Genomic DNA, 57,388 nt, shown 5'->3' with positions numbered 1-57,388 from the left:
AGCCCTTCCGTATGGCCCGCGGAGTCCAGTACCTGGCGGGCCGCGCGGTCCACATCCCGGTAGGCGGCACCGGGTGCCAGCGCCTCCCGTCCGGCGCGCTGGGCGGCGAAGACGAGGTCGTACAGCTCGATCTGCCAGTCCGCCGGCGACGTTCCGATCACGAACGTACGGCCGATCTCACAGCGGTAGCCGCGATAGGTCGCGCCGAGACAGACGGAAAGGAAATCGCCCTCCTCCACGCGCCGGTCGGTGGGCCGGTGGCCGCACCGCCCCGAGTTCGGGCCGGTGCCGACCGAGGTGGCGAAGGCCGGGCCGTCGGCGCCGTGGTCGACGAGACGGCGCTCCAGCTCCAGGGCGAGATGCCGTTCCGTACGGCCGACCAGGATCGATTCCAGGAGCTCCCCCAGTGCCTGGTCGGCGATCTCGGCGCCGATCCGCAGACAGGAGATCTCCTCCTCGTCCTTGATCACCCGCAGCTGTTCCACCGCGCCGCCCAGGTCGGCGAGGCGCAGCCGCGGCGCCACCGAGCGGATGGCCCGGTGCCGGGTCACGGTGAGGTGGTGTTCCTCGACCGCGAGCGACTCGGCGCCCTGTCCGGCGGCGACATCGGCGGCGGCGACGGCGGCGTCGCCCCCGGCACGCGGCAGCACCTGCACGCGCAGCGCCTCGTCGGGGCGCCCCTCGTCCGACTCGCCGCTCGGCGGGCCGCCGCACAGCAGCAGATCCTCGCCCCTGCCCAGCAGGAGCACAGCGCCGCGCGGTGCCGCGCCGGCGAGATACCTCACGTTGGCCGGGCGGGTGACGAGCGCCGCCGCGCTGCCGCCCGCGGTACAGCGCTCCCGGAGCCGGTCTCTACGGGCCGCGTACACCTCTGACATGAACCGAGCGTACGAGCGGTGGCCGGATGTCGCCGGTTCAGCGGGGCCGGACGTGTGGAGGGGGAGGCCCCGGACGTGCGGACGGAGGGTCCTGCGGGACGTTCACCACTGTGGCGGGCTGGCGATCGAGCGGGCGAGTACGTCGTCCAGGACGCGGGCCGTCGCCGGTACGTCGAGCTGGGAGTTGTCGATGATGGGCAGCCCGGAGCCGTACCAGCCGGCCATCCGGCCGTGGATGCGGGCGACCTCCTCATCGGTGAGGCGGCGGTTCCCGGAGCGCTCGGCGTTGCGCTCCAGGACTATCTCCAGACCGGGGAGCAGGACGACGGGCAGCAGGCCGGGACCGACGTGCCGCTTCCAGCCACCGAGGCCGACGACGGGGCGGTCCGGGAAGACAGCGTCGTCGAGGATGCACGAGATGCCGTTGGCCAGGAAGTTCCGCGCGGCGAAGCCGCAGGTGCGGCGGGCCAGGCGGTACTGCGCCTCAGAATGATCGTTCCACCCCGACTGGGGGTCCGCGAAGCCCGAGCGCACCCATTCGCGTACGTCGTCGAGGCTGATGTGGGCGGTGGGGACCCGGCGGTGGTCCGCCCAGTACTTGGCGACGCTGGTCTTTCCGGCGCCCGCGGGGCCGATGAGCAGCACGGCGAGCGTGCTGGCCGTGGGGTCGGGCGTGCCTGCGGCGGGCGTCGGCGCCGGCATGGCCACCGGGCCACCCGGGGGCAGCTGCACATGCCCGGTGGTGTCCGGGGTGGGCGGGACGGGAGCGTGGTGCGCGGGCTGCGCGGGGGCGGGGTGCGCAGGCTGCTGCGGAGCGTGAGGCTGGGGCGCGTGATGCGGGACCTGGGTGGGAGGGGCTCCCGGAGGCACGGGCGCTCCGGTGAAACCGGGAACGGGTGCGGGACCCGGGTGTCCCGGAAGTCCCTGGTGCTGTCCGGCAGGCGACCAGCCGGCGGCCGGTCCGTGCCCCGGCTGGTGGGGCGGCGGCAGCGGAGCCCCCACTGCGTGCTGCATCCGGTGCCACTCCGTCTCGTACAGGCAATTGGCGCTGGCGAGCGGGCCTTCGGTCCTCAGTCCTCAGTCCTTGAGTCCCGCTCGCTACCGAACGGTACCTTCCCCGGCCGCCGTTGTGTGAACGGCCGGGGAAGGCGCGAAGTGCCCGTGGGCGCAGGCACATCGGGCCAAGTACGCCCGAGTGGAACTACTCGCCCACTTCGCCGTACGCGGCGAGGAGCACGGCCGGGTCCGGACCTTCGAGGACCGTCGGCTTGGCGAGCCCGTCGAGGACGATGAAGCGCAACAGGTCGCCGCGGGACTTCTTGTCGACCTTCATGTTCTCCAGGAGCTTGGGCCACTGGTCGTAGCGGTAGCTCAGCGGGAGGCCGACGGACTCCAGGATGGTGCGGTGACGGTCGGCGGTCGCGTCGTCCAGCCGGCCCGCCAGGCGGCCGAGTTCGGCCGCGAAGTGCATGCCCACCGAGACGGCCGCGCCGTGCCGCCACTTGTAGCGCTCGTTCTTCTCGATGGCGTGCGCGAGGGTGTGCCCGTAGTTGAGGATCTCGCGCAGCCCCGACTCCTTCAGGTCGCCGGAGACGACCTCGGCCTTGACCTTGATGGAGCGCTCGATCAGCTCGGCGGTGTGCGGGCCGGCGGGCGTGCGGGCCGCCTCCGGGTCGGACTCGATGAGCTCCAGGATCACCGGGTCGGCGATGAAACCGGCCTTGATGACCTCGGCGAGCCCGGACACGAAGTCGTTGACCGGCAGCGAGTCGAGGGCGGCCAGGTCGCAGAGCACGCCCGCGGGCGGGTGGAAGGAACCCACGAGGTTCTTCCCCTCGGCCGTGTTGATGCCCGTCTTGCCGCCGACCGCCGCGTCCACCATGGCCAGCACGGTGGTCGGGATGGCGATCCAGCGCACCCCGCGCAGCCAGGTCGCCGCGACGAAACCGGCCAGGTCGGTCGTGGCGCCGCCGCCGACACCGACGATGACATCGGTACGGGTGAACCCGGACTGGCCCAGCGCCTTCCAGCAGTAGGCCGCGACCTCCGCGGTCTTGGCCTCCTCCGCGTTCGGTACCTGGATGGCCACGGCCTCGAAGCCCTGCCCGGCCAGGTCGGCACGGAGCGCCTCGCCGGTCTCCGCGAGCGCCTCGGGGTGGACGACCGCGACGCGCTTGGCCCTGTCACCGATCAACCCGGCCAGCTCGCTGAGGAGTTGACGGCCGACCAGCACCTCGTAGGGGTCGGTCCCCGCGGTGCCGCCGACCTGGATACGGGTCACTGCCTCGCTCATGCTTCCTTCAACTCCAGTGCGTCCAGGACCGCCTGGGCGACCTCTTCGGGGGTACGGCCGTCGGTGGGCACCACCGCGCGGGCGACCTCGGTGTACAGGTGGCGGCGCGCCTCCATCAGCTCGCGCCACTGCCGGCGCGGGTTGACGGCGAGCAGCGGACGGGCCGCGTTCAGGCCGGTGCGCTGGACCGCCTCCTCGACGTCCATCGACAGGTAGACGACACGGTGCCCGGCCAGCAGTGCGCGGGTGTCGGCGTCGAGGATCGCGCCGCCGCCGAGCGCCAGCACGCCGTCGTGCTCGGCGAGCGCGGTGTGCACGGCCTGCTTCTCGATGGCGCGGAAGACCGGTTCGCCCTCGTCGACGAAGATGTCGGCGATGGTGCGGCCCTGCGCGGCCACGATGTCGTCGTCCGTGTCCCGGTAGGCGCAGCCGAGCCGCTCGGCGACCAGCGCGCCCACCGTGGACTTGCCGACCCCCATCGGGCCGACGAGGACGACGCTCGGAGCGGTCACCGCACGACCAGGTTGTCGAGGTAGGACCGCACGTTGCGACGGGTCTCCTGGACGCTGTCGCCGCCGAACTTCTCCGCCACGGCGTCCGCCAGGACGAGGGCGACCATGGCCTCGGCGACGATGCCGGCGGCCGGGACCGCGCAGACGTCGGAGCGCTGGTGGTGGGCCTTGGCGGCCTCGCCGGTGGCGACGTCGATGGTGGCGAGCGCGCGCGGCACGGTCGCGATCGGCTTCATCGCGGCGCGCACCCGCAGCAGCTCACCGGTGGTCAGCCCGCCCTCGGTGCCACCGGAGCGGCCGGTGGACCGCTTGATGCCCTCGGGGGTCTGCACGATCTCGTCGTGCGCCTTGGAGCCCGGCACCCGGGCGAGCTCGAAGCCGTCGCCGACCTCGACACCCTTGATGGCCTGGATGCCCATGAGCGCGGCCGCGAGCCGGGCGTCGAGCCGCCGGTCCCAGTGCACATGCGAGCCGAGACCCACCGGCACGCCGTACGCCAGCACCTCGACCACACCGCCCAGCGTGTCACCGTCCTTGTGGGCCTGGTCGATCTCCGCGACCATCGCCTTCGACGCGTCGGCGTCCAGGCAGCGCACCGGGTCGGCGTCGAGCTTCTCGACGTCGGAGGGCTTGGGGTAGACGCCGTACGGGGCCTTCGCCGCGGCGAGCTCGACGACGTGCGAGACGATCTCGATCCCGGCCGTCTCCTTCAGGTACGAACGGGCCACCGCGCCCAGCGCGACGCGGGCGGCGGTCTCGCGGGCGGAGGCGCGCTCCAGGATCGGACGGGCCTCCTCGAAGCCGTACTTCTGCATGCCCGCGAGGTCGGCGTGACCGGGCCGGGGCCGGGTCAGCGGGGCGCTACGGGCCAGGTCGGCGAGGATCTCCGGGGCGACCGGGTCGGCCGCCATGACCTGCTCCCACTTGGGCCACTCGGTGTTGCCGACCATGACGGCCACCGGCGAGCCGAGGGTGAGACCGTGGCGTACGCCGCCGAGGAAGGTGACCTCGTCGCGCTCGAACTTCATGCGCGCACCGCGCCCATAGCCGAGGCGCCGCCGGGCCAGGTGGTCCGCCACCATCTCCGTGGTGATCGGCACGCCGGCGGGAAGGCCCTCCAGCGTCGCGACAAGTGCGGGACCGTGGGACTCCCCCGCGGTCAGCCAGCGCAACCTGCTCAACGGTGCTCCTCATGCTCGCGCCCTGGTACTGCTGCTGCGTACGCGCGTCCTCGCGTACGGCGACGGCGCGACCGGGTGCGCGGCCCTGGCCCGCCACCTCCGATCCTCCCACGTCTCGGCCCGGTATCCGGCCGCAGGTCCATCAGGCGGACGGACGTCGCCGGGCGACGGGCGCCCGTGCAGGCCCCCGGCTGGTCACGCCATCCGCGCCGCCGCGCTCTTGATCGCCTCGCGGATGCGGAAGTACGTGCCGCAGCGGCAGACGTTCGCGATCTCGTCGATGTCGGCGTCCGTGGGGTTCTTCGTACGCTTCAGCAGCGCGACGGCGGCCATGATCTGGCCGGGCTGGCAGTAGCCGCACTGGGCCACGTCCTGTTCCAGCCAGGCCTCCTGGACCGGGTGCAGCCGGTCCCCGTCCGCGAGCCCCTCGATGGTGGTGACCTCACGCCCCGCGGCCTCGGCGACCGGGACCACGCAGGGGCGCACGGCCTCGCCGTCGAGGTGACTGGTGCAGGCCTTGCAGACGTCGATGCCACAGCCGTACTTGGGGCCGCGGACGCCGAGCAGATCGCGTAGCGCCCAGAGCAGGGGCAGGTCGTCGGGGGCGTCGACGGTGACGGTCTTCCCGTTGACGGTGAAGGTGTGGGAGGGCATGGCAGCTGGTGCTCCTGAGGCGAAGGGGCGGCGCGAAGCCGGCGCGGAAACGAGGGGTCAGCGCGGGAAGGGCGTGAAGTCGACGTCGAAGTTCACCGGGAAACTGCGCGGCTTGGTGCCGGTGGCCCGCGCGTAGGCGTTGGCGATGGCGCCCACGGCGGCCGGAACTCCCAGCTCCCCCGCGCCGCCGGGCTCGTGCTCGGTCGGCAGCACGAAGATCCGTACGTCCTTCGGGGAGTCCTTCTGGCGGGCGTAGTGGAACTGCGAGTAGCTGCCTTCCAGCGGGAGGCCCTTGTCGATGTGGAGCCCGGCCCGCAGCGTGGTGGAGATCGCGTCCGTGAGTCCGCCCAGCAGCTGTGCCTCCAGCCCGCGCGGATTGACCGGCCGCCCCACGTCCGCCGCGACGACCGCCTTCGTCACCCGCGGCTGCTTCGGGTCGGTGGCGTCGATCTCGACGAGACAGGCCGTGCACGACTTGTACTCCTCGTGGAAGCCGACGCCCTGGGCCCAGCCGGCGGGCAGCGTCCGTCCCCAGTCGCCTTCCGCGGCGACCTTGTCGAGCACGGCGCGCTGCCGGTCGGTCTTGAGGAAGGAGCGCCGGAAGGCGACCGGATCCTGGCCGAGCCTCGCCGCCAGCTCGTCGACGACGATCTCCTCGGCGCCCCGTGTGTTGGCCGAGTACACCGAGCGCCACGACCCGGTGTGCATCTTCAACGGCACTTCGGTGAGCGCCTGGGTGGTGACGCCGAAGTTGTAGGGGGACTTCACCGTGGTCAGGAAGAGGGTCTGCGCGAAGGTCGCGTTGCCGAGGCCGGAGGGCAGACCGGCCGCAGCGGCGGTGATCGCGTCCCCCAGGCCGTGCCGGAAGTCGGTCTCCACGGCCGCGACCTGGTGGACGAAGGTGAGCACCTGGCCCAGCGCGTAGGTGGCACGGATCCGGTGATGCGTCGCGGGCCGCATCCGGCCGTGCCGCATGTCGTCGATCCGCGACCACATCAGCCGCACCGGGCGTCCGCTCTTCTGGGACACGACGGCCGCCTCCAGGGCGGCGTCGTAGAACAGCCGGCGCCCGAAGGAGCCTCCCGACTGCACCACATGGACCTTGACCTTGCTCACCGGCAGTCCGACGGCTCGTGCGATGGCCGCCTGGGCGACGACCGGCGACTTCATGCCCGACCAGATCTCGGCCCCATCGGCTCGTACGTCGGCCACGGCGGAGTTGGTCTCCATCGGCGCGTGACTGACGAACGCGAAGTCGAACTCGGCGTCCACCTTCTTGACCAGCAGCCCGAGCACGTCGAGAGACGGCGTCGCCGCCTTCAGCCGGGCCCGGATGTCGTCGTCCGAGAGCGTGTCGACCGTGCCGCCGCCCCAGGAGACGTCCAGGGCGTTCTTGCCGTCGAGGGCCTGGCCGAAGGTCTCGGCGACCACGGCGACGCCGGTGTCGAGCGTGACGACGTCGAGGACGCCGGGCAGGGCGCGTACGACGGCCTCGTTGTTGACCGCTTTCACGGTGCCGTTGACGGTCGGCGGGCGGCGCACCATGCAGGGCTTGGCGCCGGGGACGTCGAGGTCGAGCGTGTAGACCTGCCGGCCGGTGACGAGAGCCCGGGCGTCGATACGGGAGGTGGGGGTGCCGACGAGGGTGTGCTCGGACTCCTTCTTGGGCGTGACGGTCAGCGACGCCGGATCGAAGGAGGCGGCGGCCGCCGACAGGGTGCCGTAGGAGGCGGTACGCCCGTCCGGCGCGGTCACCACACCCTGACGGACCGTCAAGTCGCCTGCGCTCAGTCCCCATTGCCGCGCCGCCACGCCGACCATGCGCGCACGGGCGGCCGCCGCGGTGTGCCGTACGGGGTCGTACAGCGACCGTATCGAGTTGGAGCTTCCGGTCAGCTGGTTGAACAGCAGCTCGGGCCGGGCGTCGTCGAGTTGGATGCGCACCCGGTCGAGCGGGGTGTCCAACTCCTCGGCCACCAGCATGGCCACCGCCGTGGTCAGGCCCTGCCCGACCTCCTCCCGCGGCAGCCGGAAGTGGACCGTCCCGTCCGCGTCGACGCTCAGGACGAGCATGCCCGCGGTGGGCTTGCCCGCCAGGATCAGCAGATCACCGAGGTCGACCAGATCGGCCGGCGCCGGTGGCGTGGGAACCGCCGCCCGAGCGGTGCCGGGGTCGAGGGCGTCCAGTCCGATCCTGGTCGCAACGGCCAGGGTGGGCGCGGCCACCAGGTAGGTGAGAAACCTGCGCCTGGCGTGTCCAGTCATGGGGGCTCCGTTCACGCGCCCGCCGCCGTCGCCGGGCCGTCCGGAGATCATTACCGGAGGTAAGTCCCGGATTCAAGGGCACGCACATGATCGGACCATCGGCGGCCGGACTCTCACCCGGAGCCGCCCCGGCGGCCTTACCGTGACGCGAGCGCGTGCTCGCCCGCCCTTCGCATGGCGTCGAGCGGCGCGGGCGAGTGCCCCGTCATCTGCTCCACCTGGAGCACCGCCTGGTGCACGAGCAGGTCGAGTCCGCTGACCACAGCACCGCCGTACGCGGACCAGCGCGCCGCGAGATCCGTCGGCCAGGGCTCGTAGAGGACGTCGAAGAGGGTCGCGGGCCGCTCCGGTACGGCGGCCGCCAGCGCGTCCGTCGTACCGGCCGGAGTCGTGGCGATCACCAGCGGTGCGCGCAGCGCCTGCCCGGCGTCCGCCCAGTCCTCCGTCCGGACCTCGACGTCGAGCCGCTCGCCCCACTGCCGCATCTCGGCGGCGCGCTCCTTGCTGCGGACATAGGCAACGACCTCGCCGGTGCAGATCCGCGCGAGCGCGGCCAGCGCTGAGGAGGCGGTGGCGCCCGCGCCCAGGATCGCGGCGGACTCCACCTCCTCGATCCCCCGCTCGCGCAGGGCGGCGACCATCCCGGGAATGTCCGTGTTGTCGCCGACGCCCCGGCCGTCGTCCGTGAACACCACCGTGTTGACCGCCTCGACGGAGGCCGCCGTGTCGGTGATCTCGTCGAGCAGCGGAATCACGGCCCGCTTGAGCGGCATGGTCAAGGACAACCCCGCCCACTCCGGCCCGAGTTCCCCGAAGAACCCGGGCAGCGCCGCCTCGTCGACGTCGAAACGGTCGTACGACCGGTCGGCGAGCCCCAGTTCCGTGTACGCCGCCCGGTGCAGCACCGGGGAGAGCGAATGGGCGATGGGAGAACCGAGGACGGCGGCTCGACGGGCGTCAGTTCTTGCCCGAGCTTTCATTGAATTTTTCCTTGAGCGTCTGGAATTCGGCGTACGTCTTGGCGAATTCGGTGTTTTCCTGACCGTCAGTCGCCACGAAGTAGATCCAGCCGTCGTCCGTCGGGTTGAGCGCGGCACGCAACGCTTCTTCACCCGGGTTTCCGATCGGACCGGGCGGCAGACCCTTGCGCGTGTACGTGTTGTACGGGTCCTTGTTGCTGTTGATCTCCGACTCGCTGATGTTGATATTGCTGCGCTTCTTCAGGTAGTTGAAGGTCGAGTCGAATTGCAGCAGCTGGTTGGTCTCGGTGTTCGTCGGCTTCAGCCGGTTGTAGACGACCTCGGCCATCTTGCGGAAGTCATCGTGCGTCTTGCCCTCGGCCTGGACCAGGCTCGCGACCGTGACCAGCTGGAACGGGCTGTCCAGGTTGAGCGCCTTGGCCTTCGCCTTGAGGTTCAGCTCCGTGTACTTCTGGTTGGCCTGGGCCACCATCTTCTTCAGGATGTCCTCGGGCTTCATGCCCTTGGCCGCCGGATACGTGGCCGGGTAGAGGAACCCTTCCAGCGGATCCTTGACGTACTTGTTGGCGCTCGCCCAGTCCGGCAGCCCGAGGTTCTTGTATTCCTTCTGGGCCACCTTGCTGGTGGTGCCGCCGGGGAGTTCGAGTTTCTTGTCGATGTCCACGTAGACCGCGGAGTTGCGCTCTCCCTCCCTGATGGTCAGGTTGTTCTGACTCTTGGGATCGAGCATCCACTTCACGGCGCTCGCGCCGGACATCTCCTTCTTCATGGTGTACGCGCCGGCCTGAATGGAACCCGAATTGGAATTCTGGGTGAAGGCCGACACGAACGCGTCGACGCTCTTGACGACACCGGCGTCCCTCATGAGGCGCCCGATCGCAGCGCCGCCCGCGCCCTTGGGCACCTGGACGTTCACGCTCTCGCTGGTGCCGTCGCCCGCGAAGTCCGGAGCCGGGCCGAAACGATTCTGGTAGAACTGGTACCCGAAATATCCGACTCCGCCGAGTCCTCCTCCGAAGACCAGCACGACCACCAGGCAGGCGCAGCCGCTGCGGCGCTTCTTGCCCTTGCCGCCGCCCTTGCCGCGTCGGTCACCGCGGCCGCGGCGACCCTTCGGATCGTCGTCGTCGGAATCGTCGTCATCGTCGCCACCGGCGAAGAAGGCGTGCTCGCCCTGGTCGGGGCCGGGGTCCCAATCGGTCCGCGGCTCGGGTTCGGCGCGTCGGCGGGCCGGCGGCTCCGGCGGCGGGTAGGCGTCGGGAGTGTTGTAGAAGTCGGGCTGCTCACCGGCGTACTGGCCCGCGTACGGGTCGGCCGGATCGGCGGCGTACGGGACGTGCGTCTGCGTCCCGTTGCTCCAGCTGCCGTCGTGGTACTGCTGCTGCCCCTGGCCGGCGTACTGCTGCTGGGGCTGACCGGTGTACTGCTGCCGGCCCGGGTCGACGTACTGCTGCCCGGTCTGGTCGGCGTACTGCTGCTGCCCCTGACCGTTGTACTGGTGCTGCGCCTGGTCCACGTACTGCTGGTGCGGGTGCCCCTGAGCGGGGAACTGCTGCTGTCCTTGGTCGTACGCGCCCTGCTGGTCCGCGGACCAGTCCCCGTACTGCGGCTGCTGCTGGTGCGGCTGCTGCGGATAGTGCTGCGGCTGGCCGCCGTCGTAGGAGGACTGGCCGTCGGCGGCCTGTCCTCCCCATCCGCCGTCCCCGTACAACGGGTCCTCCGGATGCCACGGTTCGGAGCCTGGGCCCCGGCCATACTCAGTCATCGATCCCCTACGAGCCGCGAGGCGGCGGCTGCTGGCGCTTGTGGCACGGCTCCCGTCCGCCTCTTTGCTGTGCGGTAGCTGTTCGAACACCACCGCATCGCGCGGAACGTTACCGTATCGCGATCAGATGACCACTTCGACGCCCTCGCCGGGAGATTTACCTGACACCCGTTCGGATTCCAGAGCCTGCTGCAGAATGATGACGGCGGCCGCCTGATCGATGACGGACCTGCCCTTTTTGGACTTCACACCCGAGGCGCGCAGCCCCTGACTGGCCGTCACCGTGGTCATCCTCTCGTCCACGAGCCTCACCGGAATGGGCGCGATCCCCCGGGCGAGTTCCTGGGCGAAGACACGGACCTTGGCCGCGGCCGGGCCCTCGCCCCCCTTGAGGGAGCGAGGGAGTCCGACGACGACCTCGATCGGCTCGTACTCCTCGACGAGTTGCTTCAACCGGCGGTGGGCGGCCGGGATGTCACGTCCCGGAACCGTCTCCACCGGTGTCGCGAGGATCCCGTCGGGATCGCACGAGGCGACCCCGATGCGGGCGTCCCCGACGTCGATGGCGAGCCGACGGCCTCTGCGCATCTTCTTGGCCGTTTCTTACTTGGCGGTCTCGGCGACGAGGCGCTCGACCGCGTCGACGGCCTCGCCGATGGCGGCCGGGTTCTGGCCGCCGCCCTGGGCGACGTCCGGCTTGCCGCCACCACCGCCGCCGAGGGTCTTGGCGGCCGTACGGACCAGCTCACCGGCCTTGAGGCCGCGCTCGCGGGCGGCCTCGTTGGTGGCGATGACCGTCAGCGGCTTGCCGTTGGCGGTCGTGAACAGCGCGACGACGGCGGCCCGGCCGCCCTGGATCCGGCCGCGCACGTCGAGGACCAGCTTGCGCAGGTCGTCGGCGGACGTGCCGTCCGGGACCTGGCCGGTGACCAGGGCGACGCCGTGCACGTCCTTGGCGGACTCGACGAGACCGGCGGCGGCCTGCAGGACCTTCTCCGCGCGGAACTTCTCGATCTCCTTCTCGGCGTCCTTCAGCTTGCCGAGCATGGCGGAGATCTTCTCGGGAAGCTCCTCGGGACGGCCCTTGACCAGCTCCTGGAGCTGGGCGACGACCGTGTGCTCGCGGGCCAGGAAGTTGTACGCGTCGACGCCGACCAGGGCCTCGATGCGCCGTACGCCGGAGCCGATCGACGATTCGCCGAGCAGCTTGACCAGGCCGAGCTGGGCGGTGTTGTGCACATGCGTGCCGCCGCACAGCTCCTTGGAGAAGTCGCCGATGGTCACCACGCGGACCCGCTCGCCGTACTTCTCGCCGAACTCGGCGATGGCGCCCTGCTTCTTGGCCTCGTCGATGCTCATGACCTCGGCCTGGACGTCCAGGTCGCGGCCGAGGACCTCGTTGATCTGCTGCTCGACGTCGGTCATCACGGCCGTCGGCACGGCGGACGGGGAACCGAAGTCGAAGCGGAAGCGGCCGGGCTGGTTCTCGGAACCGGCCTGGGCGGCCGTCGGGCCGAGGGCGTCACGCAGGGCCTGGTGGGTGAGGTGCGTGGCCGAGTGGGCGCGGGCGATGGCCTTGCGGCGGCGGACGTCGATGGTGGCCTGGGCCTTGGCGCCGACGGTGACTTCGCCGACCTGGACGACGCCCTTGTGGACGTACACGCCCGGGACCGGCTTCTGGCAGTCGCGGATCTCGACGATGGCGCCGGTGTCGACCTTGATGCGGCCGGTGTCGCCGATCTGGCCGCCGCCCTCGGCGTAGAACGGGGTGCGGTCGAGGACGATCTCGACCTCGTCGCCCTCGGTGGCGGCGGGCGACGAGGCGCCGTCGACCAGGATGCCGACGATCGTCGACTCGCCCTCGGTGCGGTCGTAGCCGATGAAGTCGGTCTCACCGGCGGCGTCGGCGATCTGGCGGTAGGCGCCGAGGTCGGCGTGGCCGGTCTTCTTGGCTCGGGCGTCGGCCTTGGCCTGGTCCCGCTGCTGCTTCATCAGACGGCGGAAACCGTCCTCGTCCACCGAAAGGCCCTGCTCGGCGGCCATTTCGAGGGTGAGGTCGATCGGGAAGCCCCAGGTGTCGTGGAGCAGGAAGGCCTTGTCGCCGGCCAGCACCTTGCCGCCGGACTCCTTGGTCTCGGTGATGGCCGTGTCGAGGATGTTCGTGCCGGCCTTCAGCGTCTTGAGGAAGGCGGCCTCCTCGGCGAGGGCGACGGTCTCGATGCGCCGCCGGTCGGTGACGAGCTCCGGGTACTGCCGGCCCATCATCTCGATCACGACGTCGATCAGGTCCTTGACGACCGGACCGGTGGCGCCGAGCAGCCGCATGTTGCGGATGGCGCGGCGCATGATCCGGCGCAGCACATAGCCGCGGCCCTCGTTGCCCGGCGTGACACCGTCGCCGATGAGCATCACGGAGGTGCGCATGTGGTCGGTGACCACGCGCAGCGAGACGTCGGAGTCGTGGGCGGCGCCGTACTCGACGCCCGTCAGCTCGGTGGCCTTCTTGATGACGGCCATGGAGGTGTCGATCTCGTACATGTTCTGCACGCCCTGCAGAATCATGGCGAGGCGCTCGAGGCCGAGACCGGTGTCGATGTTCTTGCTGGGCAGCTCGCCGAGGATCTCGAAGTCCTCCTTCGAGGTGCCCTCGCCGCGCTCGTACTGCATGAAGACCAGGTTCCAGATCTCCACGTACCGCTCGTCGTTGACGGCCGGGCCGCCCTCGACACCGAACTCGGGACCGCGGTCGTAGTTGATCTCGGAACACGGGCCACAGGGGCCCGGGACGCCCATGGACCAGTAGTTGTCCTTCTTGCCGAGGCGCTGGATGCGCTCGGCCGGGACGCCGATCTTGTCGCGCCAGATGGCCTCGGCCTCGTCGTCCTCCAGGTAGACCGTGATCCACAGGCGCTCCGGGTCGAGCCCGTAACCACCCTTGTCCTGGGGCAGGGTGAGCAGCTCCCAGGCGTAGGTGATGGCGCCTTCCTTGAAGTAGTCGCCGAAGGAGAAGTTGCCGCACATCTGGAAGAACGTGCCGTGCCGGGTGGTCTTGCCGACCTCTTCGATGTCGGGCGTGCGCACGCACTTCTGCACGCTGGTGGCGCGCGGCCACGGCGGCTTGACCTCGCCGAGGAAGTACGGCTTGAACGGGACCATGCCCGCGGGGACCAGGAGCAGAGTCGGGTCGTCCGCGATGAGCGACGCCGAAGGGACGACGGTGTGACCGCGCTCCTCGTAGAAGCTCAACCAGCGGCGGCGGATCTCAGCCGACTCCATCAGTGGTCCTCATTCCGGTTGTACGTGTACGTCGTGTTCTCGATGTACTTGATCTGCTTGTTGTTGCCGAAGCCCTGCTTGTCGGTGCCGAGCGCGACGGTGCGCCGCTGGGCGGGGAGTTCGGGATCGGGGCGGTCGTTCAGACCGAGCACCTCGCCGAGTTCGGCCTCCCGCTGTGCCATGCCGTCACGGACGTCGAGCGCGAAGTCCTTGAGCCGGTGGCCCGCGTCGATCGCCTTGTTCGCGGCCTGGGCCGCGAGGCTCTCGGGGGTGAGCTGCTTGAGCTTGCGGTTGACCTTGGTGGTGGCCCACACACCCGCGGCTGCGCCGGCGGTGAACCAGAACGTACGGCGGAACATCGCTGCGTCAGTCCTTCTTCCGCTTTCCCCGTCGCGCGGACGGGACGGTGCGGCCCACGATCACGGTACGCCGGGGCGCTTTGTCGGGCACATTCTCTCGGCGGCCTCCGATGGCCCGGCGCACGCCGTAGCCGAACGCCGCGACCTTGACCAGGGGGCCGCCGAAGGTGGAGGCGACGGTGGTCGACAGCGCCGACGCGTTCGACGTGACCTCCTGGACGTCAGACGCGATGGCGTCGACCCGGTCGATCTGCGTCTGTGCGGAGCGCACCGCGGCGGAGGCGTCTGCCAGGAGCGGGACGGCCTGGTCGGTCACGTCCGCGACGAGCTTGGTGGTCGCCCTGAGCGTCTGGGCCAGCCTCGCCAGCGCGACGGCGAGGAAGGAGACCAGGATCGCCCAGAAGACGGCCACCAGGATCCCGGCCACCTCTCCACCGGACACTGTGCACCCGCTCCCTTACTGCATGCCTGAACATCGAAAACCGAAAGAATCAGTCCCCCGAGCCTATCGCGCCGGGGCCGAGGCTCCGTACCGCATTACCGCGGCCCGGCACCGGAGTTGCGCGAAGCGATTGTACGGACCGCTTACGGGTCAGTACGCTCCGTGTCCCATGCGAGATTTTCAGCGCTCAGACCCTTCGCCGCTCGGCGATCCGTCCCTGGAACTCACCGCGTTCGTGGGGCGCTCGGCCGAACTCAGGGGGCTGGCCGAGGCGCTGGAGACCGCCCGTCTGGTGACGCTGACGGGCATGGGCGGGGTCGGCAAGTCGCGGCTCGCGGCACACGCGGCGGCGCGCACGGATCCGCGCGAGGGCGCGTGGCGGGTGGAACTGTCCGCGGTGCGTGATCCGGACCTCGTCGAGTACGCGGTCGTCGAAGCCCTCGGACTGACCGATCACACGTCACGCCCGCCGCGTCGGGTCCTGCTCGACCATTTCGCCGAGCGTCAACTCCTGCTCGTCCTCGACGGGTTCGAGCATCTGGTGGACGCGTGCGCCTCGCTGGTGGGCGAGCTGCTGCGGCACGCGCCCGGGCTGCGTGTGCTCGCCGTGGGGCGCAGACCGCTGGATGTCGCGGGCGAGCGGCTCTTCCCGCTGGCGCCGCTGACCGAGCCGGAGGCGGCGGAGCTGTTCGCCGACCGGGCCGCGGCCCGGGTACCCGGGTTCGCGCTGGACGACGGGAACCGGTCGGACGTACGGGAGCTGTGCCGGCGGCTGGAAGGGATCCCGCTCGCGATCGAGCTGGCGGCGGGGCGCCTCAGCGCCCTCTCCCCCGCCCAGCTGCTGGCCCGCCTGGAGGACCGCTTCCGGCTGCTGACCGGCGGCGCGCGTGACGCGCTGCCCCGGCACCACACGCTGCGGACCGCGATCGGCTGGAGCCATGAGCTGTGCACGCCCGAGGAGCGGCTGCTGTGGTCGCGGCTCTCGGTGTTCGCCGGGCAGTTCGACCTGGAGGCCGCCGAGTACGTGTGCAGCGGTGACGGGCTGCACGCCGACGACGTCCTCGACGTGCTGGGCGAGCTGCTCGCGCAGTCCGTGCTGTCCCGTACGGAGACGGCGGCGGGCGTGCGCTACCGGATGCTGGACACGGTCCGGGCGTACGGCGCGGACTGGCTGGAGGCGATCGGTGACGCGGGCCGGCTGCGCCGCCGTCACCGCGACTGGTACATGGGTCTGGCGACCTGGTGCGAGCTGGACTGGTTCTCGCCGCGGCAGGGCGAGGTCGCCGCGCGCGTCGACGCGGAGCTGCCGAACTTGCGCTGCGCCCTGGAGCACTGTCTGACCGAGCCGGGCGACGCGCATCTGGGCCAGTACCTGGCAGGCTCCCTGTGGTTCTACTGGGTCGGCTGCGGCCGGCTGTCGGAGGGCCGGCACTGGCTGGAGCGCAGCGTCGAGCTCGACGGTGACCGTGACCAGTCGCGGCTGAAGGCACTGTGGGTGCTCGGTTATGTCGCGGTTCTGCAGGGCGACACGGTGGCCGCGTTGTCCGCGCTCCACGAGTGCCGCGAGGAGGCGGAACGTACCGGCAACGCCACCGCGGCCGCTTACGCCGAGCACCGCACCGGCTGTCTGGCGCTGGTCACCGACGACATGGTGCGTGCGGAAACCTTGCTGCGCTCGGCGCTGGACCGCTATCACGAGATCGGTGAGCTCAACAGCAATGTGCTGATGGGCCAGGTCGAGCTGGCGATGACGCTGGCGTTCCAGGGGGATCTGCCGGGCGCGGTGATGCTGTGCGAGGACGTCCGCCGGGTCTGCGAGGACCACGGGGAGCGCTGGGCGCTGGCGTACGCGCTGTACGTCCTGGCGTACGAGGCCCTGGCCGGGCGGGATTCCACGCGCGCCCGAGACCTGCTGCAGGAGTGCCTCGGTATCGCGCACACCTTCCACGATCTGCTCGGCACGGTCCTCTCGGTCGAGCTGCTCGCGCTGGTCACGGCGGAGGAGGGCGACCCGGCCGAGGCCGCGCTGCTGCAAGGGGCGGCGTCCCGGATGTGGCCGTCGGTCGGTCTGCCGCTGTTCGGCTCGGCGCACTACAACGGGCCGCACGAGCGGTGCGCGTCGCTCGCCCGGCGGCGGCTGGGCGACGAGCGCTACGAGGAGTGCGTACGGGCGGGGGCACGGCTCGGGCAGGAGGCGGCGGTGGCGCGGGCGCTGGGGCCGGCCGACGGCGCCCGGCCGCTCGGCGTGCTGCCGTCGCCGCGCCGTCGGCCCCCTGACATGCGAGAACCCGCCGTCTCGCCCACCTCGAAGGGCGGGGAGACGACGGGCTGACACGCAGGTGGTGCTAGGTCCGCCGGAAGATCAGCGGGCGTAGTACTCGACGACGAGCTGCTCGTCGCAGATCACCGGGATCTCCTTGCGGTTCGGCTCACGGTCCAGGCGGAAGGCCAGGGCGCGGAGGTTCACCTGGAGGTAGCGCGGGGTCTCGCCGTCGGGGGCGAAGCCACCTTCGCGGGAGACCTGGAACAGCGTCTTCTCGCGGCTGCGCTCGCGGACCATCACGACGTCGTCGGGACGGACGCGGAACGAGGGCTTGTCGACCTTCTGGCCGTTGACCTCGATGTGGCCGTGCACGACCATCTGACGGGCCTGGTAGATCGTGCGGGCGATGCCCGAACGCAGGACCAGGGCGTCGAGACGGCGCTCGAGCTCGATGATCAGGGCCTCACCGGTCTTGCCCTGAACCTTGGAGGCACGCTCGTAGGCGCGGACGAGCTGACGCTCGGACACGTCGTACTGCGCGCGCAGACGCTGCTTCTCGAGCAGACGGACCTTGTAGTCCGAGTTCTGCTTGCGGCCGCGGCCGTGCTCACCCGGCGGGTAGGGGCGGGCCTCGAAGTACTTGACGGCCTTCGGGGTCAGCGCGATGCCGAGGGCACGCGACTTCTTGACCTTGGGGCGGGACTGATTCGCCACTTTTTCTCTTTCCGTGATTTCGGCTCACCAGAGTTAAGGGAGGTCGCAATCCGCAGCCCGGGAGACCCGCGGGCCCTTGATGGGCCTGCTGGGCAGCCGCTCCTGGGTCTGGGCACATACGTGCAGCACGCGAGTGGCCCACCGACCGTTCCCGGAACCCGGGTGGTGGTGGGCTGCCCGCGACACCTTCGACGGTGCGCGACGCTCCTGGAATCCCCCATACAGGCGGGGCTCCGGCTGGATGTCCCGTTCTGGTGGTGCCGACCGGAGCCGGACACGGGACGCAGCGCTTCGCGCCATCCTACAGGGCGCTCAGGACCGCTTTCGACCGCAGGCCCCGCCGCTGACCGTCAGCCTTTTCCCCGGCCGAGGTGCTTCCTGGTCCACTCGACCGCGTCCGCGTACCGCGCCTCGGCGCCGTGCCGGGTCGGCGTGTAGTACTCGCGGTCCTTGAGCTCCTCGGGCGCGTACTGCTGGGCGGCGATGCCCTCGGGCAGGTCGTGTGGATACACATACCCCTGCGCGTGCCCCAGCTTGGCCGCGCCCTTGTAGTGCCCGTCGCGCAGGTGCGGCGGCACGGGGCCCGCGTGTCCCTTGCGTACGTCCTCCATGGCGGCGCCGATCGCCGTGGTCGCGGAGTTGGACTTGGGGGCCAGGGCGAGGGCGATGGTGGCGTGGCTGAGGGTGAGCGCGGCCTCGGGGAAGCCGATCATGGCGACGGCCTGGGCGGCGGCCACGGCTATGGGCAGCGCGTTCGGATCGGCCAGGCCGATGTCCTCGCTCGCGGAGATCATCAGGCGGCGGGCGATGAAGCGGGGGTCCTCGCCGGCCTCGATCATCCGGGCCAGGTAGTGCAGTGCGGCGTCCACGTCCGAGCCGCGGATGGACTTGATGAGCGCGCTCGCCACGTCGTAGTGCTGGTCGCCGTCGCGGTCGTACTTCACGGCCGCGCGGTCGACCGTCTCCTCCAGGGTCTGGAGGCTGATCTCCGCCTCGCCCTTGTCGAGCGCGGCGCCGGCCGCGGCCTCCAGGGCGGTCAGGGCGCGACGGGCGTCCCCGCCGGCGATCCGCAGCAGGTGCTCCTCGGTGTCCGCGGGGAGGGTGACGGCCTCCTTGAGTCCGCGCTCGTCGGTGAGCGCGCGCTTGATGAGGCCGCGCAGGTCGTCGTCCGTGAGCGGTTCGAGGGTGAGAAGGAGGGAGCGGGAGAGCAGGGGCGAGATCACCGAGAAGTACGGGTTCTCGGTGGTCGCCGCGATCAGGGTCACCCAGCGGTTCTCGACGGCCGGGAGCAGGGAGTCCTGCTGGGCCTTGCTGAAGCGGTGGATCTCGTCCAGGAAGAGGACGGTCTCCTTGCCGAAGCCGCCGGTGGCGCGGCGTGCTCCGTCGATGACCGCGCGTACTTCCTTGACGCCGGCGGTGATCGCGGAGAGTTCGACGAAGCGCTTGTTGGTGGCCTTGGACACCACGTACGCGAGGGTCGTCTTACCGGTGCCGGGCGGGCCCCAGAGGATCACCGAGGACGGGCCGGCCGGGCCGCCGCTCCCCTCGCCGACGAGTCTGCGCAGGGGCGAGCCCGGCTTCAGCAGATGCTGCTGGCCCACGACTTCGTCGAGGGTGCGCGGGCGCATCCGTACCGCCAGGGGACTGCCGGTCGGGTCCTTCTCCTGGCGCTCTTCCGCCGCGGCGGTGAATAGGTCGGGCTCCACGCACAAAACCCTATGTCACACCACTGACAATGCCGTCCGGCCCGGGAAATGCCGGGGACCGGGGGAGGTCAGCTGGTCCAGAAGTCCCACCAGCGGGTCAGGATCAGCATGCCGATGATGCCGATGTGCAGCACCGGAAGGACCCAGGTGAACTCGCCGAAGAAGCTCTTCAGCCAGCGCGGGGCGGGCAGGAAGTCGTTGCGGATGTTGGACGAGGTCACGTACCAGAACATCGTGATCGTGGCGACCCAGGCGAGGCTGCACCACAGGCACAGCGAGTTGATGCGGTACAGCGACTGGAACTGCAGCCAGGTGCAGAACGCGACGCCGAAGAGCGTGCCGAAGTTGAAGGTCAGCCAGTACCAGCGCGGGAAGGTGGCCCGGGCGAGCAGGCTCATGCCGACGCAGACGACGATGCCGTAGGCGACGAGACCCAGCATGGGGTTGGGGAACCCGAAGGCGGAGGCCTGGTCGCTCTTCATGATGTTGCCGCAGGACACGACCGGGTTCAGGCTGCACCCGGGCACGAAGTTCGGGTTCTCCAGCAGCTTGAACTTGTCGATCGTGATGACCCACGCGGCAAGGAGACCGGCCGCACCGGTGATCACCAGCAACAGAGCGAGGGCACGGCTGCCGCCGACCGTCCGGGGAGCGGTGACGCGTTCCTGGTCGGCCGAGACGTCCTTGACTGTCGTCTTGCTCATCACGCCGTTTCCGTAGCTTCGAAGGGGCCTGCGGGCACCGACATTGTGCCGCACGCGCGCGCGTGTCCACCGTTCGATGGACATAAGGAGGTACGCACGGTCGTCCCGGAACGTTCGGTTCGGCGGGAGGCTCCTCGGCATGACAGCACACGCGGACCAACTCGCGGTGGACGTACGAGGACTGCGCAAGCGGTACGGGGACGTCCCCGCCGTCGACGACATCGATCTCGGCATCCGGCAGGGCGAGGTGTTCGGCCTGCTCGGGCCGAACGGCGCGGGCAAGAGCACCACGGTGGAGATCCTCCAGGGCAACCGCGACCGGGACGCGGGCGAGGTCTCCGTACTGGGCAGCGACCCGGCGACGGGCACGCGCGCGTGGCGCTCCCGGGTCGGCATCGTCTGGCAGGACGAATCCGCGCCCGCGGAGTTGACGATGCGCGAGACCGTGCGGCATTTCGCCCGCTCCTACCCTCGTCCCCGCGACCCGGAGGACGTCATCGGGCTGGTCGGTCCGGAGGCGAAGGCGGACAGCCGCGTCAAGGCGCTCTCGGGCGGCCGGCGCAGGCGACTGGACGTGGCGCTCGGCGTGATCGGCGGTCCCGAACTGCTCCTCCTGGACGAGCCGACGACCGGCTTCGACCCGGCCGCGCGGCGGCAGTTCTGGGATCTGCCGCGGGCGGAGCTCGCGGACGCGGTGCGGGCGGCGGCTCGTGGGGAGACCGTGCCGGCCCCGTCCGTCGCGGCGCGGCTCGTGGACCGGCTCCGTACGAAGCCGGACCGGCCGCGGCTGTCCGAGCGGGAGTCCGCCGTGCTCCGGCTGGTCGCCGAGGGCTGTACCAACGCCGAGATCGGCCGTCGGCTCTTCATCGGGGAGTCCGCAGTGAAGACCCATCTGCTGCGGGTCTTCGGGAAGCTGGGGGGTGGACGATCGGACGGCGGCGGTGACGTGTGCGATGCGGTTGGGGTTGCTGGAGTGAGGTTGTCGCCCCCGCCGCCCCCACCCGTCGCGTCCGTTCCTGGCGCCCCCACCCGTCGCGTCCGTTCCTGGCGCCCCCGCCCGTCGCATCGTTCCTGCCGCCCGTGCCCGCCCCGGCCGCTCCTGCCGCCCCTACCCGTCCCCGCCGCTCCTGCCGCCCCTACCCGCCCGGCCGTTCCTCGGGGCTGCGCCCCCAGGCCCCAAAAGGTCGCGCGGTTCCCCGAGCCCCCGTGCAGGGCGCGGGGAACCGCGCGACAGGTCCCTGTGCCGTCCTCAGCCGAGCCGTGCCTTCAGCTCCGCCACGATCCCGTCCACGGCCACCGCCGTCTGCTCACCGGACTCCATGTCCTTGAGCTGCACCACGCCCTCGGCGAGATCCCGCTCGCCGGCGACGACGGTGTAGCGCGCACCCGAGCGGTTCGCGTTCTTCATGGCGCCCTTGAGCCCCTTGCCGCCGTAGGAGAAGTCCGCCGCGACCCCGGCCTTGCGCAGAGCGGTGACGACTGCGAAGAGCACCCGCCGCGCCTCCTCCCCGAGCGGCACCGCGAACACGCTGGTGGACGCGGGGAGTTCGAGCGAGACGCCCTCGGCCTCCAGGGCGAGGACCGTACGGTCGACGCCCAGCGCCCAGCCCACCGACGGCAGCGCGGGGCCGCCGATCATCTCGGAGAGCCCGTCGTAGCGCCCGCCGCCGCCCACCGCGGACTGGGAGCCCAGGCCGTCGTGGACGAACTCGAAGGTCGTACGGGTGTAGTAGTCGAGCCCGCGGACCAGCTTCGGGTCGTCCTCGTAGGAGACGCCGGCGGCGGTGATCAGCTCGCGCACCTCCTCGTGGTACGCCTTGCAGGCGTCGCACAGGTAGTCGCGTAGCAGCGGCGCGCCGACCAACTGCTTCTGGACGTCGTCGCGCTTGTCGTCGAGGACCCGGAGCGGGTTGATCTCAGCGCGGCGGAGCGTGTCCTCGTCGAGGTTCAGACCGCGCAGGAAGTCCTGCAGGGCCGCCCGGTAGACGGGACGACACTCCTTGTCGCCCAGCGAGTTCAGCAGGATCCGGAAGTCGCGCAGGCCCAGCGAGCGGTACGCCTGGTCGGCCAGGATGATCAACTCGGCGTCCAGCGCCGGGTCCTCGGCCCCGATCGCCTCGGCGCCGACCTGGGAGAAGTGCCGGTAACGGCCCTTCTGGGGGCGCTCGTAGCGGTAGTACGAGCCCGAATACCAGAGCTTGACGGGGAGGTTGCCGGCCTTGTGCAGGTTGGCCTCGAGGGCCGCGCGGAGCACGGAGGCGGTGCCCTCGGGGCGCAGGGCCAGCTGGTCACCGCCCTTGGTCTCGAAGGCGTACATCTCCTTGGTCACGATGTCGGTGGACTCACCGACACCGCGCGCGAACAGCTCGACGTTCTCGAAGCCGGGCGTCTCGATGTAGCCGTAGCCGGAGTTCCGCAGGGGCGCGGCGATCGCCTCGCGCACGGCGAGGTACTTCGCGCTCTCCGGCGGGATCAGGTCGTACGTGCCCTTGGGGGCCTTGAAGGTGCTCACGAAAGTCTCTCGTCACATTCCTCGTCGGGGAGCGGGCGAAGCACCGCGTTCTTGGCGGCCTGCGGCCGCTTGCCGCAAGTACGGGTTGGTGGCGCGCTCCTGGCCGATGGTGGTCTGGGCGCCGTGGCCGGACAGCACCACGGTCGAGTCCTCGAGCGGCAGGCACACACGGGCCAGCGAGTCGAGGATCTCGGCGTGCGAGCCGCCGGGCAGGTCGGTGCGTCCGATGGAGCCGGCGAACAGCAGATCCCCGGAGAAGAACACGGACGGGATGTCCGCGGTCTCGGGCAGCTGGAAGGTCACCGACCCCTTGGTATGCCCGGGCGCGTGCGCGACGGACAGCTCCAGACCGGCCAGCTCCAGCTTCGTGCCGTCGCTCAGCGTCTTCACGTCGTCGGGCTCCCCCACGGTCAGCTCGCCCATCAGCGGCATGCCGATGGACCGGCCGAGCGCCTTTTCGGGGTCGCTCATCATGTACCGGTCCTCGGGGTGGATCCAGGCCGGTACGTCGTGCGCTCCGCACACCGGGACGACCGAGGCGACATGGTCGATGTGGCCGTGGGTGAGGATGACCGCGACGGGCTTGAGCCGATGCTTCTTGAGTGCGTCCTCGACTCCCTGGGCGGCCTGATGGCCCGGGTCGATGATCACGCACTCCTCACCCGCGGCGGGGGCGACCAGGTAACAGTTGGTCCCCCAGGCCCCGGCGGGGAACCCGGCAATGAGCACGATCGTCCTTCGTTTGTGTCGTACGAGGTCATACGGCGTCGTACGGGGCGGGCGGCTGTGGCTCAGAGCCTACCGGCGCTGCCGATTCCTCAGCGAACCCATATACGGTACGGGGCACACGCAGGCGGTCGGCTCACAAGACGCACGCGTCCCACCCGACGTACGAGACGCACGAGGAGAAAACCCGGTGGTCAGCCAGGAACAGCGGCGGCGTCAGCTCGCCCGGGAGAAGTTCTTGCGACAGCAGCAGCGCCGCACGGCCGCGCGACGCAAGACCAACGCACGCAACGCGGTCATCGCCTCGGTCCTCGGCGTCGTCGTCGTGGGCAGTGTGGTGTCCTACGCGACCGGTGTCTTCAAGAACGACGACAAGAAGGCCAACGCGGCAGCCGAGGTGACCCCGAGCGCCTCGCCGACGAGCAAGGCTCCGGACCCCTGTGAGAAGGCCGCGGCGGGCAAGGTGAAGACGCTCACTTGGAAGAAGGAGCCGGCGCTCACCATCGACAAGTCCGCGGACTACACGATGAAGATGGCGACGACGTGCGGTGACATAGACATCGCGCTGAAGACGGCCGCGGCTCCGCACACCGTGAACTCGTTCGACTTCCTGGCGGGCAAGGGCTTCTTCGACCACACCAAGTGCCACCGGCTCACCACGAACGGCATCTACGTGCTGCAGTGCGGTGACCCGCAGGGCACCGGTATGGGCGGGCCCGGCTACACCATTCCGGACGAGAACCTGAAGGACACGAGCCTCAAGGGCGGGGTGTATCCGGCGGGCACGGTGGCCATGGCCAACCAGTACAACGCGCAGACGAAGAAGGGCCGTCACACCGGAGGAAGCCAGTTCTTCCTCGTCTACCAGGACAGTCAGCTCCCGGCCGACTACACACCGTTCGGCACGATTTCCGAATCGGGGATGAAGGTTCTCAAGAAGATCGCGGCAGCCGGTGAGAGCACCGGGCAGGGCGACGGTGCGCCCAACGCGACGGTCGTGATCAACAAGGCAACGGTGACGAAATCCTGACCGCCAGCTGCGAAATTTCGGTCGCGCGGGATGCGGACAGCCGCCCCGCCGGTCGCCTATGTTGGCCGTGACGAAACTGTGGACGATGCCAGGGGGCAGTGACGCCCCTCGCAGGCATCATGTGGAGGAGGCGCTGTGAGCAGCGACCCGTGGGGCCGCGTCGACGAGACGGGGACCGTGTACGTGCGTACGGCCGACGGCGAGCAGGTCGTCGGTTCCTGGCAGGCCGGCTCTCCTGATGAGGCGCTGGCCTACTTCGAGCGCAAGTACGAAGGCCTGGTTGTCGAGATCGGCCTCCTCGAAAAGCGAGTGAAGACCACCGACCTGTCGGCGAAGGACGCCCAGGCGGCCATCGACCACATCCGCGAGCAGGTGGACGCCCACCACGCGGTCGGTGATCTGGACGCGCTGCGGGTGCGGCTGGACAAGCTCGTCGCGACGGTGGACGCGCGCCGCGAGGAGCGCAAGGCCCAGCGTGCGAAGCAGTCGGACGAGGCGCGGCACTCCAAGGAGGCGCTGGTCGTCGAGGCCGAGGAGCTGGCGCAGTCCGACCAGTGGCGAGCCGCTGGTGAACGGCTGCGCGCCCTGGTGGACACCTGGAAGGGGCTGCCGCGGCTCGACCGCAAGTCGGACGACGAGCTGTGGCACCGCTTCTCGCACGCGCGCTCGGCGTTCTCCAAGCGCCGCAAGGCGCACTTCGCCTCGCTGGACGCGCAGCGCGAGGAGGCCCGCAAGACCAAGGAGAAGCTGGTCGCGGAGGCCGAGTCGCTGTCCGGCTCGGCGGACTGGGGTCCGACGGCGGCGCGCTACCGCGAGCTGATGGCCGACTGGAAGGCCGCGGGCCGCGCCCAGCGCGAGCACGAGGACGACCTGTGGAACCGCTTCCGCGGCGCCCAGGACGTGTTCTTCGCGGCGCGCAGCTCGGTCTTCGCCGAGCGGGACGCCGAGCAGTCGGAGAACCTGAAGCTCAAGGAGGAGCTGGCCGAGGAGGCCGAGAAGCTCGTCCCGGTGACGGACCTGAAGGCGGCCCGCGCCGCCTTCCGCTCCCTGAACGAGCGCTGGGAGGCCATCGGCCATGTGCCGCGCGACGCCCGCCCGAAGGTCGAGGGCCGGATGCACGCGGTGGAGCGGGCCCTCCAGGAGTCCGAGGAGGCCGAGTGGCGCCGGACCAACCCGGAGGCACGCGCGCGTGCCGAGGGTCTGACCGGTCAGCTGCAGGCCGCCGTGGACAAGCTCCAGGGCCAGATCGAGGCCGCTCGCTCCGCGGGCAACACCGCGAAGGCCGACAAGCTCCAGAAGGAGCTCGACGGCCGTCAGGCGCTGCTCGAGCAGGCGCTGAAGGGGCTGCAGGAGTTCGGCGGCTGAGGCTGCCGAGGCCGCCGAGTTTTTCGGCTTCTACGTAGAGGGGCTCCCGTACGAAACGTACGGGAGCCCCTCTACGTAGTGGCCGGTCAACCGGTGTCTGCGGAGTGGCCGGCCGACCACCACCGGTTTCCACCAAGCGGCCGGCCGACCGGTGCCTACGGAGTCGCCGGCCGACCGGTTCCCACCGAGTGGCCGGCCGACCGGCACTCAAGCGCCGCGCGTCTCAGCTCCCGTCGGAGGGCCTGCGCGCCGACGTCACCCGGTACACGTCGTACACGCCCTCCACGCCCCGTACCGCCTTCAGGACGTGCCCCAGGTGCTTCGGGTCGCCCATCTCGAAGGTGAAGCGGGAGGTGGCGACGCGGTCACGGGAGGTCTGGACGGCCGCGGACAGGATGTTGACGTGCTGGTCCGACAGGACGCGCGTGACGTCCGACAGGAGCCGGGAGCGGTCCAGCGCCTCGACCTGGATGGCGACCAGGAAGACCGAGGACTGGGTGGGCGCCCACTCGACCTCGAGGATGCGCTCGGGCTCGCGGGACAGCGAGTCGACGTTGACGCAGTCGCTGCGGTGCACCGAGACGCCGCTGCCGCGGGTGACGAAGCCGATGATCGGGTCGCCCGGTACCGGCGTACAACAGCGGGCCAGCTTGACCCACACGTCCTCGACGCCCTTGACGACGACGCCCGGGTCGGCGTTGGAGCGGCGCTTGCGGCCGCGGCCGCGCGCGGGCGGGACGCTCTCGTCGATCTCCTCGGTGGCCGCCTCCTCGCCGCCGAGCGCCTGCACCAGCTTCTGTACGACGCTCTGCGCGGTGACATGGCCCTCACCGATCGCCGCGTACAGCGACGAGATGTCGGGGTAGCGCATCTCGTGCGCGAGGGTGACGAGGGAGTCGCCGGTGAGGATGCGCTGGATCGGCAGGTTCTGTTTGCGCATCGCGCGGGCGATGGAGTCCTTGCCCTGCTCGATCGCCTCGTCGCGGCGCTCCTTGGAGAACCAGGCGCGGATCTTGTTGCGGGCACGCGGGGACTTCACGAAGCCCAGCCAGTCGCGGGAGGGGCCCGCACCGGCCGCCTTGGAGGTGAAGACCTCCACCAAGTCGCCGTTGTCCAGGGTGGATTCGAGCGGGACGAGGCGTCCGTTGACCCGTGCGCCTATGGTGCGGTGGCCGACCTCCGTGTGCACCGCGTACGCGAAGTCCACCGGGGTCGCACCGGCCGGGAGCGCTATGACGTCGCCCTTGGGAGTGAAGACGAAGACCTCGTTGCGGGACAGGTCGAAGCGCAGGGACTCCAGGAACTCGCTGGGGTCCTCGGTCTCCTTCTGCCAGTCGAGCAACTGGCGCAGCCACGCCATGTCGTTGACGGTGTCCTGGCCCGCGCTGCCCTTGGCCGCCCGGGGCACGTCCGTACGGATCTTGGAGGAACCGGCGACGGTCTCCTGCTTGTACTTCCAGTGCGCGGCGATGCCGTACTCGGCGCGGCGGTGCATGTCGAACGTCCGGATCTGGAGTTCGACGGGCTTGCCGTTGGGCCCGATGACCGTCGTGTGCAGCGACTGGTACATGTTGAACTTGGGCATCGCGATGTAGTCCTTGAACCGGCCGGGGACCGGATTCCATCGCGCGTGCACGGTGCCGAGGGCGGCGTAGCAGTCGCGGACGGTGTCGACGAGGACGCGGATGCCCACCAGGTCGTAGATCTCCGCGAAGTCGCGGCCGCGGACGATCATCTTCTGGTAGACGCTGTAGTAGTGCTTCGGGCGGCCGGTGACGGTCGCCTTGATGCGGGCGGCGCGCAGATCGGACTGGACCTCGTCGGTCACTATGGCGAGGTACTCGTCGCGCTTGGGGGCGCGCTCGGCGACCAGGCGCACGATCTCGTCGTACATCTTGGGGTAGAGGATCGCGAAGGCGAGGTCCTCCAGCTCCCACTTGATGGTGTTCATGCCCAGGCGGTGGGCGAGCGGCGCGTAGATCTCCAGGGTCTCGCGCGCCTTCTTCTCCTGCTTCTCGCGCTTGAGGTAGCGCATGGTGCGCATGTTGTGCAGGCGGTCGGCGAGCTTGATGACCAGGACACGGGGGTCCTTGGCCATGGCGACGACCATCTTGCGGACGGTCTCGGCCTGCGCGGCCTCGCCGAACTTGACCTTGTCGAGCTTGGTGACGCCGTCGACGAGCAGGGCGACCTGGTCGCCGAAGTCGCGCCGCAGGGTGTCCAGGCCGTACTCGGTGTCCTCGACGGTGTCGTGGAGGAGACCGGCCATGAGCGTGGCCGGGTCCATGCCCAGCTCGGCGAGGATCGTCGTCACGGCGAGCGGGTGCGTGATGTACGGGTCGCCGCTCTTGCGCTTCTGGCCGCGATGCCAGCGCTCGGCGACCTGGTAGGCCTTTTCGATCTGCCGGAGCGTCGCCGTCTCGATCTTCGGGTCGTTGCTGCGCACTATCCGCAGCAGCGGCTCCAGGACCGGGTTGTACGGGTTGGAGCGCTGCACACCGAGCCGGGCCAGGCGGGCGCGTACGCGGTTGGAGGAGCCGCCGGTGCGGGCGGGCGGACCCGCCGCCGGACGGACCGCCGGGGTTTTCGCTGGGCGCTCGGGAGGAACGGGCTTGGGCCGTGACTGCGCGGCCGCCTTCTCGTCCGGCGCGGACTGGGCGTGCTCGACCGGCCCGCTCGCGGCGTTCTTGGCGGGCTTCTCCGCGGGGGCCGAGGCGGGCTCGGGCTTGGCGGCGGTGAGTGGCTGGGCCTCGTCTGGCAAGAGGGCTCCTCGTGCGCGTTCCGGGTCCCCCGGTCAGGCTCCGGAGATCCCATGGTAGCGATCCTGAGTGCCGGACTCGCTGTCGGCCGCTGGGACGGCCTGGTACAGGAGGAACGCGAAAGGCGGGCGCCGGATTCCTCCGGGCCCGCCTTCGCGGTGTCCTACGGGTGTCTCAGGGCTTTCCCGGGCCTTGCCCGGGGCTTTCCCCGGGGTGCCGTGCCCCAGGCCCTCAGACCTTCAGGAGCGCCTCCAGCGGAGCGCCCGCGAGCGCCGGCTCCAGACGGGCGCGACCGCCCAGGAACCCGAGCTCCATCAGCACGGCGACACCCGCGACCTCAGCGCCCGCCCGGCGGATGAGCTGGAGCGAGGCCTCGGCGGTGCCCCCGGTGGCGAGGACGTCGTCGACGACCAGCACACGGTCGTCCGCGCTCAGGTCCTCGGCGTGCACCTCGATCTCGGCGGAGCCGTACTCCAGCTCGTACGCCTGCGACAGGGTCGCTCCGGGGAGCTTGCCCGCCTTGCGTACGGGGATGAAGCCGAGGCCGGCGCGGACGGCGACCGGGGCGCCGAGGATGAATCCGCGGGCCTCCAGGCCGACGATCTTCGTCGCTTCGTTGCGCACCGCGATGTCCGCCAGCGCGTCCGTGAGCGCCGTGAACGCCCCCGGGTCCGCCAGGAGCGGGGTGATGTCCTTGAACATCACGCCCGGCTCCGGGTAGTCGGCCACATCGCGGATACGGCTGAGCAGCAGCTCCTCGATGGCGGTCATCGGCGCTTCCCCGAGGGGCGCCCACGGCCCCGGCTGCGGGACGCGGGCTGGTTGCGCGGGCCGACGACCGCGGGGGCGGCGTCGTCCGGCTCGTCGTCGTCGTACGCCTCGGTGACCGGGGGCTCCAGCGACTCGCCCGTGGCGGCCGCCTGGGCCCGCTTGGCGAGGACGCGCTTGCGCAGGGCCTTCATCTGCGGCTCGCGCTCCTTGAGGTCGGCGACGAGCGGCGTGGCGATGAAGATCGAGGAGTACGCACCGGCCGCGAGGCCGACGAACAGCGACAGCGAGATGTCGTTGAGCATGCCCGCGCCGAGGACGCCGCCGCCGATGAACAGCAGGCCCCCGACCGGCAGCAGCGCGACCACCGTGGTGTTGATCGATCGGACCAGGGTGCCGTTGATCGAGCGGTCGGCGACGTCGCTGTAGGTCCAGCGGGTCTGCTTGGTGATGTCCTTGGTCTGCTCCTTGAGGCTGTCGAAGACGACGACCGTGTCGTAGAGCGAGTAACCGAGGATCGTGAGCAGACCGATCACGGTGCCGGGGGTGACCTCGAAGCCGACCAGGGCGTAGATGCCGACCGTGATGGTGATGTCGTGGATCAGGGCGACGAGTGCGGCCAGGGCCATGCGCCACTCGAAGGCGATCGCCAGGTAGATCACCACGAGGACCATGAAGATCGCCAGGCCTTCCCAGGCCTTGTTGGCGATCTGGTCACCCCAGCTGGGGCCGACCAGGTCGGCGTTGATCTTCTCCGCGTCGACGCTCAGATCCTTGGCGAGCTGCTCTTTGATCTGGTCCGACTTGTCGGTGTCGATGCCCGCGATCTGGATGCGCAGGCCGCCGTTGCCGAGCTTCTGGACGATCGCGTCATGGCCGGACGCAACCTGCGCGTCCTTCTCCGCCTGAGTGACCGAGACGCTGGTCTTCTCGGTGGTGAAGACGGCGCCGCCCTGGAACTCGATGCCCATGTTCAGGCCGCGCACCGTCAGGCCGAGGATGGCCGTGATGGTGATCAGGATCGAGATGCCGTACCAGATCTTGCGCTTGCCGACGAAGTCGTAGCCGATCTCACCGCGGTGGAGCCGGGCGCCGAGGGTGCCGAGCTTCGACATCTCACGCCTCCTTCGTGTCGACGGGGGCGGAGGGGCGACGGGTGCGGCGCAGCGGTGGCTTGGCGCCCAGTCGCTTCGGGTCGAGGCCGGACCAGCTGTGGCCGCTCGCGAAGAACTTCTTGCGGGCGAGGATCGTCATCAGCGGCTTGGTGAAGAAGAAGACGACGACCACGTCGAGCACCGTGGTCAGACCGAGCGTGAACGCGAAGCCCTGGACCTTGCCGACGGTGACGATGAAGAGCACCGCGGCGGCGAGGAACGACACGAAGTCGGAGACCAGGATGGTGCGCCGGGCCCGCGGCCAGGCACGCTCGACGGCGGGCCGCAGAGAGCGGCCCTCGCGGATCTCGTCCCGGATGCGTTCGAAGAACACGATGAACGAGTCCGCTGTGATACCGATCGCGACGATCGCGCCACAGACGGCCGGCAGGTTCAGCGCGAAGCCGATGGTGGGGCCGAGCAAGGCCATGATCACGTACGTGAGGATGGCGGAGACCATCAGCGAGGCGATGGCGATGAGCGACAGGCCCCGGTAGTAGACCACCAGGTAGATGACGACCAGGCCGAGGCCGATCGCGCCCGCGATCAGACCGGCGTGCAGCTGCTCACCACCGAGGGCGGCGGTCACCGTGGTGACACTCGACTCCTTGAAGGTGAGCGGCAGGGCGCCGTACTTCAGCATGTTGGCCAGGTCCTGGGCCTCGGTCTGGCTGAAGCTGCCGGAGATCTCCGCGTTGCCGCCGGTCAGCGCCTGGTTGACGAACGGGTCGGAGACGACCTCTCCGTCGAGGACGATGGCGAACTGGTTCTGCGGCGACTGGTTCTTCGCGAGCTTGCCGGTGATGGTGGCGAACTTCTTGGAGCCACTGGACGTGAAGTCCATGGTGACCTTCCAGCCCGCGGCGCTCTGCGTGTCGTAGACGGCCGCAGCCCTCTTGATGTCCGTGCCGGACACCTCGGCCGGGCCCAGGACGTACTTCTGCCACTGGCCGGAGGAGTTCTGGCCGCAGGCCACCGTGGGGTCGGTGGGCTTGGCGCCGTCGCCGGCCTTGGCGCGGGCGGCCTTGTCGGTGCAGTCGAGCGCGGTGTACTCGGCCTCGAGCTTGGCGGTCGCGGGGTCCACGCTGCTGCTGGCGGACGGCGAGGCGCTGGAGGAGGGCGTGGAGCTCGCGGAGCTGCTCGCCGACGGCGTGGAGTCGGCCTTCAGTGCGTCGGTGACCGCGCGGCCCTGGGAGGTGGCGGTGGCCGACGGGGAGGAGGAGCTCGACGGGGAGGAGGACGAGCCCGTCTTGTCCGTGGCCTTGCTGGAGGAGCTGCTGGAGGCGCTCGGCGAGGGGCTGGCCGACTTGTCGGCCCCGGAGAGCTCGGTGGTCAGGACCGGACGGAAGTAGAGCTTGGCGGTGGTGCCGACCTGCTCCCGGGCCTGCTTGGAGTTCGTGCCCTTGGGGATGTTGACAATGATGTTGTCGGATCCCTGGGTCTGCACCTCGGCCTCGGAGACGCCGAGACCATTGACACGGCGGTTCATGATGTCGACCGCGGTGTTCATGTTGGTCTTGTTGATCGCGTTGGGCTGGCCCGGCTCGTTCTTCGCCGTGAGCGTGATGCTCGTGCCGCCGGCGAGGTCGATGCCGAGACGCGGGGTGGGGTGCCCGGAGACGAACATTCCCCCGGTGAGCGCCGCGATGGCGATCAGGATGAGGGCCAGTGAGCGCCCCGGCCTGCTCTGGGCGCTCGCGCTCCGGCCCTTCTTCGGTGCTGCCACCTTCTCGTACTCCCTCTCGGGCCGCCCTGCGCCGGGTCAGCGGGCGGGCGGCCATGACATGGTGTCGGGATTCCGTGCGAGAACAGCACGCCCCGGGACGCACGGGGCGCGAGCGGGTCGCGCCGTGCTCCCGGGTCGTGACTACTTCGCCTCGGACTCGCCGTCGGTCTTCTTCGGCTCTGCTTCGTCGACCTCGTCGGCCTTCGCCTCGGCGGGCGCGTCGGACGGCTCGTCCGCCACGTCCTTCTTGCCGAGGTCGATGGGCTTGTCGTCGGAGGCGTCGGAAGAAGCGTCGGCGGCGGGCTCGTCGGTCTCGGTGAGGGAGGAGGCGTCGTCCGGCACGACGGTGCCGTCGGCCTTCAGGTCGTGCTCGATGCCATGGACGATGCGGTTGTACTCGTCGTCGGTCAGGACGGCACCGATCGAGTTCTTCGCGAAGAGCAGGTCTACGCCCGGGGCAGCGTCAAGGAGGACCGTGTCCTCATTGACCTCCTTCACCGTCGCGTACATGCCCCCGATCGTGCGTACGCCGGCGCCGGGCTGCATTTCGTTACGCATCTGCGCGGCCTGCGTCTGCTTGCGCTTGGCCGAGCGGGTCATCAGGAACATGGCCCCGATGAGCACGATGAACGGGAGGAGGGTCACGAGACTCACGGGTCGGAACTTCCTTCTTCGACCGCGATGCTGAGCGGCCTGCTGGATGGGGGTGTGTGCGCCACCCACAAGGGCGGCATCGGCGGAGTCTAAGCGAGTCCGCGCTGAAGGAACAACGCTCAGCATGGCACCGGGGTTCCTGCTGCGCACCTACCCTCCCCCACTCTCCTCTCCGCTCGGACGGGCGGAAGCCCGTCGTCACGCCCCGAACAGGTCCTGTTGTCCGTTTCCACCGGTTGACTGGTGGGGCGGGGTGAGGCCGAGATGTGCCCATGCCGCAGGTGTCGCCACCCGGCCACGGGGCGTACGGGCGAGCAGACCTTCTCGTACGAGGAAGGGCTCGGCGACTTCTTCCACGGTCTCACGCTCCTCGCCCACCGCGACCGCGAGCGTGGACAGGCCGACCGGGCCGCCGCCGAAGAGCTTGAGCAGGGCTTCGAGGACCCCGCGGTCGAGGCGGTCGAGGCCGCGGGCGTCGACCTCGTAGACCTTCAGGGCGGCCGCCGCGATCTCGCGGGTGATGATGCCGTCGGCCTTGACCTGCGCGTAGTCGCGCACGCGGCGCAGCAGGCGGTTGGCGATACGGGGCGTGCCGCGGGAGCGGCCGGCGATCTCGGCGGCGCCCTCGGAGCCGATCTCGACGTCGAGCAGATGGGCGGAGCGGTGGATGACGCGCTCCAGCTCGGCGGGTTCGTAGAACTCCATGTGCGCGGTGAAGCCGAAGCGGTCGCGCAGCGGGGGCGGCAGCAGGCCCGCGCGCGTGGTCGCACCGACCAGGGTGAACGGGGGCAGTTCCAGCGGGATGGCGGTGGCGCCGGGACCCTTGCCGACGATGACGTCGACGCGGAAGTCCTCCATCGCCATGTAGAGCATCTCCTCGGCGGGCCGGGACATGCGGTGGATCTCGTCGAGGAAGAGCACCTCTCCCTCCTGGAGGGAGGAGAGGATCGCGGCGAGGTCTCCGGCGTGCTGGATGGCGGGGCCGCTGGTGATGCGGATCGGGGCGCCCATCTCGGCGGCGATGATCATCGAGAGGGTGGTCTTGCCGAGGCCGGGGGCACCGGAGAGCAGCACATGGTCGGCGGTCGCGCCACGGGCGCGAGCGGCACGCAGGACCAGGTCGAGCTGCTCGCGGACCTTCTCCTGGCCGATGAACTCGTCCAGGTCCTTGGGACGCAGGGCGGCCTCGACGGCCTGGTCCTCGCGGTCGGCGACAGAGCCCACCAGCCGCTCCGGCGCGGGGCCGACGAGCCGCTCGGCGGCGCTCTCGTCGGTCGTGTCGTCCCAGTTCACTGAAGTTCACCTCGCAGGGGCATGCCGGGGACGTCGTCCTGCCGGGGGTCCGGGGGTTGTCCCCCGGGAAGATGCAGCATTACGTGGGCCTCGCGGTGGGGTGGTCGGGCGGCCGGCGGTTCAGCGGGCTCGGTTCAGGGTCTGCAGAGCGGCCTTGAGGAGCTGGCCGACCGGGGGCGTGCCCTCGGCGGCCTCGGCCTGCGGGGCGACCGCGGAGACCGCTTCGTCGGCCTCGCGTGTCGCGTATCCGAGGCCGATGAGCGCGGCGTGCAGCTGGTCGCGCCAGCCGGTGCTGACCGCCGTGCCGATGGCCGGGCCTGTGGTGCCGAGGGGTTCGCCGAGGCGGTCCCTGAGCTCCAGGAGGAGCTTCTGAGCGCCCTTCTTGCCGATACCGGGGACGGCGGTCAGCGTCTTTTCGTCGCCCGTCGACACCGCGCGGCGCAGGGCGTCGGGCGTGTGCACGGCGAGCATCGCCTGCGCGAGGCGCGGGCCGACACCGCTCGCGGTCTGGAGCAGCTCGAACGTCTGCCGCTCGTCGTCGTCCGCGAAGCCGTACAGGGTCAGCGAGTCCTCGCGGACGACGAGGGAGGTGGCGAGCTTGGTCTGCTGTCCCATGCGGAGCCCGGAGAGCGTGTTGGGCGTGCACTGGACGGCGAGGCCGATGCCGCCGACCTCGACCACCGCGGAGTCGGGGGCGAGGGCGGCGACCGGGCCGCTGACGAAGGCGATCATGCGGTACGGCCTTTCGAAACGTGGGGCGATGCGGGTTTCGACGCGTGGGGGGCGGCGGCCTGCTGGACTTGGTTCTGCGCGGCGGCCTGCGGGAGCCGGTTCTGCGCGGCGGCCTGCTGGAGCCGGTTCTGCGCGACGGCCTGCTGGAGCCGGTTCTGGGCGACGGCCTGCTGGAGCCGGTTCTGGGCGGGGGCGCGCCAGATGTGGCAGATGGCGAGGGCGAGGGCGTCCGCCGCGTCGGCGGGCCTGGGGGGCGCGTCCAGCCGAAGCAGCCGGGTGACCATCGCGCCCACCTGCGCCTTGTCCGCGCGTCCGCTGCCGGTGACGGCGGCCTTGACCTCGCTCGGGGTGTGCAGGGCGACGGGGATGCCACGCCGGGCCGCGCAGAGCATGGCCACGGCGCTGGCCTGGGCGGTGCCCATCACCGTACGGACGTTGTGCTGGCTGAACACCCGCTCCACGGCGACGAATTCGGGCTCGTGTTCGTCGAGCCATTGCTCGATGCCCTGCTCGATGGCGACGAGGCGCAGGCCCAACTCGGCGTCCGCGGGGGTGCGTACGACGCCGACGCCGCGCATGGTCAGGGGCCGGCCCGCGACTCCTTCGACCACACCGACACCGCACCGGGTCAACCCGGGGTCAACGCCCAGTACCCGCACCCCTGTCCCCCCCTTTGCGGCTGAGCCGCCGCCGCCCTCGCGGAGGTGGCTGGTCGCCGTCGTGATTCCTCGGTCGATGGTCGCGGTCCGTGGACGGCGATCATCATCTGTCGTCGCCAGGCTAGCCGCTGCCACCGACAACGACGGCGGGCCGGTGGGATGTGTCCCCACCGGCCCGGCGAAATCTCCGCACAAGCGGCAGCGCTACGCGTCGACCTTCGCCATGACGTCGTCGCTCACGTCGAAGTTGGCGAAGACGTTCTGCACGTCGTCGCTGTCCTCGAGGGCGTCGATCAGCTTGAAGATCTTCCGGGCGCCCTCCTCGTCCAGCTCGACCTGCATGGTCGGGACGAAGTTGGCGTCGGCGGAGTCGTAGTCGATGCCGGCGTCCTGGAGCGCGGTGCGCACCGCGACCAGGTCGGTGGCCTCGGAGATGACCTCGAAGGACTCACCGAGGTCGTTGACCTCTTCCGCGCCCGCGTCGAGCACGGCACCCAGGACGTCGTCCTCGGACAGCTCGCCCTTGGGGACGATCACGACGCCCTTGCGGTTGAAGAGGTACGAGACGGAGCCCGGGTCGGCCATGTTGCCGCCGTTGCGCGTCATGGCGACGCGGACGTCCGAGGCGGCGCGGTTGCGGTTGTCGGTCAGACACTCGATGAGTACCGCGACGCCGTTGGGGCCGTAACCCTCGTACATGATCGTCTCGTAGTCGGCGCCACCGGCCTCGAGACCGGCGCCACGCTTGACCGCGGAGTCGATGTTCTTGTTCGGGACCGAGCTCTTCTTGGCCTTCTGGATGGCGTCGAACAGCGTGGGGTTGCCGGCCGGGTCGGCGCCACCCGTGCGGGCCGCGACCTCGATGTTCTTGATCATCTTCGCGAAGAGCTTGCCGCGCTTGGCGTCGATCACGGCCTTCTTGTGCTTCGTCGTGGCCCATTTAGAGTGGCCGGACATCTGCCTGTCTCCTTCGCGTAACCCATCCGGTACGAACTCCCCCAGACTTTGAGAGCCTGAGGGGACCCCCAGATCCTACAAGGACTCCGGTGTCCGGTTCGCGCGCACCATGTCGACGAACAGGCCGTGCACACGGTGGTCGCCGGTCAGTTCCGGGTGGAACGACGTGGCGAGCGCGTTGCCCTGACGTACGGCGACGATGTGGCCCTCGTGCTCGGCGAGCACCTCGGCCTCGGCACCCACGGACTCGACCCAGGGGGCGCGGATGAAGACGCCCTCTACAGGATCGCCCTGGACGCCGTTGACGTCGACCGACGCCTCGAAGGACTCGTTCTGCCGTCCGAAGGCGTTGCGGCGCACGATCATGTCGATGCCGCCGATCGTCTCCTGGCCCGAGCGAGGGTCGAGGATCTTGTCGGCGAGCATGATCATGCCCGCGCAGGTGCCGTAGACGGGCATGCCGTCCCGCACGCGCGCGCGGAGGGGTTCCATCAGGCCGAAGAGGACGGCCAGCTTGGAGATGGTGGTGGACTCGCCACCGGGGATGACCAGGCCATCCACCTCGGCGAGCTCCTCGGGGCGCCGCACCGGCCTGGCCACGGCGTCAGCCGCGGCCAGAGCGATGAGGTGCTCCCGCACGTCGCCCTGGAGTGCCAGGACGCCTATGACGGGGGTGTTCATGGGTGGTGTGCCTTACCAGCCGCGGTTGGCGTAGCGCTCGGCCTCGGGGAGGGTGTCGCAGTTGATGCCGACCATGGCCTCGCCCAGGTTGCGGGACGCGTCCGCGATGATCTTGGGGTCGTCGTAGAAGGTGGTGGCCTTCACGATGGCGGCGGCGCGCTTGGCCGGGTCGCCCGACTTGAAGATGCCGGAGCCGACGAAGACGCCCTCGGCACCGAGCTGGCGCATCAGCGCGGCGTCGGCGGGGGTCGCCACACCGCCGGCGGAGAACAGCACGACCGGGAGCTTGCCCAGCTCGGCGACCTCCTTGACGATCTCGTACGGAGCGCGCAGCTCCTTGGCGGCGGCGTACAGCTCGTTGTTGTCGTAGCCGCGCAGGCGGGCGATCTCGTTCTTGATCTGGCGCAGGTGGCGGACCGCCTCGACGACGTTGCCGGTGCCGGCCTCGCCCTTGGAACGGATCATCGCGGCGCCCTCGGCGATGCGGCGCAGGGCCTCACCGAGGTTGGTGGCACCACAGACGAAGGGGGTGGTGAACGCCCACTTGTCGGAGTGGTTGACCTCGTCGGCCGGGGTGAGCACCTCGGACTCGTCGATGTAGTCGACGCCGAGGGACTGGAGGACCTGGGCCTCGACGAAGTGGCCGATGCGCGACTTGGCCATGACGGGGATCGAGACGGCGTCGATGATGCCCTCGATCATGTCCGGGTCGGACATCCTGGCCACTCCGCCGTCCTTGCGGATGTCGGCCGGGACCCGCTCCAGGGCCATGACGGCGACGGCGCCCGCGTCCTCGGCGATCTTCGCCTGCTCGGGGGTGACGACGTCCATGATCACGCCGCCCTTGAGCTGCTCGGCCATGCCGCGCTTGACGCGGGCGGTGCCGATCTCGGGGGTCTGGGCGGGGTTGGAGAGCGTGCTGGACACGGGTTGACCTCACTCGGTGAAAGAGGGTTTGTGCAGCACCGAGGAAACGTGAAGGGAGCAGGCCACAGCAAGGGCCAATGGTGAGCCGGTGGATTTTTTTCGCTCCGGCCGGCGAAGGTGCAGTCCCTCCGGCGTCCGAGAAGCCTCTGAACAGCGGGGGTCCGAGGGCCTCCGGTTCGGGACAGGTAGGGGGCGGAGGGGGCGACCAAAGCCCCGGCTCAGCTCGTCGGGCGGTCCGCCAGTGCCACCGGCGGCTCGTCGTCCATCTCGAAAGCCATCGGGAACGGCGCGTGGCCTGCGAGGCGGAACCAGCGGACCTTGCGGTGACGGCGAAGGGCCCGCGCGGCCCGTACGGCGTCATTGTGGAAGCGCCGAGCCATCGGCACCCGCCGCACCGCCTGCGCCAGCTCCCCCGCCGCCTCCTCGCCCCCGGGCGCCGCCCGTACCGCCTCGACCTGCTGCACCTCTCCGAACACGGCCCGCAACGCCTGGCTCAACTCGCTCTCGGCGACCTCCCGCTGCTCCTCCTCGGCCTGCCGGGCCGCGTGCGCCGCCTCGTACAGCACGATCGAGGCGGCCGGATCGAGGACCCCGGACGTGGCCAGCTCCTGGGCCACGGAGGCACGGCGCAGCAGCTGCGCGTCGAGGGCGGCGCGGGCGGCGTCGATGCGCGCGTGCAGCCGGTCCAGCCGCCCGGCGGTCCAGCTCAGGTAGAGGCCGATCGCGACGAGGCCGACGAGGATCCAGATGAGGGTTGCGGTCACGGGCGGCAAGGCTACCCGGGTGCGGTCACCGCTCCGCGCGGTCCCGGGCGCAGCGGACCCGCAGCGCAAGCCTCAGCGGAAGCCGCCGCGTCCGGCCGAGGAGTCCGGCGTGTTCCTGGAGGGGACGGCGACCCGGTAGCGGTTGCCGGACGGGACGCGGCAGCGGCGGGGGCGGCACAGAGATCCTCGCCCCGCCGCGGACCGGGGACGCACAGTGAACCGAGTAGGCACGGCGGACCGGCTACGCACAGCGGACCGTGTACGCACAGTGGGCGACCGCGTACGCACAGCGGATCGCCGGGTACGGCCAGCAGTCCGCCGGGTACGGCCCGTTGGAAAAGCGAACCGACCTCCCCGCGCGCGGGGAGGCAGCACGACACGCCAGCCCGACGTGTCCGGCACGTTCAGTCGCGCGCCAGCCCGAACCGCGCCCTCAGTCCGGTCCGTTCGTCGGCGGCCACCGCGGCCGCCCCGTCCGTCACCGTCTCGTACACGGACAGGATGTCCGCCCCGACCGTCGACCAGTCGAACCGCCGCACATGGCTGCTGCCGCGCTCGCGCAGTTCGGCCCGCCTCGCCGGGTCGCCGAGGAGCCGCAGCGCGGAGGCGGCGAGCGCGTCCGCGTCCTCGTTGGCGAACAGCTCGCCGGCCGCGCCCTGATCGAGGACCTGGGCGAACGCGTCGAGGTCGGAGGCGAGCACCGGCGCCCCCGCGGACATGGCTTCCACCAGGATGATGCCGAAGCTCTCGCCGCCGGTGTTGGGCGCCACGTACACATCGACGCTGCGCAGGAAGCGGGCCTTGTCCTCGTCGCTGATCATGCCGAGGAACTCGACGCGCGAGCGCATCTCGGCGGGCAGCGACTCGACCGCCTCCTCCTCGTCGCCACGCCCCGCGACCAGAAGCCTGGTCTGGGGCCGCTCGGCGAGGATCTTCGGGAGGGCCTTCATGAGGACGGGCAGGCCCTTGCGGGGCTCGTCGATGCGGCCCACGAAGCCGAGGGTGTCGCCCTGCCACTCGGCCTTGGGCTTGGCACGGGCGAAGAAGTCGACGTCGACGCCGTTCGGGATGACTACCGCGTCGCCGCCCAGGTGTTCCACCAGGGTGCGGCGCGCGTACTCGCTCACCGCGATCCGCGCGCTGATCTTCTCCAGGGCCGCCTGAAGGATCGAGTAGGCGGCCACCATCGCCCGCGAACGCGGGTTCGAGGTGTGGAAGGTGGCGACGATGGGCCCCTGCGCGGCCCAGCAGGCGAGCAGGCCGAGCGACGGCGAGGCCGGTTCGTGGATGTGGATCACGTCGAAGGTGCCGTCGTGCAGCCAGCGCCGCACCCGGGCCGCCGACAGGAAGCCGAAGTTCAGGCGCGCCACCGAGCCGTTGTAGGGCACCGGGACCGCGCGGCCCGCCGAGACGACGTACGGCGGCAGGGGTGTCTCGTCGTCCGCGGGGGCGAGGACGGACACCTCGTGTCCGAGGCGGATGAGGTGTTCGGCCAGGTCGCGGATGTGGAACTGGACGCCGCCCGGCACGTCCCAGGAGTACGGGCAGACGATGCCGATCCTCACGGGGTCCCCTTCTCGGGATCCTTCTCCGCGCTCCCGGAGCCCTTCCCGGTCCTGTCCGGATCCTTCCCCGGGTCGAGGTCCTTGAGCCACAAGCGCTGCAACATGTGCCAGTCCTCCGGATGGTCGGCGATACCCGTGGCGAAGGCGTCGGCCAGCGCCTGTGTCATGACAGACGTCTTCTCGGCCCGGGTACCTGTCTCGGGGACCTCGACGGGGGGATACACGCGGCCCTTCATCACGGGCGAGTCGTCGTACCAGAGCGTGACCGGCAGGAGCAGGGCGCCGGTCTGCTGGGCCAGCAGGGCCGGTCCCGCGGGCATCCGGGTCGCCTCGCCGAAGAACTTCACCTCGACGCCGGACGCGGACAGGTCGCGCTCGGCGACCAGGCAGATGAGTCCGCCGTCGCGCAGCCGCCGGGCCAGCATGCCGAAGGCGGTGCCGCCGCTGTGCGGCAGGACCTCCATACCGAGGCCCTCGCGGTAGGCGACGAAACGGTCGTACAGCGATTCCGGCTTGAGGCGCTCGGCGACCGTCGTGAACGGTGTGCGGAGCTTCGTGGTGACCCAGGCGCCCGCGAGGTCCCAGTTACCCATGTGCGGGAGGGCCAGGATCACGCCCTTGTCGGAGGCGAGCGCGTCGGTCAGGTAGTGGATGTCCTTCGCCTCGAAGCCCGTCTTCACGCGCTCCTCGCTCCACTCGGGCAGCCGGAAGGACTCCATCCAGTAGCGCAGGTACGAGCGCATGCCGGCCCTGGAGAGCTCGGCGAGCCGCTCCGGGGTCGCGTCGGGGACCACGCGCGCGTAGTTGCTCTCCAGCCGCTGGACGCCCTTGCCGCGCTTCTTCCAGGCGAGGTCGGCGATCGTCCGGCCCAGCCGCACGGCGACGGGCTCGGGGAGCTTCTTGACGGTGCTCCAGCCGAGCGCGTACGCCCCGTCCACGAGCCTGTCCTGGAGGCTGGTCACGACGTCGCCTCACTGTTGGGGGCCGCGGCCGCGGCGTCCGCCTCGGCGGACTCCCTGCGCACCGTCACGACGCGCTGGATGAGCGTGACGAGGCTGCCGACGGCGACGATCCACAGCGCGACGGGCAGCAGCACCTGGATGCCGGGGACCCCGAACTTGTGCAGACCCGCCAGGCCGGCCGCGACCAGTGAGATCACCAGGCGCTCGGCGCGCTCGACCAGACCGTTGACCGCGACCGGCAGGCCGATCGATTCACCACGGGCCTTGGTGTACGAGACCACCTGGCCGCTGGCCAGGCAGAAGATCGAGACGGCGCACAGCGCGTTGTTGTCGCCGTTGCCCGCGTACCAGAGCGCGAAGCCGCCGAAGATCGCGCCGTCGGCGACCCGGTCGAGCGTCGAGTCGAGGAACGCTCCCCAGCGGCTGGAGCGGCCGAGCTGGCGCGCCATGTTGCCGTCGACGAGGTCCGAGAACACGAAGAGCGTGATGACGATCGTGCCCCAGAAGAACTCTCCCCGGGGGTAGAAGACCAGCGCGCCCGCCACCACTCCGGCCGTGCCCAGGAGGGTGACCGTGTCGGGGCTTACCCCCCGGCGGATGAGAAACGCGGCGAACGGTGTGAGGACACGCGTGAAGAATGCACGCGCGTACTTGTTCAGCATGGCCTTCCCGAGGGTCGGTGTGGCCGCGCGGCCCCTGCTGGCCACCGGCTGGCCCATCGTAGTCACGCGCGCGCGTGTGCGACGGTCGGGCACCCGCACCCCGTGTCCCAGCCGCCCCGCGTCGGCGTCGGGGCGCGATCGCGTCCGCCGTATGGACGCACCGTGACGGGAGTGCAAAGCTCGAAGACACCGCGGGCGTCATCGGAGCCGCACCGCACGCGGATCCGCCTGCCCGCGCCCACAGTGACCTCACCGTGCACGGGAGGCAAGGCCATGGGCGACAAGGCGAACGCACACCCCGGAGCCGCCGGCAGGGCTACGGCGGCCGACCACCCCGCGTCCGTACGGAATGTGGTGCTGGTCGGCCACAGCGGATCGGGCAAGACGACTTTGGTGGAAGCTCTCGCACTGACAGCGGGAGCGGTGAACCGGGCGGGCCGCGTGGAGGACGGCGGCACCGTCTCCGACTACGACGAGATCGAACACCGGCAGCAGCGCTCGGTGCAGCTCTCCCTGGTACCCGTCGACTGGGACGGATACAAGATCAACATTCTGGACACCCCCGGATACGCCGACTTCGTCGGGGAACTCAGGGCCGGTCTGCGAGCGGCGGACGCGGCCCTTTTCGTCGTCTCGGCCTCGGACGGGGTGGACGGCTCGACCCGGATGGTGTGGGAGGAGTGCGCGGCCGTCGGCATGCCGCGGGCCATCGTCGTCACCCACCTCGAAGCCGCCCGGGCGGACTTCGACGAGATGACGCGGATCTGCGCGGAGGCCTTCGGCGGCGACGACCCCGACGCCGTACTGCCCCTGTACCTGCCGCTGCACGGCGAGGAGGGTCCCGACGGGCACGCGCCCGTGACGGGCCTGATCGGGCTGCTGTCGCAGCAGCTGTTCGACTACTCCTCCGGCGAGCGCAAGGAGGCGGAGCCGGGACCCGAGCAGCTGCCGCTCATCGAGGAGGCCCGCAACCGGCTGATCGAGGGGATCATCGCCGAGAGCGAGGACGAGACCCTGATGGACCGCTATCTCGGCGGAGCGGAGATCGACCTGAAGACCCTCGTCGACGACCTGGAGCGAGCCGTGGCGCGCGGGACCTTCTTCCCGGTGCTGGCCGCCGCTCCGGCCGCGGAGGGCGCCCGGCAGGGGCTGGGCACGGTCGAGCTCCTGGAGCTGATCACGGGCGGCTTCCCGACCCCGCTGGAACGCGCGGCGCCCACGGTGACCACGCCGGACGGCGCGGCGCGCGAGGTGCGGGCGTGCGACCCGGACGGGCCGCTGCTCGCGGAGGTCGTGAAGACCGCGTCCGACCCGTACGTGGGCCGGGTCTCGCTGGTACGCGTCTTCTCCGGCACCCTGCGCCCCGACGCGACGGTGCACGTCTCCGGGCACGGGCTGACCGACCGAGGCCACGAGGACCACGACGTCGACGAGCGCGTCGGCGCCCTGTCCGCGCCGTTCGGCAAGCAGCAGCGCGCCCTCACGCACTGCATCGCGGGTGACCTGGCGTGCGTGGCGAAGCTGAACCGCGCCGAGACCGGGGACACCCTCTCGGCCAAGGACGACCCGCTGCTCATGGAGCCGTGGCAGATGCCCGACCCGCTGCTGCCGCTGGCCATCCAGGCGCACAGCAAGGCCGACGAGGACAAGCTCTCGCAGGGCCTCGGCCGGCTGGTCGCCGAGGACCCCACCATGCGCCTGGAGCAGAACCAGAACACCCACCAGGTCGTCCTGTGGTGCCTGGGCGAGGCCCACGCGGACGTCGCCCTGGAACGGCTGCGCAACCGCTACGGCGTCCAGGTCGACGTGATCCCGTACAAGGTCTCCCTGCGGGAGACGTTCGCGGGCAGGTCCGCCGGGCGCGGGCGCCATGTGAAGCAGTCCGGCGGGCACGGCCAGTTCGCGATCTGCGAGATCGAGGTCGAGCCGCTGCCGAACGGGTCCGGCATCGAGTTCGTCGACAAGGTCGTCGGCGGCGCCGTACCGCGACAGTTCATCCCGTCCGTCGAGAAGGGCGTACGCGCACAGGCCGCCAAGGGCGTGGCCGCGGGCCATCCGCTCATCGACGTACGGATCACGCTGCTCGACGGCAAGGCGCACTCGGTGGACTCCTCCGACGCGGCGTTCCAGACGGCGGGCGCGCTCGCCCTGCGCGAGGCGGCCGCCGACGCCAGGATCCATCTCCTGGAGCCGGTGGCGGAGGTGACGGTGCTGGTCGGCGACGACTACGTGGGCGCCGTGATGAGCGACCTGTCGGGGCGGCGCGGCCGGGTCGTCGGCACCGAGCAGGCGGGCGGCGGGCGCACCCTCGTACGCGCCGAGGTCCCGGAGATCGAGATCGGGCGGTACGCCGTCGATCTGCGCTCCCTCTCGCACGGCACCGCGCGCTTCAGCCGCACGTACGCGCGGCACGAGCCGATGCCGCCGCAGATCGCCGAAAGGATTCGCGAACAGGCCCAGGAGGCCTGAGGGTTCGGCGCCTCACTCGTCGGCGGACGGCTTCGGTCGTCCGCCGACGAATGTCGGTCGCGGCCGATACTCTGAGAACCTGATCAAGACGATGACCTGATCAACAGGTGTGCGGGGCAGGGAAGTCGGGAAAGCCGCAGGTGCGGGAGCGGCGGCGATGGGGGCGGAAGTGGCATTCGACGGTTTCGATTTCACTCCCGGGGCGCAGGTGCCGCTCTCGGGCTCCGCGGGTCAGACGGCGGCGAGCTTCGCCCTGGCCTCGGCGGCGTACCGGGACAACGGGGTCGAGGAGATCCTCAAGGCCGACAACGAATGGCACAAGTCCACCGTCAAGGCCGGAAGGATCAAGCTGTTCGCGCCGAACCTGGGCGAGGCCTTCGCGAGAGCCGTGACGGACCGCATGCTGGGCGCGGGCCGCAAGCCGCTCATCCAGTCCTTCGGCACCGAGCCGCAGGTCGTGGTGGAGCACTGCCTGGCGGCGAACAACATCCGCAGGGAGCGGGACAACTGGCTGTCCGCCGTGATGGTCCTGTGCGGGCTGCTCTTCCTGCCCGGCCTGCTGGTCTGGCTGCTGATCTTCCAGATCCGCACGCAGATCGCCAAGCGCGAGGACAAGCGCGCCTCCGCCCTCGCGACCACGCTCCTGGTCGCCTTCGGTGCCCTCGCCGTGCTCTTCCTGATCAAGATGCCGTTCACCGGCTTCTGGGCCTGGTACGCGCGTGCGTCGATCGTGCTGCCGGTGGTCGGCTGGCTGTGGGCCAAGCAGATCTGCGAGCGCACGGCCAAGGACCTGCGCGACCGCTGGGACAGCCTGCTGTCCGGTGGCGGCATCGGCGCCAAGATCCCCGAGGCCGTGCCGGGCAGTCCCGGTGAGACGGCGGCGGAGCGGCTGCGGCAGGCCCTCGCCCGGCTCACCGCGGAGCAGCAGTCCAACTCGGTCTTCTACGCCGGCCCCAAGGGCATACTCGGCATGGGCACCCGGTGGGGCAGCTGGCAGCTCGCCGAGGACCTGATCCCGCGCGACGCGGACAAGGAGATCCACCCGTTCCGCAGCTGGGACGTCATTCGGTCCATCCACGACCAGCTGCGGATGCTGGAGCGCGGTCCGCTCAACACCGGTGGTTTCCCGGCCCCTTCGATAAAGCACTGGGTCGTCACGCCGATCGGCGAGAACGCGAAGGCGGTGTCCCGGCCGGAGGGCACGGACGTGGACGCGTACACGGTCAAGACCCATGCGATACAGGACATCTGCAACAAGCAGCAGTTCGGCAGCGGGGACCGTCACTATCTGGGGGTCCAATGGACGCTCTGGGACGGCCAGTTGATCATCACCATGCTGATCACCGTGACCGTGCTGCACGAGACGCTGCGCATCGAGGTCACCGGGCACGCGCTGGGGCCGGTGAACCCGCTGTTCACGACGAAGCCGGAGGCGCCGACCAAGGAGGTCGCGAAGGCGGTCAAGTTCTGGGAGACCCGCAAGGTGAGCCTGCCGCTGGTCACCACGGACGAGGTCGTACGGCTCGCCGCGCGCGCTCCCTTCACCCGTTACCCGCCGCTGCTCAACTGGCTGGGCGGGACCCTGACGCTGCCCGAGCCCTTCGGGCTGCGGCACGCCTGGGCCGACAAGCCGTGGCGGCACCGGTTCATGGCGGACGACGCGCTGCGGGCCGCGACGCCCGTGCTGCGCGTGGTGCACGCGGCGGCGATCAGGGTGCTGAAGGAGAACGGGGTCGACACCGAGAAGTTCGGCAACCGCTCGGCCTTCCTCAGCACGGCCGTCCAGGACCCGATGCCGCGGAAGGCGGACCTCTACGACGCGTAGCGCCTGCGAGGGCGGGTCGACCGCGCGGTCGACCCGCCCTCGCGGCGGCGCTAGGCGGCCGTCGGCCAGGCCTCGGCCAGCATCTTGCGGGTGTCCCCCAGGAGCTGGGGCAGGACCTTGGTGTGGCCGACGACCGGCATGAAGTTCGTGTCGCCGCCCCAGCGGGGGACGATGTGCTGGTGCAGATGGGCGGCGATGCCGGCGCCCGCCACCGTGCCCTGGTTCATGCCGATGTTGAAGCCGTGCGCGCCCGAGGCGGTGCGCAGCGCGGTCATGGCCTGCTTGGTCAGCTCGGCGAGCTCGGCGGTCTCCGGGTCCGTGAGGTCCGTGTAGTCGGCGACGTGCCGGTAGGGCACGACCATGAGGTGTCCGCCGTTGTACGGGTAGAGGTTGAGCACGGCGTACACCTGCTCGCCGCGCCTCACGATCAGCCCGTCCTCGTCGGACTTGGCCGGGATCGAGCAGAAGGGACAGCCGTCGTCGGCCCCCGGGCCGGTGGGCTTGTTCTCGCCCTGGATGTAGGCCATCCGGTGGGGCGTCCACAAGCGCTGGAACGCGTCCTGCGTTCCCACTCCGATCTGCTGCTCGGGCTCACTCGTCATGATGTGCAGCATATTGCTTCGCCCGTTCGCGGCGTGTCGGCGGGTGCCCTCCCCAAGGGCCTGCGGCCAAGCTGGGGCGATGGACGACGACAGCCCCCAGGCCCGCTGGGAGCGGCGCACCGAGGTACCGCTCACCCTCGCGTCGCTGCTCTTCCTCACCGCGTACGCGGTCGAGGTGCTGGCCCACGGTCTGACCGCCGTCGGGCGGTACATCTGCCTCGTGGTGCTGCTGGCCGCCTGGGCGGTGTTCGCCGTCGACTACGGGATGCGCTGGCGGCTGAGCGGACAGGGCCGACGCTTCGTACGGTCGCACTGGGTGGACACGCTGGTGCTGCTCCTGCCCCTGCTGCGCCCGCTGCGCATCGTCAAGTTCTACGAGTCCGTGCAGCGCCGGCACGGGCAGCCTCGCCTCGCCCTGCAGGCGCGGGTGATCTTCTACGCCGGTCTGTCGACGCTGCTGCTCGGCTTCTCCGGCGCCCTCGCCGTCTACCAGCAGGAGCACGGGGCACCGAGCGCGACGATCCGTACCTTCGGGGACGCGGTCTGGTGGACCTGCGCCACGCTCTCGACGGTGGGATACGGGGATGTCGCCCCGGTGACGCCCTGGGGGCGCACGATCGCGGTGGGGCTGATGGCATGCGGGCTGGCGCTGCTGGGCGCGGTGACGGGGTCGTTCTCGTCGTGGTTGTTGCAGGTGTTCGCGCGTGAAGGCGACGCGAAGCCCCCGGGGAGCTGAGCTTCCCGGGGGTTTTCACACGCCGGTCAGACCTGCGCCCGCTCCTCGACGATCTTCACGATCTTGGCGATCGCCTCGTCGACCGGGATGCCGTTCTCCTGCGAGCCGTCGCGGTAGCGGAAGGAGACGGCACCGGCCGTCATGTCCTCGTCGCCCGCGATGACCATGAAGGGCACCTTCTGCTTCTGGGCGTTGCGGATCTTCTTCTGCATCCGGTCCGAGGACGCGTCGACCTCGACGCGCAGACCGGCCGCCTTCGCCTTCTTGGCGAACTCCGCGAGGTAGGGCACGTGCGCGTCGCCGATCGGGATGCCGATGGCCTGCACGGGCGCCAGCCACGCCGGGAACGCGCCCGCGTAGTGCTCGAGGAGCACGGCGAAGAACCGCTCGATCGAGCCGAACAGCGCACGGTGGATCATGACCGGCTGCTGCTTGGAGCCGTCCGCGGCCGTGTACTCCAGGTTGAACCGCTTGGGCTGCTGGAAGTCGACCTGGATGGTGGACATCTGCCAGGAGCGGCCGATGGCGTCCTTGGCCTGGACGGAGATCTTCGGACCGTAGTACGCGGCGCCGCCCGGGTCGGGGACCAGCGGCAGGCCCTGCTTCTCGGCCGCCTGGCGCAGCGCGTCGGTGGCCTCCTCCCACTCCGCGTCCTCACCGATGAACTTCGGGGAGTCGTCGCGGGTGGACAGCTCCAGCTCGAAGTCGTTCAGGCCGTAGTCGCGCAGCAGGTCCAGGACGAAGGTGAGCAGCGAGTCCAGCTCGCTCGCCATCTGGTCTTTGGTGCAGTAGATGTGCGAGTCGTCCTGTGTGAAGCCGCGGGCGCGGGTCAGGCCGTGCACGACGCCCGACTTCTCGTAGCGGTACACCGTGCCGAACTCGAAGAGCCGCAGGGGCAGTTCGCGGTAGGAGCGGCCGCGTGCCTTGAAGATCAGGTTGTGCATGGGGCAGTTCATCGCCTTGAGGCGGTAGTTCTGCCCGTCGAACTCCAGCGGCGGGAACATCGCGTCGGCGTAGTTCGGGAGGTGCCCGGACGTCACGAAGAGCTGTTCCTTCGAGATGTGCGGGGTATTGACGAACTCGTAGGCCGCGTCCTCGTGGCGCTTGCGCGAGTAGGTCTCCATCTCGCGGCGGACGATGCCGCCCTTGGGGTGGAAGACCGCGAGACCGGAGCCCAGCTCCTCCGGGATGGAGAAGAGGTCCAGCTCGGCGCCGAGCTTGCGGTGGTCGCGCTTCTCGGCCTCGACGAGGAAGTCCAGGTACGCCTTCAGCTCGTCCTTGGACGGCCAGGCGGTGCCGTAGATGCGCTGGAGCTGCGGGTTCTTCTCACTGCCGCGCCAGTAGGCGGCGGCCGAGCGCATCAGCTTGAACGCCGGGATGTTCCGGGTGGTGGGCAGGTGGGGACCGCGGCAGAGGTCCTTCCAGCACAGCTCGCCGGTCTTGGCGTCGAGGTTGTCGTAGATCGTCAGCTCGCCGCCGCCGACCTCGGCGTCGGCGCCCTCGGCGGCCTGCGCGGCGTTGCCCTTGAGGCCGATGAGCTCCAGCTTGTAGGGCTCGTCGGCCAGCTCGACCCGGGCGTCCTCGTCCGTGGTGATCCGGCGCGCGAACTTCTGTCCGCGCTTCTGGATCTCCTGCATCTTCTTCTCGATGCGCTTGATGTCCTCGGGCGTGAACGGCTCGGCCACATCGAAGTCGTAGTAGAAGCCGTCCTTGACCGGCGGGCCGATGCCCAGCTTGGCCTCGGGGAAGAGCTCCTGCACGGCCTGGGCCATGACGTGCGCGGTGGAGTGGCGCAGGATGCCCAGACCGTCCTCGGAGGAGATCTCGACGGGCTCGACCTCCTCGCCGTCCTTCACCTGGTACGCGAGGTCCTTGAGCTCGCCGCCCACGCGGGCCGCGACGATGGTGCGCTGGTCGGCGAAGAGGTCGGCGGCCGTTGTGCCCGTCGTCACCACGCGCTCTTCCCGCTCGGAATCGCGTTGGATGATCACACGGACGTCTGACACCGGACTCTCCTGCCTGAAGGGGACGTGCGCGTCTTCGTCTCACGCACGCAATAGAAGGGATCGTACCGAGCCCGGGGTCCCCTCCGCGAAACGGTTCCGGTCACCGACCCGGAATCCGTCAGTCCCCGCTGCACGCCTCCTCGAAGAAGTCCAGGTTCTCCTGGAGGGACTTCATCAGCCGGTCCCGCTCGGCCTCGTCCACCTGCACGGGTACGACCCCGGAGGCGTCCGTGAGCCTGCGGAAGCCGCCGCGGCTCTCCAGCCGCCCGTGCACCCGAACCGGCAGCCCGACCAGATGGGCATGGCCCGCTATCCGGTACGCCTCCTCGTCGAGGGTCATCCGGACGTGCGGGACCTCGGCGCCCGCGATGACCCGCAGCCGTACAGTGCCTTCGCCGCGCGGCCCCGACCTGCGCAGCCGGACCACGGCGCCGGTGAGACGCACCGGCACGGAGGGCTCCTCGCGCAGATAGCGGGCCCCGGCCTCGCGCAGCACGGGCAGGTCACCGGGCGAGAACTCGACGGGCTCGGCGGGTGTCGCGCCGCCTTCGGGGACGCCGGCGGCGGGCGCCCACTCGACGGCGATCCGGGCGCCCTCGGTGCCGCGGACCAGAGCCACCAGGGCTTCCATGAGCTCGTGACTGACGCCCGCCTCGACGGCCGCGTCGAAGGCGTCCATACCGCCGGTGGCCCGCTGGTAGTCGATGGCCTCGCGGGCGGCGTACAGGGCCTGGTGCAGTCGTACCGCGAGCGGCCGTCCGGTGGCGACGGGCACGAAGGCGGTCAGCCGGCGTCCGCCAGGTTCGGCACCGACCAGGACGTTCTCCAGGGAGGCGGTGGCGGACCTGCGGTGCCGGGCGCCGTAGTAGCCCGCACGCGCGCGCGTGGCCAGCGCGCCCGCGAGCAGCATCTGGCGGGCGGCGCCGCGCAGCTGCTCCTCGACGGTCCAGGGCGCGGCGCCCACCGGCCCGGTCGGGACGTCCCGCCACCAGCGGATCTCGTCGCTGGGCACGGCGAGCGCGACCAGTACGTCGCGCGCGGAGGGCGAGCCGCTGCGGGAGAGCGCGACGAGCGCCTCGCCGAGCAGGTCGTCGCTGTCGGGAAAGGCCCGGCTCTCCGGCACCAGCAGGCTGGTGCCGCCGCCACCGGGCCCGGGTGGGGTCCACCGGCCGTACCGTCCCGGCGCGCCGCCGCGGCGCTGCCAGCCGTGCCGGTGCAGCAGGGCGCTGAGCACGGCGGGGTCGACCTGGCCGGGCTCGGGCGGCTCGTTCCACAAAGCGTCGGCCGGGTGTGGTCTGACCGGCCGGAGGGCTTCGTCCATCGGGCGGTGCGTCATGGTCTGCCTCCCGTCCCGACCCGCGTCATGATCTCGCAGAGTGCCCGGTCGTCGAAGATCCGGGCCGTCGGTATGCGGACGGTGGTCCTGCGCCGGCCGGTGATGGCGTGTCCGGCGAGGTTGGTCCAGTAGCAGCAGTGCCGCAGGTCGAGGCGGTCGTGGCTGGCGCGCAGCCAGTCGTCCTGGGACCGGGGCACGAGCATCACGACCAGGATCTTGTGCACCGAGACCGGGGTGCGGGCGAGCTTCGCCAGGTGCTCGTTGTCGAGCGTGAAGGAGAAGGCGGGCCCGGGCGGGTTCGGCGGGATCTGGTACGTGCACTTGAGCTGCACCTTGATGGTGACTTCGTCGTCGACCGTGTGCCCGGGGGCGCTGTGGCTGACGTGCCAGTCGATGCCGTTGTCGGGAAAGGGCTGGGACAGCGAGCAGCCCGCGGCGGCCGCGACGGCGTGGAGATAGCCCACCTGGAGCGTCTCCATGCATGCCGTGGTGGCGAGTGTGCCGCGATGAGGTGCCGTCCGCTGGGGCAGCAGCCCACCCCGTTCGGGCTGCGCGAGTGCCATGAGTCCAACAGCCTTCCAAGCCAAGTGAATCCCCGCGACGGGTCGCTGAACTGCAAAGACCCGTACCCCTGTTGTCTCCTCCCTGCGTACGGCGCAAACAGCCCGGGTATCACCAAACGGGCAGAAGACGGTGCGTCAGCTGCCGTGGGTGAACGAGGAGTTGTGTACGTATGACGTGCTGGTACGAAGGCCCTTTGGCCGCGTTCGACACGGAGACCACGGGCGTGGACGTCGAGACCGACCGGATCGTGTCGGCCGCCGTCGTCGTCCAGGACGCCCCGGGTTCCCGTCCGCGGGTGACCCGATGGCTGGTGAACCCGGGAGTGCCGGTGCCCGCGGGGGCGACGGCGGTGCACGGGCTCACGGAGGAACATCTGCAGCGCAACGGCCGCTGGCCGTCGCCGGTGATGGAGGAGATAGCCCGGGAGCTGGGCGAACACGCCGCGGCGGGCCGCCCGCTCGTGGTGATGAACGCGCCCTTCGATCTGACGCTCCTGGACCGGGAGTTGCGACGCCATCGCGCTTCCTCGCTCGACCGGTGGTTCGAGTCGACGCCGTTGCGCGTGCTCGATCCACGGGTCCTGGACAAGCATCTGGACCGCTACCGCAAGGGCCGCCGCACCCTCACCGATCTGTGCGCGCACTACGACGTGGTGCTGGAGGGCGCGCACGACGCCGCGGCCGACGCGCTGGCCGCGATGGAGGTCGTACGGGCGGTGGGACGCCGTTTCGCGACCCGGCTGGAGCGGCTCTCGCCTGCCGAGTTGCACACGCTCCAGGCGGTGTGGCACGCGGCACAGGCACGCGGCCTGCAGGCGTGGTTCGCCCGCAGCGGCTCGGAGGAGGCGGTGGATCCGGCGTGGCCGCTGCGTCCGGAGCTGCCGGCGGCGGCCTGAGCACGCCCCCGCCTGCGGCCGCGTACACAGAAAAACCGGTCCGTCTGTGACGGACCGGCCTTCTCCGGGTGGGCGATACTGGGTTCGAACCAGTGACCTCTTCGGTGTGAACGAAGCGCTCTCCCACTGAGCTAATCGCCCGGGAACGGACTGAACAATACAGGTCCCGGCGGGTGTGGTTCAAACCGCTTCGAGGTAAGCCGCCAGTCCGCGCTGTCCCGCGCGCATCATCAGCGCGTGGTTGGCGCGGAAGACCGGTCGTCCCGGGACCGCGAGCCGCCGCAGCAGGGGCTTGGTCACCTTCACCTCCTGGTCGTACCGGGCCCGGGTGAGGGGCCCGTCGGAGGTGAGGGTCCAGCGCGCCCAGCCGTCCATGTCGCCGCTCATCGCGATCTCCAGCACCCCGGCCGCCCGGTCGCGGCGCACTTCGCGCGCGGTGAAGGTCATGTCGTACGGCAGCACCGAGCGGACGCGGATGAGGCCGCTCGTGTCGTCGATCGGGTTCACCTCGCGGACCTGCGGCCACCAGCGGGGGTAGTTCTCGGCCTGTTCCAGGGCGACGTACACGTCGGCCGGCGGCGCCGGAAGGGACCACAGGCTGCGGAAGCGGTAGTGACTCCAGTCCATGCACCCAGTGTGGGGGCCGAGTGCCGGGGCTGCGCCTACCCCGTCCGCCGCAGATCTGAGTACGCGGTGAGTACGCGCACTCATGCCGGCGAACGTGACCGGGACCACACTCCGAGGCATGACCCACATTCCGCCCCCGGCCGAGGAGTTGCGGATCCTCGACACCGAGCTGCGGCAACTCGACGCGCGCCGGACCGTGTTGCTGGCCCGCCGCGCCTGGCTGGTCGCCGCCCTGCGGCCGGCGGCCCCCGTGCCGCACGCGCCCCGGGCCACCCCGGCCGCCCCCGCTCGCCGGCCCGAGACCACGGCGCCCGGCGTCCAGAACGTGCTCCTTCTGCTCGGCGGCATCCTGCTGACCGTGGCCGCCGTCGCGTTCACGGTCGTCAGCTGGGGCCATCTGGGCATCGCCGGACGGGCACTGGTCCTCGGCGCGGTGACGTGGGCCGCGCTCGGCGCGCCGGTGCTCCTCATCCGGCGCGGGCTGCGCTCGACCGCCGAGTCGGTGGCGGGACTGGGCCTCGCCCTGACCGTGCTCGATGTGTACGCGCTGTACGAGGTGGCGCTGCCAAACAGCGACGGCCTCGGGTACGCGGCGATGGCGTCGGCCGCGCTGGCCGGCGTGTGGGCTGCTTACGGGCTCGCGCTGGGCGGGCTCCTCGGCCCCGCCACCACCACTGGCCTGCGGCTGCCCCTGCCCGCCGCCGTGGCCGCGGCCCAGCTCCCGCTGCTCCTCTGGGCGGCGGCGGCCGGCGCCGGCGCCCCCACCATCACGGCCGCGCTGCTGGTGACGGCCGCGTTCGACACGGCCCTCGCGCTCCGGCTCCCCGTGAAGTCCGTACGTGTGGTCGCCGCCGTCGGCGCGTACGGCATGGGCGGCTGGGGCTCCTTTGCCGCCGGTTGGCTGTCCTGGACCGCCTCCGGCCCGAGCGCCTCCGGCCCGAGCGCCGCCGCCCGTGCGGCGGCGCTCCTCCTCCTCGCCGCCGCGATCGGCTTCGCCGCGGCCGGCCGCACCCACGTCCTGAAGCCGCACCTCGCCACCGGCTTGGCGCTGGCGGGCGGTCTGCTGACGGTCGCCGGACTCGGCGGCATCCTGCGCTCGTCGCTGCCCGACGACTGGACGGTTCCGGGCTGTCTGGTGTGCGGTGTCGCCCTGTTGGGCGTCCTGCGGACGGGGTTCCCCGAGCCGCTGCGGCGCGGGCTCGCCTGGGCCTCCGGCTCCGTTCAGGCCATCGCGGTGGTGTGGACGCTGCCTGCCGTCGGCGTCGCCCTGCTGGGGCCGGTCGGCTGGACGGAGAAGGTCTGGTCCGGTGCCCCGGCGACCGCACGGGACGCGGTGACGATCGACGTGCCCTGGCCCCCGCACTCGGCGACGGCACCGTTCGTCCTGCTGCTCGTCGCCGGGGTCCTGGTGGTCGCGGTCCGCGGCGCGGAATGGCGTCCGCAGGCCCTGACCGGCGCACTGGCGCTGACCTGGGCCACGGCGCTCGTCCTCCCGGCGGCTCTCGAACTTCCCTACTGGGTGGGGCTGTTGGTGCAGGGGCTCACGACGGTGGCCGCCCTGGCGTGCGCACTCCCGTCACTCCCCCGGACGCCCCCGCTCCTGCTGGCCCTGCTCACCTCCGTCGGCCTCGCGTTCCTCTCGCTGACATCCGAAGGTGCGACCCTCACCGTCCTGGCCGCGCTGGCCCTCCTGTTCGCGGCCGCCGCCCGGCGGCCGGGCCTCGGCGCGGTCGCGGCGCCCGCCTCCCTCGCGTACGCCACGGCCCTGGCCTGCGCCGTGGGAGCGTCCCTCGGCTGGCCGCCGCAGCAGACCGCGCTGCTCGTCCTGGTGGTGCCGGTCGGCGCGGCCCTCCTCGCGGCGCGCCTGAGCGACGCGTCCGTCACGGTGCCGGTGGAGGCGACGGGAGCCGTCGCCGGTCTGCTCGCCATCGGGCTCACGGTCGCCGATCCGCCGATGCTGGCCCTGGTCCTGTCCCTCTGTGGAGTGATCGCCGCGGGCACGGCCGTACGGGAGGACCGGCGGTCCATCGGCTACGCGGCCGCGGCCCTGTTCGTGCTGGCCGCCTGGGTCCGGCTGGCGGCCTGGGGGGCTGGATCGCCCGAGGCGTACACCCTTCCGGTGACCGTCCCGGCGCTGGTCGTGGGCGCGGTCAGGCGCCGCAAGGACCCGCGGGCGTCCTCCTGGACGGCGTACGGCCCGGGGCTGGTCGTCACGCTCGTGCCGAGTCTGTTCGCGGCGTGGGGCGACACGCACTGGCTGCGCCCGCTGCTGCTCGGCGCGGCGGCGCTCCTGGTCACCCTGGTGGGCGCCCGGCACCGGCTCCGGGCGCCGCTCGTGCTGGGCGGCACGGTGCTCGCGCTGGACGCGCTGCACGAACTCGCCCCCTACCTCGTCCAGGTGGTCGACGCGCTCCCTCGCTGGGTGCCTCCCGCACTCGCCGGACTGGTGCTGCTCGCCGTGGGTGCGACGTACGAACAGCGGATCCGCGACGCGCGGCGGGTGCGGGAGGTGCTGGGGAGGATGGACTAGTCCGCCCTCGACCTCCCTATACCAAGGACACTTGTCGCCCAGGGCACCTTGTCGCCGAGCAGCACCAGGTTCTCGACGGCGGCGAGGCCGTACAGCGGTGTGAGGTACTGGCCGGTCTGCTCGCCGTCCGTCGTCGGGATCGGCGCGAGGCCGTAGCTTTTGTCGCCCTCCGCCGCGTAACGGACGGTGAAGTGGTCCCAGGAGAACTCAAAGGCGGCGTGCCCCGGCGAGAGGGAGGACTTGGGCTTGTCCTGCTCGACCCGATCGGGGTCGGTGATGACGCCCGCCTTGACGCGGTTGCAGCCGTCCGTCCACCGCTCCGTCAGATCGGCCTCGTCGAACCCCGGTCCGTCCTCGGTGAAGAACGCCTTGCCGTTCTGCCGGACGAGAGGTCGTACAGGTACATGATGCTGAAGTAGCCGGTGTCGCCTGCCACCTGCTGGGTGGCGTGGATCTTCTTGAGCGCGGCGAAATACTCGTCCCGGGTCCAGCCCTGCTTCGGCTTGACGCCCGCCTTCTCAAACACCCTCTCGTCAATGACAAGTGACATGGTGTTGGATCCGACCGGAATGTCGAGCTGCTTTCCGTCGACCTGTCCGACCTTCTCGACTCACGAGCGGAAGTTGCCCAGGATCAGATTCCCGCGTCTATCTGAGACTTGAGGGTCGGCAGTACGCCCCTCTTGTCGTACTTCCGAAGAAATCCGAAGGCGTTCTGGAATACATCCGGCGGATTTCCGCCGCCGGCCTGCGTCTGGAACTTCCCCCAAAAGGCTACGTAATCCCGGAAGTCCGTCTTCCCCTTGGCCTTCGGGTACCTCTTCCGACCGTCCCGTCTCCGGCGCCACCACTCCCGCCGCCCGCCCCCAGCGTGGCCGGCGAAGCTCCGGCCGCCTTGAGGACCGTTCCGCCTCTCGGCACTCCTGTTGTTCCCCACAGCACAGCCGGAGGCTCCCCGCCGCATCGTCACTCACCGCATGAATCGTTTCAAGTAAGCGCTTGCTGACGCGGGGCATGGAGGGCTTTCGGGCGCGTCAATGATTCGGCCAGGAATTGATCTGACGCGCCTTGCCTGAGTGGTGGCGTGCCCGGGGGTGCGGTTCGCGTGCGCGGGCGAGAGTGTGCAGGTCGCGTGCGCGCGGTCGATCTGCCGAACGTGATGTGGCCGGTCGAGCGAGTCGGGGGCCGGGCTGAAAATGACCGCGGTTCGGGGGGCCGACGGAGGCGCGGCAGGGGTGGGGAGAAGGGGCGGGAACGGAGGGTGACGGGTGGGAGGTTGGGTGGGGTGGGTGGGTGTGGGTGCGCGGACCCCGGCAGTCGACGGAGGCGGTGGTGCCCGCCTCGGCGGTCGACGGAGGCGGTGGTGCCCGCCTCGGCAGTCGACGGAGGCGGTGGTGCCCGCCTCGGCAGCAGGCCGGGGAGGCCATGTCCGCCGAGGAGGCCATGCCCGCCGCGGCAGCAGGCCGCGCACGTGACACCCCCCGACAGCACGCCGAGGAGGTCGCGTCCGCCCCGGCGGCAGGCCGAGGAGGTAGTGCCGCATCGGACCTGGCAGAGGCCTTGGGCACGGCTCGGCGTCTCACCCTCCGCCGACGCGCGCCCGCGACCGGCAGCCGGAGGCCCGGGGGGCCGGGGAGGCATGGGGGCCGGGGAGGCCAGGGAGGCCGGCAGGCCGGCAGGCCGGGGATGCCGGGAGGCCGGGAGGCTGGGGGCCCACGACGTATTCCGACCAGCGTGACCTGCGGTGTGCCCACCCGGGCGCCACCGTCGGCCGCCAGCGCCGCCCGGCGCCACCGTCGGCCGCCAGCGCCGCCCGGCGCCACCGTCGGCCGCCAGCGCCCCCCGCGCCGCCATCGCCGCCCGCGCCGGGCGGCGGCCTCACTCTCCGGAGCCGCCCCCGGGCTACGGGGC

General features: G+C 70.8%; 46 protein-coding genes, 1 tRNA gene and 2 pseudogenes (1 of these 49 cut by a window edge). 9 read left to right on the top strand and 40 right to left on the bottom strand.

Annotation, left to right across the window (positions count from 1 at the left end):
• The 13 genes from ACFVXA_RS38465 to ACFVXA_RS38405 all read right to left on the bottom strand — a co-directional run.
• Window positions 1-878: the 5' portion of an aminopeptidase P family protein gene (locus ACFVXA_RS38465; RefSeq protein ID WP_383911807.1), read on the bottom strand. The gene continues 229 nt to the left of window position 1, outside the view; 878 of the gene's 1,107 nt are visible here — the first part of the coding sequence; it begins with the start codon at window positions 876-878; its stop codon lies beyond the left edge, outside the window.
• Between the two features lie 102 nt (window positions 879-980).
• The gene (locus tag ACFVXA_RS38460) at window positions 981-1,892 is read right to left on the bottom strand and encodes a Pro-rich N-terminal domain-containing protein (protein ID WP_383746249.1); all 912 of its coding nucleotides are present in this window, start codon (window positions 1,890-1,892) and stop codon (window positions 981-983) included.
• 187 nt (window positions 1,893-2,079) lie between these two features.
• Window positions 2,080-3,171, bottom strand: a complete 1,092-nt coding sequence (gene aroB, locus ACFVXA_RS38455; protein WP_362021078.1) for a 3-dehydroquinate synthase — start codon at window positions 3,169-3,171, stop codon at window positions 2,080-2,082.
• The gene (locus tag ACFVXA_RS38450) at window positions 3,168-3,683 is read right to left on the bottom strand and encodes a shikimate kinase (protein WP_362021075.1); all 516 of its coding nucleotides are present in this window, start codon (window positions 3,681-3,683) and stop codon (window positions 3,168-3,170) included. The genes aroB and ACFVXA_RS38450 overlap by 4 nt, the downstream gene beginning before the upstream one ends.
• Window positions 3,680-4,864: a chorismate synthase gene (aroC, locus tag ACFVXA_RS38445; protein ID WP_389752123.1), complete on the bottom strand. Its 1,185-nt coding sequence runs from the start codon at window positions 4,862-4,864 to the stop codon at window positions 3,680-3,682. Before aroC ends, ACFVXA_RS38450 begins: the two co-directional genes overlap by 4 nt.
• A gap of 195 nt (window positions 4,865-5,059) precedes the next feature.
• On the bottom strand, window positions 5,060-5,518 hold the full coding sequence (locus ACFVXA_RS38440) for a (2Fe-2S)-binding protein (protein WP_383746246.1): 459 nt from the start codon (window positions 5,516-5,518) through the stop codon (window positions 5,060-5,062).
• Window positions 5,519-5,575: 57 nt separating this feature from the next.
• Window positions 5,576-7,783: a molybdopterin cofactor-binding domain-containing protein gene (locus tag ACFVXA_RS38435; protein ID WP_390028568.1), complete on the bottom strand. Its 2,208-nt coding sequence runs from the start codon at window positions 7,781-7,783 to the stop codon at window positions 5,576-5,578.
• A gap of 137 nt (window positions 7,784-7,920) precedes the next feature.
• Window positions 7,921-8,763, bottom strand: a complete 843-nt coding sequence (locus ACFVXA_RS38430) for a shikimate dehydrogenase (protein WP_390028567.1) — start codon at window positions 8,761-8,763, stop codon at window positions 7,921-7,923.
• Window positions 8,741-10,528: an endolytic transglycosylase MltG gene (gene mltG, locus ACFVXA_RS38425; RefSeq protein ID WP_390028566.1), complete on the bottom strand. Its 1,788-nt coding sequence runs from the start codon at window positions 10,526-10,528 to the stop codon at window positions 8,741-8,743. Before mltG ends, ACFVXA_RS38430 begins: the two co-directional genes overlap by 23 nt.
• A gap of 123 nt (window positions 10,529-10,651) precedes the next feature.
• Window positions 10,652-11,116, bottom strand: a complete 465-nt coding sequence (gene ruvX / locus ACFVXA_RS38420) for a Holliday junction resolvase RuvX (protein ID WP_362021060.1) — start codon at window positions 11,114-11,116, stop codon at window positions 10,652-10,654.
• A 15-nt stretch (window positions 11,117-11,131) separates the two neighbouring features.
• The gene (gene alaS, locus ACFVXA_RS38415) at window positions 11,132-13,804 is read right to left on the bottom strand and encodes an alanine--tRNA ligase (protein WP_390028565.1); all 2,673 of its coding nucleotides are present in this window, start codon (window positions 13,802-13,804) and stop codon (window positions 11,132-11,134) included.
• The gene (locus ACFVXA_RS38410; RefSeq protein WP_362021054.1) at window positions 13,804-14,163 is read right to left on the bottom strand and encodes a DUF6167 family protein; all 360 of its coding nucleotides are present in this window, start codon (window positions 14,161-14,163) and stop codon (window positions 13,804-13,806) included. The genes alaS and ACFVXA_RS38410 overlap by 1 nt, the downstream gene beginning before the upstream one ends.
• Before the next feature lie 7 nt (window positions 14,164-14,170).
• Window positions 14,171-14,605 carry a DUF948 domain-containing protein gene (locus ACFVXA_RS38405; protein WP_362021052.1) on the bottom strand — a complete coding sequence of 145 codons (435 nt, stop codon included), beginning with the start codon at window positions 14,603-14,605 and terminating at the stop codon, window positions 14,171-14,173.
• Between the two features lie 169 nt (window positions 14,606-14,774).
• On the opposite strand from ACFVXA_RS38405, the gene ACFVXA_RS38400 reads away from it, so the two are divergent.
• Entirely contained in the window at window positions 14,775-16,937 is a 2,163-nt protein-coding gene (locus ACFVXA_RS38400; protein WP_383911824.1) for an ATP-binding protein, read from the top strand.
• Between the two features lie 30 nt (window positions 16,938-16,967).
• Here ACFVXA_RS38400 and rpsD read toward each other — a convergent pair whose 3' ends face one another.
• The 3 genes from rpsD to ACFVXA_RS38385 all read right to left on the bottom strand — a co-directional run bounded on the left by rpsD (window position 16,968) and on the right by ACFVXA_RS38385 (window position 19,992).
• Window positions 16,968-17,582, bottom strand: a complete 615-nt coding sequence (rpsD, locus tag ACFVXA_RS38395) for a 30S ribosomal protein S4 (RefSeq protein WP_362021045.1) — start codon at window positions 17,580-17,582, stop codon at window positions 16,968-16,970.
• A 350-nt stretch (window positions 17,583-17,932) separates the two neighbouring features.
• Window positions 17,933-19,288: a replication-associated recombination protein A gene (locus ACFVXA_RS38390; protein WP_389749611.1), complete on the bottom strand. Its 1,356-nt coding sequence runs from the start codon at window positions 19,286-19,288 to the stop codon at window positions 17,933-17,935.
• A 68-nt stretch (window positions 19,289-19,356) separates the two neighbouring features.
• On the bottom strand, window positions 19,357-19,992 hold the full coding sequence (locus ACFVXA_RS38385) for a vitamin K epoxide reductase family protein (protein WP_383746233.1): 636 nt from the start codon (window positions 19,990-19,992) through the stop codon (window positions 19,357-19,359).
• Window positions 19,993-20,131: 139 nt separating this feature from the next.
• Here ACFVXA_RS38385 and ACFVXA_RS38380 point away from each other — a divergent pair.
• Window positions 20,132-20,969, top strand: a pseudogene (locus ACFVXA_RS38380) (ATP-binding cassette domain-containing protein).
• A 272-nt stretch (window positions 20,970-21,241) separates the two neighbouring features.
• Here the strand turns inward: ACFVXA_RS38380 and hisS are convergent.
• Window positions 21,242-22,504 (bottom strand): histidine--tRNA ligase, encoded by a 1,263-nt coding sequence (gene hisS / locus ACFVXA_RS38375; RefSeq protein ID WP_362021037.1) that lies wholly within the window; start codon window positions 22,502-22,504, stop codon window positions 21,242-21,244.
• 12 nt (window positions 22,505-22,516) lie between these two features.
• The gene (locus ACFVXA_RS38370) at window positions 22,517-23,233 is read right to left on the bottom strand and encodes an MBL fold metallo-hydrolase (protein ID WP_362021034.1); all 717 of its coding nucleotides are present in this window, start codon (window positions 23,231-23,233) and stop codon (window positions 22,517-22,519) included.
• Between the two features lie 187 nt (window positions 23,234-23,420).
• On the opposite strand from ACFVXA_RS38370, the gene ACFVXA_RS38365 reads away from it, so the two are divergent.
• Both ACFVXA_RS38365 and ACFVXA_RS38360 read left to right on the top strand, forming a co-directional pair.
• A complete protein-coding gene (locus ACFVXA_RS38365) occupies window positions 23,421-24,260 on the top strand; it encodes a peptidylprolyl isomerase (protein ID WP_362021031.1) in 840 nt (279 codons plus the stop codon).
• Window positions 24,261-24,395: 135 nt separating this feature from the next.
• Entirely contained in the window at window positions 24,396-25,625 is a 1,230-nt protein-coding gene (locus ACFVXA_RS38360) for a DUF349 domain-containing protein (RefSeq protein WP_383912119.1), read from the top strand.
• A 223-nt stretch (window positions 25,626-25,848) separates the two neighbouring features.
• Here ACFVXA_RS38360 and ACFVXA_RS38355 read toward each other — a convergent pair whose 3' ends face one another.
• The 15 genes from ACFVXA_RS38355 to pgsA all read right to left on the bottom strand — a co-directional run bounded on the left by ACFVXA_RS38355 (window position 25,849) and on the right by pgsA (window position 41,945).
• Window positions 25,849-28,386 (bottom strand): RelA/SpoT family protein, encoded by a 2,538-nt coding sequence (locus tag ACFVXA_RS38355; protein ID WP_383746228.1) that lies wholly within the window; start codon window positions 28,384-28,386, stop codon window positions 25,849-25,851.
• Window positions 28,387-28,615: 229 nt separating this feature from the next.
• Complete coding sequence (locus ACFVXA_RS38350) at window positions 28,616-29,155, bottom strand: adenine phosphoribosyltransferase (protein WP_384396471.1); 540 nt, start codon at window positions 29,153-29,155, stop codon at window positions 28,616-28,618.
• On the bottom strand, window positions 29,152-30,267 hold the full coding sequence (secF, locus tag ACFVXA_RS38345; RefSeq protein ID WP_362021021.1) for a protein translocase subunit SecF: 1,116 nt from the start codon (window positions 30,265-30,267) through the stop codon (window positions 29,152-29,154). Before secF ends, ACFVXA_RS38350 begins: the two co-directional genes overlap by 4 nt.
• A 1-nt stretch (window position 30,268) precedes the next feature.
• The gene (secD, locus tag ACFVXA_RS38340) at window positions 30,269-32,032 is read right to left on the bottom strand and encodes a protein translocase subunit SecD (protein WP_390028564.1); all 1,764 of its coding nucleotides are present in this window, start codon (window positions 32,030-32,032) and stop codon (window positions 30,269-30,271) included.
• A gap of 141 nt (window positions 32,033-32,173) precedes the next feature.
• Window positions 32,174-32,686, bottom strand: a complete 513-nt coding sequence (gene yajC, locus ACFVXA_RS38335) for a preprotein translocase subunit YajC (RefSeq protein WP_362021015.1) — start codon at window positions 32,684-32,686, stop codon at window positions 32,174-32,176.
• A gap of 198 nt (window positions 32,687-32,884) precedes the next feature.
• Complete coding sequence (ruvB, locus tag ACFVXA_RS38330) at window positions 32,885-33,979, bottom strand: Holliday junction branch migration DNA helicase RuvB (RefSeq protein ID WP_390028563.1); 1,095 nt, start codon at window positions 33,977-33,979, stop codon at window positions 32,885-32,887.
• 120 nt (window positions 33,980-34,099) lie between these two features.
• Window positions 34,100-34,711, bottom strand: coding sequence for a Holliday junction branch migration protein RuvA (gene ruvA, locus ACFVXA_RS38325; protein WP_362021009.1), 612 nt, complete (start codon window positions 34,709-34,711; stop codon window positions 34,100-34,102).
• Complete coding sequence (gene ruvC, locus ACFVXA_RS38320; protein ID WP_390028562.1) at window positions 34,708-35,370, bottom strand: crossover junction endodeoxyribonuclease RuvC; 663 nt, start codon at window positions 35,368-35,370, stop codon at window positions 34,708-34,710. The genes ruvA and ruvC overlap by 4 nt, the downstream gene beginning before the upstream one ends.
• A 204-nt stretch (window positions 35,371-35,574) precedes the next feature.
• Window positions 35,575-36,327 (bottom strand): YebC/PmpR family DNA-binding transcriptional regulator, encoded by a 753-nt coding sequence (locus ACFVXA_RS38315; RefSeq protein WP_362021005.1) that lies wholly within the window; start codon window positions 36,325-36,327, stop codon window positions 35,575-35,577.
• 75 nt (window positions 36,328-36,402) lie between these two features.
• Window positions 36,403-37,008 (bottom strand): pyridoxal 5'-phosphate synthase glutaminase subunit PdxT, encoded by a 606-nt coding sequence (gene pdxT / locus ACFVXA_RS38310; protein ID WP_383746217.1) that lies wholly within the window; start codon window positions 37,006-37,008, stop codon window positions 36,403-36,405.
• Between the two features lie 12 nt (window positions 37,009-37,020).
• Window positions 37,021-37,935 carry a pyridoxal 5'-phosphate synthase lyase subunit PdxS gene (pdxS, locus tag ACFVXA_RS38305; RefSeq protein ID WP_383746215.1) on the bottom strand — a complete coding sequence of 305 codons (915 nt, stop codon included), beginning with the start codon at window positions 37,933-37,935 and terminating at the stop codon, window positions 37,021-37,023.
• A gap of 218 nt (window positions 37,936-38,153) precedes the next feature.
• Window positions 38,154-38,699: a hypothetical protein gene (locus ACFVXA_RS38300; protein WP_362020998.1), complete on the bottom strand. Its 546-nt coding sequence runs from the start codon at window positions 38,697-38,699 to the stop codon at window positions 38,154-38,156.
• A 404-nt stretch (window positions 38,700-39,103) separates the two neighbouring features.
• Window positions 39,104-40,264, bottom strand: coding sequence for a glycosyltransferase family 4 protein (locus tag ACFVXA_RS38295; protein ID WP_383907345.1), 1,161 nt, complete (start codon window positions 40,262-40,264; stop codon window positions 39,104-39,106).
• Window positions 40,261-41,226, bottom strand: a complete 966-nt coding sequence (locus ACFVXA_RS38290; RefSeq protein WP_390028561.1) for a phosphatidylinositol mannoside acyltransferase — start codon at window positions 41,224-41,226, stop codon at window positions 40,261-40,263. The genes ACFVXA_RS38295 and ACFVXA_RS38290 overlap by 4 nt, the downstream gene beginning before the upstream one ends.
• Window positions 41,223-41,945: a phosphatidylinositol phosphate synthase gene (pgsA, locus tag ACFVXA_RS38285; protein ID WP_383746253.1), complete on the bottom strand. Its 723-nt coding sequence runs from the start codon at window positions 41,943-41,945 to the stop codon at window positions 41,223-41,225. Before pgsA ends, ACFVXA_RS38290 begins: the two co-directional genes overlap by 4 nt.
• A 216-nt stretch (window positions 41,946-42,161) precedes the next feature.
• Between pgsA and ACFVXA_RS38280 the strand changes: the two genes are divergently transcribed.
• Window positions 42,162-44,357 (top strand): elongation factor G-like protein EF-G2, encoded by a 2,196-nt coding sequence (locus tag ACFVXA_RS38280; RefSeq protein WP_390028560.1) that lies wholly within the window; start codon window positions 42,162-42,164, stop codon window positions 44,355-44,357.
• Window positions 44,358-44,514: 157 nt separating this feature from the next.
• Window positions 44,515-46,182: a hypothetical protein gene (locus tag ACFVXA_RS38275; RefSeq protein WP_362020990.1), complete on the top strand. Its 1,668-nt coding sequence runs from the start codon at window positions 44,515-44,517 to the stop codon at window positions 46,180-46,182.
• 50 nt (window positions 46,183-46,232) lie between these two features.
• On the opposite strand, the gene ACFVXA_RS38270 is transcribed toward ACFVXA_RS38275, so the two are convergent.
• On the bottom strand, window positions 46,233-46,796 hold the full coding sequence (locus ACFVXA_RS38270; RefSeq protein WP_362020987.1) for an HIT domain-containing protein: 564 nt from the start codon (window positions 46,794-46,796) through the stop codon (window positions 46,233-46,235).
• 67 nt (window positions 46,797-46,863) lie between these two features.
• Between ACFVXA_RS38270 and ACFVXA_RS38265 the strand changes: the two genes are divergently transcribed.
• Complete coding sequence (locus ACFVXA_RS38265) at window positions 46,864-47,520, top strand: ion channel (RefSeq protein WP_383746208.1); 657 nt, start codon at window positions 46,864-46,866, stop codon at window positions 47,518-47,520.
• 26 nt (window positions 47,521-47,546) lie between these two features.
• Here ACFVXA_RS38265 and thrS read toward each other — a convergent pair whose 3' ends face one another.
• The 3 genes from thrS to ACFVXA_RS38250 all read right to left on the bottom strand — a co-directional run bounded on the left by thrS (window position 47,547) and on the right by ACFVXA_RS38250 (window position 51,425).
• Window positions 47,547-49,511: a threonine--tRNA ligase gene (thrS, locus tag ACFVXA_RS38260; protein WP_362021137.1), complete on the bottom strand. Its 1,965-nt coding sequence runs from the start codon at window positions 49,509-49,511 to the stop codon at window positions 47,547-47,549.
• A 133-nt stretch (window positions 49,512-49,644) separates the two neighbouring features.
• Entirely contained in the window at window positions 49,645-50,862 is a 1,218-nt protein-coding gene (locus ACFVXA_RS38255; RefSeq protein WP_390028559.1) for a hypothetical protein, read from the bottom strand.
• Window positions 50,859-51,425 (bottom strand): DUF4365 domain-containing protein, encoded by a 567-nt coding sequence (locus tag ACFVXA_RS38250; RefSeq protein WP_362020980.1) that lies wholly within the window; start codon window positions 51,423-51,425, stop codon window positions 50,859-50,861. Before ACFVXA_RS38250 ends, ACFVXA_RS38255 begins: the two co-directional genes overlap by 4 nt.
• Window positions 51,426-51,595: 170 nt before the next feature.
• On the opposite strand from ACFVXA_RS38250, the gene ACFVXA_RS38245 reads away from it, so the two are divergent.
• The gene (locus ACFVXA_RS38245) at window positions 51,596-52,321 is read left to right on the top strand and encodes a 3'-5' exonuclease (protein WP_362020978.1); all 726 of its coding nucleotides are present in this window, start codon (window positions 51,596-51,598) and stop codon (window positions 52,319-52,321) included.
• Between the two features lie 69 nt (window positions 52,322-52,390).
• Here ACFVXA_RS38245 and ACFVXA_RS38240 read toward each other — a convergent pair.
• Window positions 52,391-52,462: transfer RNA gene (locus ACFVXA_RS38240), tRNA-Val, on the bottom strand.
• A gap of 39 nt (window positions 52,463-52,501) precedes the next feature.
• The gene (locus ACFVXA_RS38235; RefSeq protein ID WP_362020976.1) at window positions 52,502-52,948 is read right to left on the bottom strand and encodes an SRPBCC family protein; all 447 of its coding nucleotides are present in this window, start codon (window positions 52,946-52,948) and stop codon (window positions 52,502-52,504) included.
• Between the two features lie 118 nt (window positions 52,949-53,066).
• Here ACFVXA_RS38235 and ACFVXA_RS38230 point away from each other — a divergent pair, with 118 nt between their 5' ends.
• Window positions 53,067-55,478, top strand: coding sequence for an SCO7613 C-terminal domain-containing membrane protein (locus tag ACFVXA_RS38230; RefSeq protein WP_390028558.1), 2,412 nt, complete (start codon window positions 53,067-53,069; stop codon window positions 55,476-55,478).
• A gap of 92 nt (window positions 55,479-55,570) precedes the next feature.
• Here ACFVXA_RS38230 and ACFVXA_RS38225 read toward each other — a convergent pair.
• A pseudogene (locus ACFVXA_RS38225) lies at window positions 55,571-56,347 on the bottom strand (ABC transporter substrate-binding protein); the annotation flags it as partial.
• Window positions 56,348-57,388: the final 1,041 nt, after the last annotated feature.

The organism is Streptomyces sp. NPDC058246 (assembly GCF_042881985.1).
GTDB lineage: Bacteria > Actinomycetota > Actinomycetes > Streptomycetales > Streptomycetaceae > Streptomyces.
This window is presented reverse-complemented; position numbering and strand designations above follow the sequence as displayed.

Excerpts from the sequence above, each read along its gene's own strand:
- ACFVXA_RS38460 (WP_383746249.1), bottom strand. The coding sequence starts at position 1,892 with ATGCAGCACGCAGTGGGGGCTCCGCTGCCGCCGCCCCACCAGCCGGGG.
- aroB (WP_362021078.1), bottom strand. The coding sequence starts at position 3,171 with ATGAGCGAGGCAGTGACCCGTATCCAGGTCGGCGGCACCGCGGGGACC.
- ACFVXA_RS38440 (WP_383746246.1), bottom strand. The coding sequence starts at position 5,518 with ATGCCCTCCCACACCTTCACCGTCAACGGGAAGACCGTCACCGTCGAC.
- ACFVXA_RS38435 (WP_390028568.1), bottom strand. The coding sequence starts at position 7,783 with ATGACTGGACACGCCAGGCGCAGGTTTCTCACCTACCTGGTGGCCGCG.
- ACFVXA_RS38430 (WP_390028567.1), bottom strand. The coding sequence starts at position 8,763 with ATGAAAGCTCGGGCAAGAACTGACGCCCGTCGAGCCGCCGTCCTCGGT.
- mltG (WP_390028566.1), bottom strand. The coding sequence starts at position 10,528 with ATGACTGAGTATGGCCGGGGCCCAGGCTCCGAACCGTGGCATCCGGAG.
- ruvX (WP_362021060.1), bottom strand. The coding sequence starts at position 11,116 with ATGCGCAGAGGCCGTCGGCTCGCCATCGACGTCGGGGACGCCCGCATC.
- alaS (WP_390028565.1), bottom strand. The coding sequence starts at position 13,804 with ATGGAGTCGGCTGAGATCCGCCGCCGCTGGTTGAGCTTCTACGAGGAG.
- ACFVXA_RS38410 (WP_362021054.1), bottom strand. The coding sequence starts at position 14,163 with ATGTTCCGCCGTACGTTCTGGTTCACCGCCGGCGCAGCCGCGGGTGTG.
- ACFVXA_RS38400 (WP_383911824.1), top strand. The coding sequence starts at position 14,775 with ATGCGAGATTTTCAGCGCTCAGACCCTTCGCCGCTCGGCGATCCGTCC.
- ACFVXA_RS38385 (WP_383746233.1), bottom strand. The coding sequence starts at position 19,992 with ATGAGCAAGACGACAGTCAAGGACGTCTCGGCCGACCAGGAACGCGTC.
- ACFVXA_RS38350 (WP_384396471.1), bottom strand. The coding sequence starts at position 29,155 with ATGACCGCCATCGAGGAGCTGCTGCTCAGCCGTATCCGCGATGTGGCC.
- secF (WP_362021021.1), bottom strand. The coding sequence starts at position 30,267 with ATGTCGAAGCTCGGCACCCTCGGCGCCCGGCTCCACCGCGGTGAGATC.
- ruvA (WP_362021009.1), bottom strand. The coding sequence starts at position 34,711 with ATGATCGCCTTCGTCAGCGGCCCGGTCGCCGCCCTCGCCCCCGACTCC.
- ACFVXA_RS38315 (WP_362021005.1), bottom strand. The coding sequence starts at position 36,327 with ATGTCCGGCCACTCTAAATGGGCCACGACGAAGCACAAGAAGGCCGTG.
- pdxT (WP_383746217.1), bottom strand. The coding sequence starts at position 37,008 with ATGAACACCCCCGTCATAGGCGTCCTGGCACTCCAGGGCGACGTGCGG.
- pgsA (WP_383746253.1), bottom strand. The coding sequence starts at position 41,945 with ATGGGCCAGCCGGTGGCCAGCAGGGGCCGCGCGGCCACACCGACCCTC.
- ACFVXA_RS38280 (WP_390028560.1), top strand. The coding sequence starts at position 42,162 with ATGGGCGACAAGGCGAACGCACACCCCGGAGCCGCCGGCAGGGCTACG.
- ACFVXA_RS38275 (WP_362020990.1), top strand. The coding sequence starts at position 44,515 with ATGGGGGCGGAAGTGGCATTCGACGGTTTCGATTTCACTCCCGGGGCG.
- ACFVXA_RS38270 (WP_362020987.1), bottom strand. The coding sequence starts at position 46,796 with ATGCTGCACATCATGACGAGTGAGCCCGAGCAGCAGATCGGAGTGGGA.
- ACFVXA_RS38265 (WP_383746208.1), top strand. The coding sequence starts at position 46,864 with ATGGACGACGACAGCCCCCAGGCCCGCTGGGAGCGGCGCACCGAGGTA.
- ACFVXA_RS38255 (WP_390028559.1), bottom strand. The coding sequence starts at position 50,862 with ATGACGCACCGCCCGATGGACGAAGCCCTCCGGCCGGTCAGACCACAC.
- ACFVXA_RS38250 (WP_362020980.1), bottom strand. The coding sequence starts at position 51,425 with ATGGCACTCGCGCAGCCCGAACGGGGTGGGCTGCTGCCCCAGCGGACG.
- ACFVXA_RS38245 (WP_362020978.1), top strand. The coding sequence starts at position 51,596 with ATGACGTGCTGGTACGAAGGCCCTTTGGCCGCGTTCGACACGGAGACC.
- ACFVXA_RS38235 (WP_362020976.1), bottom strand. The coding sequence starts at position 52,948 with ATGGACTGGAGTCACTACCGCTTCCGCAGCCTGTGGTCCCTTCCGGCG.
- ACFVXA_RS38230 (WP_390028558.1), top strand. The coding sequence starts at position 53,067 with ATGACCCACATTCCGCCCCCGGCCGAGGAGTTGCGGATCCTCGACACC.